Here is a 56,237-nt window from a genome sequence, read left to right on the forward strand (position 1 = left end):
CGGCGCGGAGTAGCCGCGTGGGCGGGAATGAGAGGGGAACACGGTGCGAATGATGCGGGATCAGGTGGTGCTCCGGCTGGGGGCCGTCAGCATGGAGCTGCGGGCTCGGGTGCTGCGGGTGTTGGTCGCGGACGACGGGATGAGTACGGCGGAGTATGCGATCGGGACTATTGCGGCTGCGGCGTTCGGGGCCGTTCTCTATGGGGTGGTGACCGGGGACAGCATTGTGAACGCGCTGACGAAGATCATCGACAAGGCACTGAATACCGCGGTCTAGCGCGGGGTAGTTGTCGATTAAACTACTGTGGTGCAACGCATCTCGGTGACGATCGGGGTGCGGTGACGGTTGAGGCGGCGATTGCACTCGCTGCCATCGTGTTTGCGGTGGTGCTGTGCGTCGGTGCCTTGCTCGCGGCGTCGACGCAGGTGCGCTGTGTCGACGCCGCTCGCGAAGCGGCCCGGCTGGCTGCCCGCGGTGATCAAGCGAATGCGGTGCCGGCGGCGCGGTGGGTAGCTCCGCCGACCGCCGACATCTCGCTGCGCAGTGAGGGCGACCGGGTAGTCGCGGCGGTCTCCGCCCGCGCTCCCCTGCTGCCCTTACTGGTCCTGCACGCCGAGGCCGTCGCCACCCGTGAGCCAGGAGCCGAGCCGTGACCAGCGACGGCCGACCAATGGACCGCGACGTGCCACCGGGCACCACACAGATGATGGACAGCGATGTGCCGCGCCACCGAACCGCGGCAGTAAGGATGCCCAGTGACCGAGCAGTAGAAGCAGCTCCGCCGAACAGCCCGCCCTACCGACCAGGCGACCACAATCACAGCGGCATCGTCGACCGGTGCACAGCACGTCGCTGCTGCGTCGCTGCTGCCCGCTGGCTCGAACGCCGGTCCAGGGCGCTTACATCAGACGACACGCAAGGGTTTTACATCGCAGTGCGGCAAGCCCGGGACATCCGAGCCGACTGCCGGTGCGGAGCGTTCCCGCCCGGAGGCGGCCGAGGTGCCAGTGCGCACAGTGACCTGATGCGGCGGGCCAGGCCTGGTGATCGGATCGACCGTCGCCGCAGCGGGTGTGTATTCGGCGGTATGAGGCAGCGTCGTCACTCGTGGGGAGTCTGGGCGGACAACCGAGCTGACCATGGGTGCGATGCGATTGCTTCCAGGAGTGAGGACGGCCTCGATGTGGGGCAGGTCCGCCAAGCGAATGCGATCGATGAGGTGCGCCGGGACGAGGGCGTTGCGACGGTGTTCGCCTGCTTGGCGCTGGCTGCGCTGATCGGCGCGACGCTATTGATCGCTCAGGTTGGCGCGGTCGTTGTGGCGCGACATCGGGCGCAGGCTGCGGCGGATTTGGCGGCATTGGCGGCGGCGGGGGAACTCGCGCGTGGGGCAGATGTCGGATGTGCGGAAGCCGGGGAGATTGCGCGACGGATGGAAGTGCGGATTCAGCACTGTGAAGTCGTGCAGTGGGATGCGACCGTCACTGTTGAAGGGAATGTACCAATGGGTCTGTTAGGAAAGCGGACTGTTCGCGCGGTTGCCCGTGCCGGACCTGTAGAAGTCGAAGCGTGACCGGTACGTACTTACACTCGCCAGTGGTACTTCACGATGCCGGAATTCGGTAATTGCGATGCTCGAATAAATACGCCATTGCCTCAATTTACTTGGTAACCGCAGAACGCAATCGAATGAATCCGCACGTCGGGTGGTAATGGCCGTGGCAATACCTCAGTTAACATGAATCTAATCCTCTTTATTCGGCGGTCCGACACGCCCGGCGCAGCACGGCGAGGCACGCCGACACGCGCCTATAACCCCTGGTGACCACCCGGAAACGTGGACAAGTGATCACGTTCGGGGGTCGGCGCTGTCACGAATCGAGCGCGGCGCCTTCGCCGTGCCGTTCAGTTGCCCGTATCGGCGGCCAATTCGCCCAGAACCGCGGTCAGCAGGCGGGCCGCACCGGCCTTGTCCAGTGGATGGTTGCCATTGCCGCACTTGGGCGACTGCACACAGGACGGGCACCCGACCGCGCAGGTGCACGTCTCGATCACCGCGAGCGTGGCCGACAACCAGTGCTGTAGCTGCGCGAACCCGCGTTCGGCGAAGCCCGCACCACCGGGCTGCCCGTCATAGACGAACACCGTCGGCAGTCCCGTATCCGGATGCTCGGCGGTCGAAACACCGCCGATATCCCACCGGTCACATGTCGCGACCAGCGGCAATAGGCCGATAGCCGCATGTTCTGCGGCGTGCAGCGCACCCGGTACCCGTGGCGTATCCAGGCCTGCGGCGGCCAGCAGCTCGGGTGTCACCGTGTACAGCACCGCGCGCGTCGGCAGCGTCTGCTCCGGCATATCCAGCTCGACCAGGTCCAATACCTCGCCGGTGCGCAGCGTGCGCAGATACCCGATCACCTGGCTGGTGACGCTGACCTGCGCCAATGCGGTCGTCACCCGGCCGTGGCGGCGCTGTTCGGTCACCGTGTCGACAGCGATGGAGGTGACCTGTCTGGCGCTGGTGGTCCAGCCGGGGTCGGTGCTGCGCACGAAGGCCACTCCGCCCTCGAGATCCAGCTCATCGACCAGGTAGGTATCGCCTTGATGCAGGTGAACGGCCCCCTCGTGCAGCGTCGCCCGCGCTCGCCCGGCATCGGCCGTGCCGAGCAATCTGCCGGTCTCGCCATCCACGATGGCAATGGGTGTGCCGATGCCACCGCGCACATCGACGGCATCGTGCGGCTGCGCCTCGGCTGTCGCGAACCAGCGCGCGCTACCGTCGCGCACCGCACCGTTCCGGCGTCGAATCAACCCCTGACGTGCGAGATCGGCGAGCACCCCACCCGCCCCGAGGTGGTCGACCTCAGCATCGGTGAGCGGGAGTTCCAGCGCGGCGCACAGCAATTGCGGACCCAGTACATAGGGGTTGTGTGGATCGGTGATGGTGGCCTCGATCGGTTTGTCCAGCAGCGACTCAGGGTGGTGGACCAGGAAGGTGTCCAGCGGATCGTCCCTGGCCACCAGCAGTACCAGCGATCCCTGCGTGCGCCGGCCCGCGCGCCCGGCCTGCTGCCAGAACGAGGCGACCGTGCCCGGAAAACCCGAGATCACGACCGCATCCAGCCCAGCTATGTCGACGCCGAGCTCCAGCGCATTCGTAGTGGCAGCCCCCAGCAGCGACCCATCCGACAGCGCGGCCTCCAGTTCGCGCCGATCCTCCGCGAGATAACCCGCCCGATAGGCGGCGACCCGTTTGCTGAGCTCGGGATCGGCGTCGGCGAGCAGCCTGCGGGCCTCGATCGCGGTCAGCTCGGCGGCCCGCCGCGACCGGACGAATGCGAGCGTGCGCGCGCCTTCCACCACCAGATCGGCCATGATCCTGGCCGTCTCCGACGTGGCGGATCGCCGAACCGGCGCACCGTTTTCACCGGTCAGGGTGGTCAACAGCGGCGGCTCCCACAGTGCGATGGTGCGCGAGCCCCGCGGCGATCCGTCCTCGGTGACCGCGACGCAGGGCGCGCCGATCAGCCGGGATGCCGCAGCCGCGGGCTCGGCCGTGGTGGCCGAGCACAGTATGAACACGGGATCCGCGCCGTAATGTGCCGCGATCCGCCGCAGCCTGCGCAGCACCAGCGCCACATGCGAGCCGAATACGCCCCGGTAGGCGTGGCATTCGTCGACCACCACATAGCGCAGCCTGCGCAACACCCTGGCCCAGCGCTGATGTGAGCGCAGCATGCCGACGTGCAGCATGTCCGGATTGGTGAGGATCAAGCGGGCATTCGCCCGCACCCATTGCCTGACCTCGGCCGGTGTGTCCCCGTCGTATGTGGCCGGATGGACATCTCGCAACGGCCCTTCATGCGTCAATTCCGCAATTGCCCGCAGCTGATCAGCACCCAATGCCTTGGTTGGCGCGAGATAAAGGGCAGTGGCGAGTGGATCCTCGCGCAATGCGGTGAGCACCGGTAGCTGGTAGCCGAGCGATTTCCCGGATGCTGTGCCGGTGCTGACGACAACGTGCAGGCCGCTCGCGGCTAGGTCGGCGGTTTCGGTCTGATGAGTCCACGGTGCCTCGACTCCGGTGGCTCGCAGCGCGGCGACGACGTCGGGCGCGGCCCAATCCGGCCAGGTAGTCGTGGCTGCGGGCCGTGCGGCGAGCTCGACGACATGGGTGAGACGTGGGTCGTCATCGGGCGCCCCGTCAAGGACACGATTCAGCAACGATGCCCCATAACTTCGGCCGTTGCTGGCGCGTGGCCGGGTCGCCGGTTCGGTCGGATTCACGACTCGGGCTCCGCGACACGCGCAGAAAGTGTGAAACGTGTGCGCTTAGGAAGCCCCACCTGCCATTTCGATACCAAATAGCGACCTGGGTCACAGGCTGTTTGCCAGACACTGGCTCGGTTATCCGTAAGCAAACGAACCACAAGTCTGGATTCCGGCATTGTGTCCCTCACCTGCGCATTCGCAAGATCAACTTTTTTGCAAATTGTCGGTAACTCGACTGTTGAATTGCTCGAAGACATGGTTCACTAGTTCCTGGTCGCAAGCTTCTGTGTTCGAGGGACGGATCCAAAGTCCAAACCGTCAGCAGGATCGATGTTGCGAACGGTGTGCTTGGTGCTTTCCTGCAGGGGGAACCAACAGTACAGCGGTCGGAACGGACCCGGTGGATGAACCTACTTGTCCGCCGTTCCGGTAAGAAAAGAGAAGGAACAGAATGGCACAGGGAACTGTGAAGTGGTTCAACGCGGAGAAGGGGTTCGGCTTCATCGCGCCGGAGGACGGCTCCGCTGACGTCTTCGTCCACTACTCCGAGATCCAAGGGTCGGGTTTCCGCACCCTCGAGGAGAACCAGAAGGTCGAGTTCGAGGTTGGCCAGGGCACCAAGGGCCCGCAGGCCACCGGAGTTCGCGCGCTCAGCTGAGCGTCGAAACAATCCGCCCGTCCCTCACCACCGGTAACGGAGGTGAGGGACGAGCTATATCTGGGGTAAGGCAAAAACCGACGCGTACCTGCGGTGCGGTCGTATCGCCATAGGCACTGCATACTGATCACCAGCGACGCAGGTACGCTCTGTGGTTCGAGTCGCAAGCGCTCGGCCACACGTCGCGTCAAGGTATAAACGTGTCTGGTGGCAACGTCCTCCCCGTCGCCGCCGCTTGCCCCAGCCGCGCACAGCGCGAAAAAGCGCCGCGCGGGTCGATAAGGAAAGGTGTATTCGCCGGTGGCAACACGAGACCGCGGTGCAGCCGACCAGGGCCGTCCCCTGCGTCGTCTCGTGATCGTCGAGTCCCCGACCAAGGCCCGCAAAATAGCGCCCTATCTGGGTCGCAATTACACGGTCGAGGCCTCGGTCGGTCATATCCGGGACCTGCCGCGCGGTGCGGCGGACGTGCCCGCCAAGTACAAGGGCCAGTCCTGGGCGCGCCTCGGCGTCGACGTCGACAATGACTTCGAACCCATCTATGTGGTGAGTCCGGATAAGAAGGCCAAGGTTTCCGAGCTCAAGAGTCTGCTGGCCGATGCCGACGAGCTCTACCTCGCCACCGACCCCGACCGTGAGGGCGAAGCGATCGCCTGGCACCTGTTGGAGACGTTGAAGCCCAAGGTGCCGGTGCGACGCATGGTGTTCCATGAGATCACCGAGCCCGCCATTCTGGCCGCCGCGGCCGATACCCGCGATCTGGACAACGATCTGGTCGATGCGCAGGAAACCCGGCGCATCCTGGACCGGTTGTACGGCTACGAGGTCAGTCCGGTGCTGTGGAAGAAGGTCATGCCGCGGCTGTCGGCGGGCCGGGTGCAGTCAGTCGCGACCAGGGTGATCGTGCAGCGCGAGCGCGAGCGGATGGCATTCCGCTCGGCCGAGTACTGGGATATCGCGGCGAAGCTGGATGCGGGCGGGGACAACGGCGACGCCACCAATCCGCGGACCTTCGGGGCGCGACTGGTCAGCGTCGACGGGACCAGGGTCGCCACCGGCCGGGACTTCGGACCGGACGGGCAGCTCAAGGGCAATGGCGTGGTCGTCCTCGACGAGCCGTATGCCCGCCGCCTCGCCGAGGCGCTCGAGGGCGCCGATCTGGTGGTCTCGTCAGCGGAGGCAAAGCCATATACGCGTAAGCCGTACGCGCCGTTCATGACCTCGACACTGCAGCAGGAGGCGGGCCGCAAGCTGCGGTTCAATGCGGAGCGGACCATGCGGGTCGCGCAGCGGCTGTACGAGAACGGCTACATCACTTACATGCGTACCGACTCGACCACGCTGTCGGAGTCGGCGATCGCCGCGGCCAGGTCGCAGGCGACCCAGCTGTACGGCGCCGAGTATGTGCACCCGACGCCGCGGCAGTACACCCGCAAGGTGAAGAACGCGCAGGAAGCGCACGAGGCGATCCGCCCGGCAGGCGATACCTTCGCGACCCCGGGCCAATTGCATGCGCGGTTGGACAATGACGAGTTCCGGCTCTACGAGCTGATCTGGCAGCGCACGGTCGCCTCACAGATGGCCGACGCCAGGGGCACCACGCTGACGCTGCGGATCACTGGTGTCGCGGGTACCGGCGAGGAATGCGTGTTCTCGGCCTCCGGTCGGACCATCACCTTCCCAGGCTTCCTCAAGGCCTACGTCGAGAGTGTCGACGAGGAGGCGGGCGGTCAGTCCGACGACGCCGAATCCCGGCTGCCCGCACTCGACGAGGGCGAGCGCGTCACGGCGGTGGAGCTGAATCCCGATGGGCACAGCACGAATCCGCCGGCGCGGTATACCGAGGCCTCGTTGATCAAGACGCTCGAAGAGCTCGGCATCGGTCGACCTTCGACGTATTCGTCGATCATCAAGACCATTCTCGACCGCGGATATGTGTACAAGCGCGGCAGTGCGCTGGTGCCGTCGTGGGTCGCCTTCGCGGTCGTCGGTTTGCTGGAGGCTTACTTCGGTCGGTTGGTCGACTTCGACTTCACCGCCGCGATGGAGGACGATCTCGACGCCATTGCCGGTGGGCGTGAGCAGCGCGGAAATTGGTTGTCCAGCTTCTATTTCGGCGGCGATCACGGTGTCGAGGGTTCGGTCGCACGCTCCGGTGGTCTGAAGCGGATGGTCGGTGAGCGGCTCGATGATATCGATGCCCGCGAGGTCAATTCGATCAAGCTGTTCGTCGACGGCGAGGGGCGCGACGTCGTCGTTCGGGTCGGTCGGTTCGGACCGTATCTGGAGCGGCTGGTCGCCAATCCCGATGACCCGGAAGGGGATTCGATTTCGCAGCGGGCGAATCTGCCCGATGATCTGCCGCCGGACGAGCTGACCCCCGAGGTCGCCGAGAAGCTTTTCTCGACACCGCAGGAGGGGCGTTCGCTGGGTACCGATCCGGCGACCGGGCACGAAATCGTCGCCAAGGAAGGACGTTTCGGCCCGTACGTCACCGAGATCCTGCCGGAGCCCGCGGCCGAGGACGGACCCGCACCCGCGAAGAAAACCGCGAAAAAGGCTGCGGCGCCTAAGCCGCGGACCGGATCGCTGTTCAAAGATATGGATCTGGCGACGATTACGCTCGACGATGCGCTGAAGTTGTTGTCGCTGCCGCGCGTTGTCGGTGCGGACCCGGCTTCCGGTGAGGAGATCACCGCGCAGAACGGGCGTTACGGCCCATATCTGAAGAAGGGCACCGATTCTCGTTCGCTGCTCAACGAAGACCAGATCTTCACCGTGACGCTGGACGAGGCGCTCAAGATCTACGCCGAACCCAAGCGGCGCGGACGCCAGGCCGCCAGTGCTGCGGCGCTGCGCGAGCTCGGGAACGATTCGGCCACCGGTAAGCCGATGGTGATCAAGGACGGGCGCTTCGGTCCGTACGTCACCGACGGTGAGACCAATGCCAGCCTGCGCAAGGGCGACGAGGTCGATTCGATCACCGATGAACGGGCCTCGGAATTGCTCGCCGATCGGCGAGCGCGTGGTCCGGTGAAGAAGACGGCCAAGAAGGCGGCGGCGAAGAAGACTCCGGCCAAGAAGGCGACGGCGGCGAAGAAGACCGCCGCCAAGAAAACGACCGCCAAGAAGACGGCCGCGAAGAAGTCCTGACGGTTTTCGTCGGTGCCCTGCCGTAGCCTCGCCCCGGTATCGAAGCTCGATCGGGAAGGGGACCGCCATGGCCATCGATCAGGAACGCGAAGATCTCATCCTCGCACTCGACAGTCAGCGCGAGGTGTTTCGAATCACCCTGCGTGGTCTAGACGAGCAGCAGGCACGGCAGCGCACCACCGTCAGCGAGCTGACTCTCGGTGGACTGCTGCACCATGTCGTGAACTGCGAGCGGCACTGGACAAAGGTCATCGTCGAGCGCGATGAGACGGCGAAGCAGGAACTGGCCGAATTCGAGGGCGAGTATTTGATGGCGCCCGACGATACGGTTGCGGGACTGCTGGCCACTTGGGACGAGGTGGCGGAGGCGACCGCGAAGCTGATTCGCACCGAGCCGGATCTGAGCACGTCCATCCCGACCCCGACGACACCGTGGACGCCCGACCGCGTGTGGTGGACCGTGCGGTTCACGCTGCTGCACGTGTTGCGCGAGATCACCCACCACAGTGGGCACGCCGACATCATTCGGGAGGCGCTCGACGGTGCCAATACCACCTACCAGCGAGCTTGATGCGGATCCGTTCAGCCGTCCGCCCGGGGCTGTCGGACGGGGCGGCTAGGGTGTAGCGCGTGGCGGGTGTCTTCGATCGGCTGGTTGGGCAGGATGCGGTCGAGTCCGAATTGCGGGCGGCCGCGGTCGCCGCGCGCGGAGGGACCGGCAATGGCGCGATGACGCATTCGTGGCTGTTCACCGGACCGCCGGGATCGGGGAGATCCGTTGCGGCGCTGTGCTTTGCGGCTTCGCTGCAGTGCACGGACGAAGGGGAGCCCGGATGTGGTCGGTGCCATGCATGCACGACCACTATGGCCGGAACGCACGGTGATGTGCGGCGGGTGATTCCGGAAGGGCTGAGCATCAGCACCAAGGAGATGCGCGAGATCGTGCAGATCGCCTCACGGCGGCCGAGTACCGGTCGATGGCAGGTGGTGCTGATCGAGGACGCCGACCGGTTGACCGAGGCGGCGGGCAATGTGCTGTTGAAGGTGGTCGAGGAGCCGCCGGATCGAACGGTATTCCTGCTGTGCGCGCCGTCGGTGGATCCGGAGGACATCTCCGTGACGCTGCGGTCGCGCTGTCGGCATGTACATCTGGTGACGCCCTCGGTGCCCGCGATCGCGCTTGTGCTGCGCGAGCGCGACAAACTCGATGAGAAGACCGCCACCTGGGCGGCATCGGTGAGCGGCGGTCATGTCGGGCGGGCTCGGCGGTTGGCCACCGACGAGGAAGCGCGTGCTCGTCGGCAGCGAGCGCTGGCGTTGGTGGGTGCTGTTTCGCGGCCGGGTGCCGCCTACGCGGCCGCGGATGAATTGGTGAAATCCGCCGACGACGAGGCCAAGCAGATGAGTGCGGCCCGCGACGAACGTGAGCGCGAAGAATTGGCGACCGCACTCGGTGCGGGCGGCACCGGCAAAGGCGCCGCGGGTGCGACCCGAGGTTCGGCCGGTGTCCTCAAGGACCTGGAGCGCAGGCAGAAATCCCGCGCCACCCGCACCGGCCGCGATGCCCTGGACCGCGCGCTGATCGACGTCGCGGGCGTCTACCGTGACGCTCTGGCTGTCCGCTTCGGCGCCGCCCGCAACGGTTCCGGTGTCACCCTCACCCACCCCGATATGTCCGACCAGATCCACGATCTCGCCGACCGCGTCCGCCCCGAGGGCCTGCTCCGTTCCATCGAAGCCGTCCTCGCCTGCCGCGAGGCCCTCGACCTCAACGTCAAACCCCGCTTCGCCCTCGCCGCCATGGTCGCTACCCTCATCTCTGCCCAATCCGCGTGACCGCTACCACCCGTTTTCGCGATCCGACCGCCGAGGAGTTGTGGGCGTTGGGATTTGCCGTGTGGCGAAACGGTGAGCCCGATCGCGCCGAACACCTTTTGCGGGAGAGTATTCGAGCGGGCCGACTGGTGTCCGATCCGCTCGTTGTGACGGCCTGTTTGGAGACACTGGCCTGGATCGCGACCGAGCAGCACCATGCCCGGCGCGCCGCTGTACTGCTGGGCGCCGCCGATACGCTGAGCCGCATCATCGGCAGTGTCACCTTCATGTTTCCCAGTTCGCGTGTACCAAGAGGAATACACGCGCCACAGTCGCGAGATGCTCGGCGCGCGAGCATTCGAGGCGGCCCGTCAGGAAGGCGCCGCGATGAGTTTCGCTGCCGCGGTGGGCTTCGCGCTCGGCGGGCGTGCCGAAGCGACCGCGCGGTCCTCTCGTTCGGGAGGAAACCTGACCAAGCGTGAGCGCCAGGTCGCCGATCTCGTTGCGCGCGGTCTGACCAACAAGGCGATCGCCGCCCGGCTGGTGATTTCACAGCGCACCGCCGATGGACATGTGGAACGTATCCTGACCAAGCTGGGCTTCACCTCGCGCGCACAGATTGCGGCCTGGGCCGCAGAACAGCCCGAATTCGGACGCCCGCGGCCCGCGCGACACTGGACTTCCTGCTAGACAATGCCTGCCACCATCTGCGGATCATCATCACGAAACACCGCCGGACTCCCCGTCGGTCGCATGCGCCTGCGCGACGAATTGGTCGAAATCGATTCCGAAGACCTGCGATTCGACGAATCGGAGACCAATTCCTTCTTGGTCGAGGTCAATGGACTGCGGGATGTTGCCCGGAGTTCCGAGGGGCGGTCACTTCGCCGGAGATCGGAGCTCGAGCGCCAACTCGACTGCGCGCGAACCGGCGCGGCATGCGCGGTCGAGGTCGGCATCACCTGCGGTGACACGTCTTGTGCCAGTGGTACCACGCGGTCCGGCTCCACCTGCACGCACCGATAGCCCACACCGAGACCATCATGGCCGATCTCTTCCGCGTCCATCGCCGGCGATTGCGGTTTCGCAGACGGTCCGCGGAGATTCCTAGAGAGCGAGCCCAACGGCTTCGAGGACGTGAGGCCGACCTGGTCGGCCAGCACCCCAACGGACGCGACGGCCTCTTCGGTGCAACATCGCCGCCGCGGCGATATTGCAATAGTGAATCGTGATGAAAAGGTCGGGGTTCGACCTGCCCCAATGCTCGACCGGCGGGTGGGCATCCGACCGAGAACTGGCCGGACGCCGTGGTCGGGTCTGCCGTTCGCGCTGCGATGACCACCCGTTTTCGCGATCCGACCGCCGAGACGATAGACTCGCGTGGCCGAAAGGCACGCCGCCTTAGCTCAGTCGGTAGAGCGCTTCACTCGTAATGAAAAGGTCGGGGGTTCGATTCCCCCAGGCGGCTCCATTTTCCCAGTTCAGAGGCTACTTCTTGCCCAACCGATAGACGGTGTGTCCGTGCGAGGTCGTAGCCGATCTCGGCCCGGCGGTGGAAGCGGTGCCAGGAGTTGATGCCGAACAGACCGATGGGTCGGTCATCGCGCCCGGTCAGGGCCCAGTGGATTTGTTCCTCGGCGGCGTAGGCGGTGCGCAGCGCGGCGATCATGGCCTCGGCGTCGGGATACGTCGCGATGGGCCCCGGAGTTGTAGCGCTGCGCGATTGGATCGCTCCGGAAGGCGAACATGTCGCTCGCGTCGACGGGGTGCCATTCATGCAGTACCAGTCGCTCGGTCTCGAGGATCGGGAAGGCTGAGAAGTCGAAGACCACGCACCGAGAATGCACCGGCAGCGGCCCGCATCGACAGAATCGCTGATTTTGGGGATCGACCCTTCCGGACGATCCCCAAGGAGCGGCTCGCCGCCAGATTGTGCGAGAAGGACAGGAGGGCGGGCCCGACCCGGAACGTGATCACGCCGTCCTTGTTGGTCCGAACTGGAATGCTCGGAAGGCCGACCCCCGGATCCCTTCTTAGCGGTGGCTACGTCCGAGAGGCGGGGTCGGCGTTTGCGGCGGCAGTGTCCCTAGAACGTGAATTGTGTTCCGTAGCCGGTTGTCTGGGCGGTTCCGTTGATACCGTCGACGCGCGCGGTGACGAACGGCATCGCTGATGCGGGCGACAGGCATCCGTTGACGTTCAGTGGCGTGTTGGTGTGACTGAATGTGTAGGGGTACGTTGCGTCCTGATCCAGGCTGGCCGTACCGATAACCGCCGCCGTGACCTTCCCTGGTACGAGGGTTACCGAGATCGCTCCGGCGAGACCGGCATTGACGCCGAAACTCGGTGAAACTGCGACGGTGACGCTGGTCGAGTCGCCGAAGGTCAACGCGAGCGAGGGTGCGATACCCGCGCTGACGCCGACGCTCGGCGCAATCCCGATGGTGACGCCTTCGGAGATATCCACGGCGCAACCGATCAAGTATCCGATCGCAATTTCCCCGTCGCGGACTGAACCGCCGCTGACAGACACCGAATAATCTCCGGACACTTTGGCTGCGTGCACGAACGGGATTCCTTGTGTTACTTCGTCTCCGGCCGGGACGAGATTGCCCACGTCCACCGCCGCGACGAGGTGCATGCCACCGGCACCGGCTTCGCCAGGTGCCGCATCGGCGGGTGTGTTCGCAATGTAAGTCGCCGCACCGACCATCGCCGTGAGCGATGCAATAATCCTGAGATATTTCCTGGTCATACCACTCCAGTCGAATAATTACCGACACAGACTGTTCCGTAGAAATAGATCGCTCGCGACACCGGGACTCGAAGTGTCTAGCCGCGCAGGAGGTTCGATGCGGGACCAGCACTCGAACCTTCCGGCAGACCCTACCGCATCTACGGGACAACTGATCTCATGCGCCCTGTTACTCATCCGGCCTGTCGACTAGCCGGACATCGGCAGGGCGCGACTCGAGAATCTCGGGGACTGACGGGATCGTCACGGCACTAGCTAGTTGTGCTGGGCCCCAAGGGGTTTCGATTAACCCGGGCGGCTCCACGCAACGGTCAAGAACTCTCGTGCTTGGCCTCGTCCGCGATCCAGGCGGCGATCTGGGTGCGTGAGGTGAATCCGAGTTTGGTCAGGATGTGTTCGACGTGGTGCTGTACGGTGCGTTGGGAGAGCACCAGTTTTGCGGCGATCTGTTTGTTGGTGAGTCCTTGGGCGACAAGGTGTGCGACCTCGAGTTCACGTCTGGTCAATGTCGTCGCGGAATCGTGTGCTGTGTTGGTCGGCGGTTCCCCCAGGGCGTAGGACACCGCGGCGTTCAACCCCATGGCCTGGCCGCGCCGGAAGGCGGCATCGAATGCCCGGTCACCGAGTGCGCCGCGCACCCGGCGCTCGCATTCGTCGTGAAATTGGGACAACTCGTTGGAAAAATTGTGACACCTGAGGCGGAGCGCAACAGGTATTCGGCGGCTCCCATCAGAATGGCAGCGCGTTCACCATTCTCGGCGGTCCAGGCCAGTGCCTCGATGCCGGGGGCCGCGACGATAGGGCTGGGTATGTGTCGGCTGACTCGCAGCGATTCCAGCAGCACTTCTTCTGCGTGCGAACGCTCGCTCTGCTGCCATGCGGCAATTCCGATCCCCCACAACGTGCTCGACCGAAACAGCGATTCGCCGCAGGCTTCGGTGATGGAAAGTATCTGCTCGCGATATTCGATCGATCGCTTTATATCACCTTGGAGTGCGCGTGCCCAACCGAGCATGGTCAACACGGAGATATACAGATGTCCTCGCGTATTCGATTCGAATACCGCGAGGGCGGGCTCGAGCACGGATATCGCCCGATCGTGTTCACGCCGATACAGTGCCACGGCTCCCCTGGCGGACGCGGCCAGCGCCTTGGTAGTGGGAGCGGGGTCCTGTTCGGCAAGCGTGCATGCCTGCTCCACGAGGGCGGCCGCGCGCTCCAGGTTCCCCTGTACCGCCGTCATGATCGCGCTCGTATGCAGCGCTTTGACGCGGTCGGGTATCGAGTGCGCGGCAGGGTGGGGCAGGACGCGGTCGAGCCAGCGTCGGCCTTCGCCGTACTGGCCCCGAAAGCTCCAGAACAGGTATAGGGCGGTGGCGGTGGGCAGCCCGGCTTCGGCGGCCTCCGCGCTGTCTTCGGCAAGGCAGAACTCGAGCATGTCCCGGAAATTCGGTTGTTCACGGTCGAGCCGTGCCAGCCAGCCGAGCTGCCGGTCGCTGATCCACCCTGCCTCCGAAGCCAGGGCCAATCGCTCGTACCAGTCACGGTGGCGCCGACGCAGGTCCCGGAATTCGCCGCTCTCCTGCAACTTCTCGCGACCGTAATCACGCATGGTCTCCAGCATTCGGAAGCGCACGACGCCTTCGGGTTCCTCCCGGATCACGATGGACTTGTCCACCAGGGAGGACAATGCGTCCAGCAGAATCTCCGGCGCAAGGTCGGCGCCGCACACCTGCTCGACGGCATCGAGTTCGAAGCCGCCGGCGAATACCGATAACCGGGCCCATATCCGCTGCTCGACCGGCGTGCACAGCTGGTAGCTCCAGTCGATGCACCACCGCAGCGTCTGCTGTCGCGTCGGCGCGGTGCGGCTACCGCGGGTGAGCAGCGCGTACCGGTCGGTGAGCCGCTGCAGGATCTGCTCGGGAGACATGGCGCGCATCCGAGCCGCCGCGAGTTCGATCGCCAGCGGCAATCCGTCTCCAGTTCCTCAGCTCGCGGGAAATGCTGCTGGTTCTCGACAACTGCGAGCAAGTGGTGGCGGCCTCGGCAAATCTGGTCGAGACGCTGTTGCTGGCCTGGTATCGCCAACGAAGGTGAACGGATCGCGAGTTCGTAGCTACATCAGGCGGTGGGGAGCGCGGTGGGACTCATCTGCCAGGCCTGTGCCAGGGCTTCCCGCAAATGGCGCTTCAACCCGCGCACTTTGACGCTGTCGGTGTGTCGTGGGTCCAGTGCCTCCTCCACCATGTGCAGGAACCGCCGACGGGTCACGCCGAAGGTCACAAGCAGTTCGCCTGCCGTGGCGCCGCCGAACGGCGCCCAGCGGATCGCAAAGCTGATCAGGGCTTTCGCCGCCGCGTCGAGGGCCTTCGCGCTCTCCATGAGCTCACACTCGCGCAGCGAGGTCCGCACCCACCACGCGTCGTAGCGATGTTCGACAGGGGGGCGATGCGTCGGGCGCATATCGTTCGCAGCACACGAACGCTGTGCCGCGGGACGAACGCTGTCATCCGGATCGGGCGTTGCTCGGCAGACGGTGAACACCGGGAATCGATCGATCCGAGGACGCGGCTCGAATCGCACCCGGACCGGCAGTTCCGCAGACGGTGCGACGTCACCCTCGATTGTCGCGTACACCCACGGCCCCTCGTCGAGTTCCACAATGGCTATGGTCAACGGCACCACCTGGGCGTGCGGACGGCTCACACTCCGGTGTACGAGCCGCCACGACACGATCGAACCGAGACCCGACGACGGCGACCATTCGAGATCCCAGGACCGGCACGACGAACATTCGGCGGTCAGCGGCGCGAACAATTTGTCACAGCGTCCACAGCGCCGGATCATCATTGCGGTATCGGTCCCGGTGGGTCTGCCACCGTACTCGTATGTTTGCTCGGACATGGGAAACCTCGGTGTGGTGATAGCCATGGATGCTGTCCCCACCAAGCGTTGCTTTCTCAGCGCCCGAACACGACGGTAGAACTACCGGGGGTATACCCATTTCTGCGGACCGGTCCGTATCGCGACCCGGTCGAGGGGCTAGTGCAGGCGATGCGTACGCGCGGTCCAGGCGGCTATTTGTGCCCGAGACGAGTAGCCGAGTTTGCACAGGATGTTTTCCAGGTGCCGGTCGACGGTGCGCGTCGACAGCACGAGCCGTTCCGCGATCTGCCGGTTGCTGAGGCCCTGCGTGACGAGTTCGGCCACCTGCCGCTCGCGGGCCGTGAGCATGGTGTCTTCGTGCTCGTTCGGCTCCTGGGCGGTCTGGCTGGGGTCGAGTGCGTATTGGATCGCGTGAGCGTGATCCAGTGCCGCACCGTGCCCTCTTTCCGTGTCCTGCTCCGCCCGCCGCAGTGACTTGGTGAGGGTGTGCTCGCAGGCTGAGTGCTGTGCGCCGAGATGTGGTCCGAACGCTGCGATCGAGGTGCCGATGCGTCGCCATACCGATCCGACCGCGCCCATCAGTCGCGCCGCGTGCCGGTATTCGCCGCGGGCGGCGGCGATCCAGGCCAGCAATTCCATCATCAGCGCCGCGCCGACATGGTCGTTGAATTCGCGCTGGATCTCCAGGGCGGCACGCGTCGACTCGACCGCACTGTCGTATTCGCCGCTGACGTACTGGTAGTAGCCGAGCGCCCAGAGTGAATAGGATTTGGTCAACCGTTCGCCCTGCTGGTCGGCCAGTTCGATGCCGCGGCGGGCCGTCGCGCCCGCACTGTGGTCACCGGTGTGTGCCATGGTCAGGGAGAGTTGGAACAGGGTCATGCGGACCACCTCGTCGTCGTCCGCGTAATCCTCGGCGGCCTGCTCGAATGCTGCGATGGCCGGTGCGAGATGTCCGGGTAACAACTGGGCTGTGCCGCGCAGACAGGTCACCCAGCCCAGCGCGTGGCGATCGCCCACCGCCGCCGCGCGCTCAGCGCATTCGTCGAGCGACACAGTGGCCGCATCGATGTCGCCCAGCAGCAACCGCGCCCAGCCGGCCACCCACAGGGCAGAGATTCGCTCCGGGCCGGAGTAGTCGGCAGTGTGCAATGCCTTATCGATCCATCGCCGTCCTTCACCGAGGAACCCGTCGGTGCACCAGTGATAGCGCAGGGCGGTGACCAGCGCCAGCGCTTCGCGGACGGCGGCCGGTGTGCTCGTCGCCCAGTCCAGCGCGGCTTGCAGATTGTCCCGTTCGGCGCGCAACTCGGCCAGACCGGCCGCTTGGCCGGGGCCGTTCCAGGCTGCGGCGATCTGCTCGGCGAGTGCAAGGTAGTGGTCGCAATGCCGCTTGCGCATGGCGCTCGTCTCGTCCCGCTCGGTCAGCCGATGCGAGCCGTATTCGCGGATCGTTTCCAGCATCCGATACCGCGGTGGGCCGACGGTTGGTTCGGGCGCCAGGATCGACTGCGCGACCAGATGGTCGATCAGGTCCAGAATTCGTGCACGCGGCAGGTCGGGACCAGCGCAGACGCCCTCCGCCGCGGCGAGGGTGAATCCACCGGCGAACACCGACAGCCGCGCCCACAGCAGCTGTTCGGTCGGCAGGCACAGCTCATAGCTCCAGTCGATCAGGGCACGCAGCGTCCGCTGCCGTGGCACAGTGGCCCGGACCGAACCGGCCAACAGCAAGAATCGATCCTCGAGCCGGTCCAGGACGGCGGGCAGCGATAGCGACCGCAACCGGGACGCGGCGAGCTCGATGGCGAGTGGAATCCCGTCCAGACGCTCGCAGACCCGCACCACCACATCCGCATCACGTTCGGTCAGGGTCAGGTCCGGGCGCACCGCCCGCGCCCGCTCCACCAGCATCGTAGGCGCATCGTAGGCAGTCAGCCCCCTGAGCGTCACCGGATCGTAAGGGGTTGGCATCGACAGCGTCGGAACCGTGTATACGTGCTCGCCGGCGACGTCGAGCAACTCGCGACTGGTGGTCAGGATCCGCAGCCCGGCACAGGATCGCAGCAGCACGTTGCAGAGCGCGCTGCACGCATCCACCAGGTGTTCGCAGTTGTCCAGCACGATCAACGCGTGTAGATCCGCCAGGTAGTCGACGAGCTGCTGCTCGATGGTCTGGTTCGACACGTCCACCATTGCGAGGCTGGTCAGCACCGTCTGTGCCACCAGCTCGGTATCGGCGACGGCGGACAGGTCGACCAGCCACACCCCGTCCGGGAACGACCGGCCGGAAACGGCCGCTACCTCGCTGGCGAGCCGAGTCTTTCCGACACCGCCCACACCGGTGAGCGTGACCAACCGAGCCGTCGCGAGCAGCTCGCGGACCTCGCGGATCTCCCGTTGCCGTCCGACGAAACTTGTCACCGCGAATGGCAGGTTACCGACCACGCGAGTGGGCTTACTTCGCCCCATGAGACCTAATCTAACCGTGCCGGGGGCCCTGTGAGGGCCTGGTTTGCGAAGGTCGTTCCCGAAGCGGTTGGTGCCCGAGTGCTACCCCATCTGTGCGTCCGAATGCGGTCTCAACATGCGCGAACTGCGGATTTGGGTGGTGAAGTGGGTGTTTCTACCCATGTCTGTGCGTGACGGATCTGTGAGGCTCGGTCAATCAGTTGTGAGCAGGAGGTCGACCTTGACATCTCACCGAGCGTGCCCGATCGATGGGGGTAGCCAAAGGCACCAGCTACATCCGCGACAACCGGGGGTGGCGATGGATGACGTATGTCGCACCGAATTCGACGGACTGCGCGTGACGTGGCGTTTGATCCAGAATCGGCTGATCTCGATCGTCGCCGTGCACGACACATCCGATGCTTCGCCGGTGCTCTCGTTCGGCCCGGCCGCTTATCCGGATCTCGTGCAAGCACGAGAACTCCATCCGGGTCTGACGAAGCTGTGGGACGCGGTGCGCCGCGACTTCTGGACCACCCTTATTCCGCCATGCCCGAATAAGGGCAGACAATGGCAATGGTCGTGACCACGGCAGTTGCGCGGCCCGAAGCATCCTTACCGACTGTCGAACCAGCCAACCAGGCAAGTATCGGAACTCGAATCGCCCATCCGCTGCTGCGTGGCACAGTCGGGTTGGGGTTGGCAACCCTGGCGCTGATAGGTGGCCACGGCCGGCTCGGGCACGCGCTCTGGCTCAGCCGACTCATCGATCTACCGGCTGCCGCACTCGTGCCTCCGAAGGGCACCAAACGCTGGACCGTTCAGTTGGGTAACTTCCGTGCCGAATGGTTGTGGAACGACGATCTGCCCGCCCCGTGGCAGCGACAAGACTCGGCGCTGCTGTACTTCCACGGCGGTGGGTTTATCAGCGGCGGTTTGAATACCCATCGGCGCCTCGTCGCCAAAATCGGACGCGCGAGCCGGATGCCGGTATTCAATGTCGACTACCGGCATTTACCCGGTGCGCATTTCACCGAGACTCTCGACGACGCCGTCGAGTCCTATGTCTACCTCCTCGAGCACGGCTTCCAACCCGAGCGCATCATTGTCTCCGGCGACTCGGCAGGCGGCGGGCTGGCCTTCCGGCTGGTGCTGGCAATCCGGGAACGCGGCTTGCCGATGCCCGGCGGCATCTCCGCGATCGCACCGTGGGCCGACTTCGATTCGACGACCCGAAACGCCCACCCCAACCGGCACCTCGATTCCTATATCCCCACTCGGATCCTGGAAACAATCGTGCGGCGCGGCGTCGCCCTCGACGGCGAACTCGATCCGACATGGTCGCCGGTCAACCACGACTTCACCGGTCTACCTCCGGTCTTGATCCAGGTCGGCTCCACCGAATGCCTGCTGCCCGACGCGGAAATGCTGGTCCGCCGCTGCGTCGAAGCGGACGGCCCGGTACAGCTGCAGGTCTGGGACCGCGCGCCGCACGTCCACCACGTCGCCTCGGATTTCCTTTCCGACGCCCGAGCCGCGATCGACGACCTGGGTCTGTTCCACCGCCAGATTGTGGCTTGATCCGCCCGCTGAGACACAGTTCGGCAATCACCCCATTCGTCTCGATCCAGCAATTACGGTGCTGGCATGACGAACCCGGAAGGCGTCGAGCAGACGAGTCCTCGTCGATCGCGCGTACGCGTGTGGCTCGCACCGGCGGTTGTGGTGTCGCTGCTCATGGCCCTGCTGGCCACGATGTATCTCGCGTATGTGGTCGATCCGTCGAAGCATCTGCACGGCTTTCCGATCGCGCTGGTCGATCAGGACAGCGGGGATCTGATCGGCGGGAAGCCGACCAATGTGGGCAAGCAGATCAGTGATGCGCTGGTGCAGCAGATGCCGAGCGACAAAATCGATCTGCGGGTGCTCGGCATCAACGAGGCGCAGCAAGAGTTGAACTCGGGCAATGTGTACGGGGCGATCGTCATTCCGAGCGACTTCACCAAGCGGCTCGGAATTTTCGCCACCGCCAGCGTGGTGCCCGGCGATGTCAGCCGGCCGATCATCACGGTGTACACCAATCCGCGATCCGGTGCGTTCTCATCGCAGGTCGTGCAGACGGTGGCTGGAAGCGCACTCGCGCAAGCGAATCAGACGGTTGGCAAACAGCTCACCGAGACCGTGCAGACCCAGCTGCAATCGTCCGGGTCGGCGCCGGAACTGGCCGGCCTGAGTCGGCTGATGCTGGCCCAGCCGATCGATGTGGTCGTCACCCCGTTCCATCCCCTGCCGTCGGGAACGGGCGGCGGTCTGACGGCCTTCTTCTACACGATGATGGTGCTGCTGGCCGGATTCACCGGCGCCATGGTGATCAACGGGATGGTCGATTCGTCGCTCGGTTTCGCACCGACCGAATTCGGTCCCTGGTATGTGCACTATCCGACGACGCCGATTTCCCGGCTGCGGACGCTGCTGCTGAAGTGGGGCGTGATCACCGGTACCGCGCCGGTTGTGGCCGGGATATTCATGGCGGTCGGGCATTGGCTCGGCATGCCCATCGAGCGGCCGTTGCTGCTGTTCCTCTACAGCATGTTCGCGATCATCGCGGTCGGCGTCACCGCGCTGTCGATCGTGTCGGCGCTCGGTACCGCCGGTCTGCTGGTCAACCTCATCCTGTTCATCGTGCTCGGGCTGCCGTCCTCCGGTGGCACCATCCCGATCGAGGCAATCCCGAAATCCGTTGCCTGGCTCGCCGATTTCGAACCGATGCACCAGGTGTACCTCGGCATCAGGGCCATCCTGTATTTCAACGCCGACGGCTCCGCCGGTCTGAGCCGCGCGATCTGGATGACGCTGCTGGGCCTGGTCATCGGACTCGTCGTCGGCGGGGTCGTCACTCGCTACTACGACCGGAAAGAACTGCACCGCGCACCGGCAAAGAGCTGATGCTGGTCAGTACCAGTGGTGTGCCTGCCAGAATGCCCAGGCGCCGTCGGGGCTGCCGTAGCGCTCGTTCATATAGTCGTAGGTCCAGCGGATTTGGGTCAGCGGGTTGAATCGCCAATCGGCGCCGTGGGTTTGCATCTTTTCGGCGGGCAGTGCTTGGCCGAGGCCGTAGGCGCCGCTTTTCGGGTTGATGGCGAAGACGTCCCAACCGCTTTCGTGGGTGATGACGGCGTCGAAGGCTGGGAACTGGTGCAGTGGTACCACTGTCAGGGCGAGGGCTCTGGTGCCCAAGCGGACCAGTGAGAACGCGAGTCCGGCAGTGGTTGTTCCACTGTCGGGCGGGCTGGCGGCGGGCTTGACGGCGCCTGTGTCGTCGCTCTCGTCGCCGGGTGCAATATTGTCGCTCTCCTCGGCGGAGAGGGCGAGGCTGTCGCCCAGGCCGTTGGTGGATGGGGTAACGCTGTCGGCGGATGTGCTGTCGCTGTCGCCGAGACTGTCTGCGGGCGTGGCGTCGCTGCTGTCGGGGGCGTTGGCGGGCGTGGTTGTGCTGCCGTTCGGCCTGTCGGTGGGCGTGCTGTCGCTCCCGCTCGGCCCATCTGTAGGTGTGGCAAGACTGTCATCCGGGCCGTTGGCGGATGGTGTGACGCCGTCGTTCCGCCTGTCGGCGGAAGTGTTGACGCCTTCGCCCGGACTGTCTGCAGACGTGGCGGCACTGCTGTCGGGGAAATCGGCGGACGTGGCGCTGTCATTCAGTCCGTCGGTAGATGTAGGGCCACTATCGGCCAGACTGTCAGCGGAGGTCGCGTCGTCGTCGTTCGGGGCATTGGCGAACGTGACGACGCTGTCGCCCAACCCCTCGGCAACGGCTGGACCGGCACAAACCATGAGTGCTCCGACCGCAATGGCGGCCACGACAACGCGCAGCATCGATTCGCTCCTTAGATGTATTTGCCTTCCATATCGATGGGTGTCATGAGCTCGCGTGCATCAGTTCGTCCGAATGGTCAAACCCGGATTGTCTTGCAGCACACTGCTGATCGGCTGGCCGAGCAGCAGTGGGACGTGGCCGCAGCCGAGATCGAAGGAGGAGCTCACCGTGACGATGGCGCTGCTGAGGCCGAGTGCCTTGGTGCCCGCGAAGATCGGTCCACCGCTGTCGCCGCGCTGGCCGCAGAGGGCGGCATAGAACATATTCTCGATCTTGACCGGTTGGTCGCCGTGGCCGCGTAACAGGCCCTTTTGCCCGGCCGCCAGCACCGTCCCGCACGAATATCCGGATGTGAAGCCGGTTTTGCAGACCGCCGCTCCGACAACCGGGTCGGTGATTCCGTCGATGCGCAGGACATCCGAACCGGCAGCTCGCGACTGTCCTGCATTACTGCCGTTCACATTCACGTTGGGCGCCTGCGCCGGTGAATCCATTTTCTGGGTGGACACCAGGTTGTTCCGGAAGCGCGGCGCGAATGTCTCGTTGATCCGCACGATCGCGTAGTCCTTGGGGGCGAACTGGGAGACCGTGAAGTTACCGATCTCCTTGCCGAGCTGCCCATCTTTGAATTCGTAGACACGTTGGGGCTCGGTGGTTTTCGCGGATGGTTCGACAACATTGTTCGGGTCGCAGTGCCCGGCGGTGATATTCACGGCACTACCGCCGGCATCGCTGGCATTGAAGCCGAACGAGCACCTGTGCGCATTTCCGTCGATCTTGATGCCGAACGGCTGGCCACCGATGATGTCGCCTTCGGCTTCGATTCCGGCGATGGTCTGGATGCCAACGGAGGTGTCGTCGGGTCGGGCTTCCGGCAGCACGGCCGTCACCGACTGGATCGGCCCGATATCGGTCGGCAACTGCACGTCATCGGCCAGCCGGACGGCGAAACTGTTGGTCACCACGTCGATGCCGTAGGCGACAATCGAGTCGACGACGGTGCTCGGCTGACCGGATAGCCAACGTTCGAAGGCGATGCGGCGGGCATCGAGAGTGCGCTCACTGTCGGCAACGGTTTCCACGCTGAATCCGGCCTTTTCGGCGATGGTTTTGGCGTCCGCCGCGCGCTCACCTTCGGCGAGGGAGACGATCGGACGGTCGTCACTCATCCGGATCCCCGCGAATACGGCCGGGTATGCGGCGCGCGCCTGCTGTGCGAATTCGGCCAGCCGCCGGGCGGTTTCGGCGCGTACGAGATATTCGTGCGCATCCATTCCGAGGTCACTCGCGACGGCCGCGATCAGTCCGGGCGGCAGCGGGGCGGCATCGGGCTTTGGTGCGGCCGCTGCCGGATGCGCGATCGAACCTGCCATTGCCAATGCGGCACAGCAGCCGAGCGCTGCCCGCCGCGTACGAATACCCGACCTCATCGAGCCGCCTCCTGACCAAGCGCCGAAGTATTCGATGACGCTATGTCACATGCGTCACAAAACGGACTATTTGGTTCCATAGCGTGTCGGTGTCCGCGCCGGTCAACGCCCCTACGCCGGACAACTTGCCGACACGCCGAGACCGTTGAACTGTCGAATATCCACCGCTTGGGATGATCGCACCCGGTCCATCGCCACCCCGCCGAAATAGGAGGACACTCGTGCTGCTGCTGGGTCTCGGAAGCATTCTCGGACCGGCCATTGGCGCACTGCTCGGAATAATTTTCTCCATCCTCTAGGCCATTACATCCGAACGCGGGGCGGACGCCGAAAGGGTCCGCCCCGCGTTCGGTTTCAATGCACTATGTCAAGCCGAGTCCGTGCGCAAGGACCGGCCACGACCGCTTCAATTCGTCTTCCCAATAACCCCACGAGTGCGTGCCCTCGTCGAAGTTGTACGTTGCCGGAATGCCGAGCGCTATCAGCTTAGCCTGCAAATTCTTCATGCAGTAATTGGCCGCTGCTTCGATCGCGCCGCCGAGCAGAACCTGATTTGTCAATCCGTCGAGGCCGGGTTCGGCATGTGCCCCGTTCAGCGTGTCATATTTTCCGGGCAGGCCATTACCTGAAGAGAGATACAGATCGATGCCGCGCAATTTATCGGCGTGCAGGTACGGATCGTTTTCCGTCCATTCGGGCGAACCGACCGGACCCCACATGTTGTCGGCGTTTCCGCCACCCCAGGCGATCACGAGCTTAAGGAACCTGGAACCGATCGGATCGCTGGTCTGTGCGCAGCCACTATATGCGGCTGCAGCCCGGTAGAGGTCGGGTCGGGCAATTGGCAATGCCAATACCGTGGCGGTGGAAGCGGAAATTCCTGCGATCGCGTTGACTCCGTTGGTGCCGAGTGCGGAATTGATCAGCGGTGGCAATTCATCGGTCAGGTAGGTCTTCCATTTATTGCGACCCAGTACCGGATCGTCCTCGAGCCAGTCGGTGTAGTAACTGAACCTGCCGCCGATCGGCTGGACCAGGTTGACGTCTTTGTCCGACATGAACTGCCGCGCATCGCTTTGTGCCTGCCACGATGCGTCGTCCTCGCCGCCGCCCGCACCGTTCAACAGATATAGCGTCGGCCGGGGAACCGAGTCATCCGCGGCCCGCTGGATCTCCACCGGAAATTCAGCGCCCATCGCCGCGGAATAGACCTGAAGTCGGATATTGCGGTCGTCGATGTACTCGACGTCGGTTATGTACGAACCGTCGTCCGACGCCGTATCCGTAGAAATCTGCGCGGATGTGGTGACCTCGGCAAAGGCCGACGGCGCACCTAACGTCGTGCCGACGAGCATCCCCACCAACGCGATGCCGACTACCGATCTATGTATTCCTCCGATTACGCCCCTGTCCATACCCAAGCTTTTAGCACCAAGGTTCCGGCCGGTGCCGCACCGACACGTCGCCGGTAGGTCGGCACCGGACCGAAACCAGGTACGGCCGCCGTGCACCAGCGTTACTATGTCAAGCGCGCCACATCATCCGGATGGGCTGGTTGTGTGCGTGGCATTCGGATAGCACCACCTACGTGTCGGTGCCGCAGCAAGAGTCGGCGACGCGGACAGCGTGACCCGCTCTTCCACGAGTGGTCGGGGACCGGTGGCTGGAGAAATGCCATGACCCAAACAATGAGTTTCGACTTCAGAGCACTGAGATCCGCGATCGGCGGGCCGGTATTCGCTCCTGACGACGCGGGTTATGACCATGCCCGTGCCATCTGGAACGGGGCCATCGACCGGAGGCCCGCGGTGATCGCCCAGTGCCTTTCCACCGAGGACGTGGCCGCGGCCTTGGCTTTCGCGAGGGAAAACGACTTCGAGGTAGCGGTGCGCGGCGGTGCGCACGCCTACAGCGGCACGGCGGTCTGCGACGGCGGCCTGATGATCAATCTCGGGGTGATGAATCGCGTCGTGGTGGATCCGGTGGCCGGGAGAGCTTTGGTCGGCGGCGGCGCGACGATGGCGGATATGGATGCCGCGACCCAGGCGTACGCACTGGCCGTGCCCGGCGGCGTGATCAGCGATACCGGCGTGGGTGGCCTCACCCTGGGTGGTGGCATGGGTTGGCTGACCCGCGTAGCCGGACTGTCGATCGACAATCTCGTCTCGGCACAGGTCGTTCTTGCCGATAGCCGGATCGTGCGGGCGTCCGCCAGTGAGAATCCGGACCTGTTCTGGGCGTTGCGTGGTGGTGGCGGAAATTTCGGAATCGTCACCGAATTCGAATATCGCACGCATCGGATCGGGCCCGAAGTGCACGTCGGATTCTTCTTCTGGCCACTGACGGATGGGGATGCCGCGCTGCATATGATTCGTGCGTTCATACCGACGATGCCGCCCAGGTCGGGAGTGCTGGTCGCCGTCGCTTTATCCGCGCCGCCGGAGCCTTTCGTGCCGGAGCAGTACCACTTCGTACCGGGTCATGCGCTTATTGTCGCCGGTTACGGTACTGCCGAAGAACATGCCGAGATGGTTGCGCCGATCCGCAGTGCGCTCGCCCCGCTCTTCGAATTCATTGCCCCGATACCCTTTACCGGATTGCAGTCGATGCTCGATGTGGCGGCGCCGTGGGGCATCCACGGATATGAGAAGGCGCTCGATCTCGACGACTTCTCCGACGACGTGATCGCGATTCTGACCGAGCGGGCGGGGCAGAAGACATCGCCGCTGTCGTTCATGCCGATCTTCGTACTCGATGGCGCCTTCACTGCCGTCGGCGAGGACGACACCGCATTTGGCGGCGCGCGCTCGGCACACTACGTATGCAATATCGAAGCCGCCGCGCCTGATGCCGAGATATTGGCCGCCGACAGGGCGTGGGTGCGCTCCACCTGGGAAGCGCTGTGTCCCTTCGCCTCCAACCAGGGCGGGTATGTCAACTTCATGGCGGAGGCGGGCGAGGACCGGGTACGCGCATCCTATGGACCCGCCAAATACGCGAAGCTGGCCGATATCAAGACCGAGTACGACCCCGAGAATGTTTTCCACCGCAACGCCAATATCAAGCCGGGCTGATCGCGATGAGGGTTGCGGCCGATTCAGCTCGGATCGAGGTCGATGGGCGGTCGATCGCCTACCGGATGGTGGGTGCCGGTCCACCGCTGGTGTTGCTCCACGGCGGATGGGAGGACAGCCGATCGTGGCGGCTGCAGTTGGAGTCGCTCGCCGATGAGTACACGGTCATTGCCTGGGATGCACCTGGATGCGGCAGGTCCGACGATCCGCCCGAAGGTGTGCGTCTGGGCTACTACGCCGACACACTGGCGGGATTGATTCGAGAACTCGGGATCGAACATCCGCATGTGCTCGGGCTGTCGTTCGGTGGCGGCCTGGCCATCGAGCTGTATCACCGCCACCCTGATGTGCCGCGCTCGTTGATCCTCGTCGGCGCATACGCCGGATGGGCGGGATCGCTACCCGCGGATGTGGTGGACGAGCGGGTGCGGCGGATACGGGAGCAGACCCAGCGGCCACCGGCAGAATGGGCCGAGTCCTACCTTCCGACATTTTTCGCCACACCGATACCGCGGGAGTGGATCGACGAGATGCTGGCGATCATGTCCGATTCGCGACCGAGCGGCATGGTCGCGATACTTTCGGCATTCGCGGAGGCCGACCTGCGCGACGTGCTACCCACCATCGCCGTCCCAACGCTGATCCTCAACGGCGAGCTCGACGAGCGAGCGCCGCTGCGCATCGCCGAGGGATTGCACGCGAGTATCCCCGGCTCCCAGTTGGTCGTGATTCCCGGTGTCGGCCACTGCTGCAACCTCGAGGCGCCGAAGGCGTTCGACGCCGTCGTCCGCCATTTCCTGCGACAACATCCGATCAGTAAGTAGTTCCCATCGCGGCGCGCACCTCGTCGAGGGTTTGCTCGTCGATGCCGGTGCAGAGGGCGGCCGTGGTCAATAGCTGGGGCCGGGCGCCGTCGACCAGCCCCAGCAGGGCTCGGGTCAGCCCGCCGCGGCGCTGCGTGGGTTGGCGCGCTGGACCACGTCCGCGAGCAGGGTGTTGAAGCGGTCCGCGGCCTCGATATTGCCCAGGTGGCCGGTGGGCCAGACCTGGTAGTCGGCGAGGTGACCTGCCTTGGACAGGGCCTCGACGATTGGGCGGGACATGCGCTCGGGCAGCAGGTGGTCTTCGGCGCCCCCGATGACCGTGGTAGGCACCGTCAGGTGCTTCGCGGCATCACCCAGGTCCAGATCGGCGAGAGCGGCGGCGTGCAGGCCGCGGGTGAGCGGGCGACACGAGCGGACGATGCCGAGTGCGAAGTCCACCTCGTCACGGGTGGCGGGCTTGGACATGACGCGGGCCTTGAACACCGCGCTGACCGGCCACCCGCCCGGCAGCGGAATCGGCGCGGCGAGTGCGGTTTCCGCGATGACGAGCGGGACGCGGACGCTGGCGCCGAGTACGGTCAGCGGGCGCTTGGCCACCATGAGCGGCTTGTTGAACAGCGGCAGCAGGTCGGTTTCGTATCGGATGTCGCTGGCCGCGGTATTGGCCATGACGACCGCGGCGGCGCGGCGAGTGACCTGTTCCGGATAGCGAGATGCCCACGCCTGCAGGGTGATTCCACCCATGCTGTGGCCGACGAGGACGGCGCGCTTGCCTGGCGGGAGAGCGGCCTCGAGCACTGCTTCGAGGTCGTCGGCCAGTGTCTGCGCACCCGGGCCGATGCTCCCGAGGGTGCTCTCGCCGTGGCCACGCTGATCGTAGGCGAGCACCCGGTAGCGGTCGGCGAAGGCATTGATCTGCGGATTCCAGTACTCGATGCAGCAGCTCCAGCCGTGGATCAAGACGATGACATCGCCGTCGGCGGGGCCGTAGGCATGGGCCCTGAGCTTGGCTCCGTCCCCGGTGGTGACCGGGATGATCTCGGGTGTGGCGGCGGGCTTGTTGAGAGACGTGGTCCGGTATGTCCGCGACCGTAGGCCGGCACGGTAGGCGGCGGTCAACGGTTCGTCTCCGCGCACTTCCGCCAGCGTCCTCATCGACTTGACCAGCATTCGAGCACTCCTTTGTGTCTGCCGCCACAGTACAGTGCAAGCTGAGTGCTTGCTACTGCTAGCGCTCCAGTGGCGGAAATCCTGGTGCTATCGGATGGATACCCGAAATTAGGTCGGCCAATAGTCCGGCCGGAAGAAACATCGGGTACGAGCTCTTCTTCCTGGATATCGCCTGTGCCCGAGGCAGCCGTTACCCCCGCCGCCCACCCTGTCTTGCCCCCGATCCCCCTGTCTCACCCCACAATCGCGCACCCGTTCTCGGGATCGGCCCGGTTCTGCGGCGCGCATCCCCGACAAAGGGTGCGGTCGGCAGTCAGCTGGGGGTGAGGAAATCGACGATATCCTCGGGCATCACCAGGCAGACCTGGTCGTCCGGATGGAAATCACCGGGGATGTCGCGGCGGTTGGGGGCGCGCACGAAAACGACAACGGACGAACCGTCTCCGGGGTCTATTTCGACCGCGACCGAGCCGGAGAAATCGCTGTCCGTGGGTGCGTACCAGTGGCCCACATGCCCGAATTCGAGCCTGCGAGCCGCGCTGACCCCGAATCCGTCGAGCCGGGTAACACCAGCGGCCTCCACGTCGCGAAATTCTACTCTAGCTGCGGAAATGCCGGACCGAATTGATCATGTCGGTAGCTGCTGCGATGATTTCGCCCATGGCCTCCGATGCGGTCCGATTGGCGGCGCCGATTCCGGTGCTGCGCATATTCGATATTGCCAAGGCGTACGAGTTCTACCGCGACTATCTGGGATTCACTGTGGACTGGGAACACCGGTTCGGTGCGAACTTTCCGTTGTATGCGCAGGTGTCGCGGTCGTCGGCGAAGGTGCATTTGAGTGAGCATCACGGTGACGGCACTCCCGGATCGGTGGTGTGGATCGCGGTGGACGACATCAAGGCACTGCATGCCGAGTTGGCGGGCAAGGACTATCGGTATGCGAAGCCGGGGTGCCCGGAGGATGGGCCGGGCGGGCCGGGGTTCGAACTCGCCGATCCGTTCGGCAATACGTTGCGGTTCGCCCAACCCGAATAGCCGGCACGAGCTGTGGCGGGTGTGGGGCGGCCGCGGCTACCGTTGGTGCTTGTGGAGATGAGTCATGCGGTACCGGTCGCACACCAGGAAGCGGTGGCGGAACAACCGAGGCGCACCGGCCTGCGCGCCATGGGGTGGCCACTGGTGGCGGCGGGCGTCGGGGTCGGTGCCGCGGTCCTGCTGCATTTCCGGGATCCGCACGGCGAAGGCTCCTATGGAATCTGCCCGGTCTACGCACTGACAGGGTTGTATTGCCCAGGCTGCGGCGGCATGCGGGGTATGCACAATCTGACCGACGGCCGAATTCTCGATGCGGTACACAGCAATCTGCTCGTACTGCCGCTGGTGCTGGCCTTCGTGCTGTGGATCGGTGACTGGTCGATCCGTGCCTGGCGCGGTGAGCGGATGCGACTACCTCGGATCAGTCGAACCACGATGTGGGTGTTCTTCGCGCTGCTCATCGGCTATACGGTGTTGCGAAATACGCCGTGGGGGACCTGGCTCACGCCGGTCTAGCGGTTTTCAGGCAGGCTTCGTATATGAGTGATTCGCTGAAAGAACGCGTGCGGGCGAAACTATTGCGCCAGCTCGCCGAGGACGGCACGCCCGACTCGGAACAGGATGATCCGCGCCTGATCTCGGTCGAGTCCGATCTCGATGCGCTGAACAGTGTCGCCGATGACGATCCGTTGGTCGAAGAATTGGCCGCGCGCTACTTGGTCTTCTGACGGCGCCTCAGCGCGATGTCGTATCGACCTGCCCGCCGGAGGGCGGCAGTTGCGGCAGCGGCTCACCGAGCAGCCACGCATCCCAGAGCGGCCGCAGCGGCACCAGGGTGTAGTGGCCCGCCAGATCGGTGAATTCCTCCGTGGTGACCGAGCCGTGCCGGTACCGGATCGTCCACTCGCGCAGCAGATCCCAGAAGGCGAGCTCGCCGAGTTCCAGGCGCAGCGTATGCAGGGTGAGTGCGCCCCGTTTGTACACGCGGTCGTCGAACATACGTCGTGGGCCGGGGTCGCCGATGATGATGTCCTGCGGTTCACGGGACAGGTTGTGCCGGGCGGCGCGGGCCAATTGGTCCGCGGTGGGCCCGCCCGCGGCTTCGGACCAGATCCATTCGGCGTAACAGGCGAAGCCTTCGTGTAGCCAGATGTCACGCCACTGCCAGATGGTGAGGCTGTTGCCGAACCACTGGTGCGCGAGTTCGTGTGCGACAAGGCGTTCCGCGCCGCGGCGGCCGTCGCAGTGGTTCGCGCCGAAGACGGAGATGCCTTGGGCCTCGATCGGGATCTCGAGGTCGTCATCGGTGATCACGACGGTGTACCCCTCGAACGGATACGGGCCGAACTTCTCGGTGAACAGCTCCATCATCTGCGGCTGGCGCTCGAAGTCGTGTTCGAAATTTGCGCGCAGTCGCGGTGGGATCACGGCCTGCATCGGCACCGAACCGCGCGGGCTGCCGATCCGGTGTTTCCGGTACTGCCCGATCTGGATGGTGGCCAGATAGGTCGACATCGGCTCGGACTGCTCGTAAACCCAGGTGGTCTGGCTGGCCTTGGTCTGCTTACGCATCAAGGTGCCGTTGGCGAGCGCGTAGTACGGGGTGTCGGTGGTGATCGAAATCCGGTAGCTGGCTTTGGAACTCGGGTGGTCGTCGCAGGGGAACCAGGACGCGGCGCCGTTGGGCTGGCTGGCCACCAGCGCGCCCTCGGTCAGTTCCTCCCAGCCCACCTCGCCCCACGGCCCGCGCACCGGCTTCGGCAGCCCGGCGTATTGGATGACCAGCTCGAGCAGCCCACCCGCGGGGATGCGGTGTTGCGGCGTGATGACGAGCTTGCCGCGCTGGTGGGAGTATTTCGCGGCCTTGGTGCCGTTGACGAGCACCTTGGATACGGTGAGCGACTGGGACAGGTCGAGCGCGAAACGGTCACGGACGGCGTCGGTCACCGCGATGATCCGAGCTCGGCCTGCCATGCGATTACTGGCGACCTTATAAGTGATCTCGAGTTCGTACCGCGATACCCGGTAGCCCCAATTTCCGTTCTGCGGTAGGTATTCGTCGACGGGCTCTTCGTAGTACTTGCCCGCCATCAGGAGGTCGCTCCCGCCTCGCTGAGGCTCGGCGCCGCACTCGACCACGGCGCGATCGGATTGCCCCACCAGCGGGTGGACGGCGGCACGGTGTCACCGCGCATGACCAGCGAGGCGGGGCCGACGGTCGCGCCCGCGCCGATGCCTGCGGCGGGCAGGGCGACGCAGTGCGGCCCGAGGGTGGCGCCCGCGTCGAGGGTAACGGTGTCCATGGCCATGATTCGATCGTGGAAAAGGTGAGTCTGCACCACACAGCCGCGTTCCACGGTCGCGCCGTCACCGAGTGTCACCAGGTCCGCCTCCGGTAGCCAATAGGACTCGCACCATACCCCGCGTCCGATCTTCGCGCCGAGTCCACGAAGCCACAGATTCAGTACGGGGGTACCGGTCGCGGCGCGCGCGAACCACGGCGCGGCGACGGTTTCGACGAAGGTGTCGGCAACCTCGTTGCGCCACACGAACGAACTCCACAGCGGATGCTCCTCGGCGCGAATTCGCCCGACCAGTAACCACTTCGCGGTGACCGCACTGGCCCCGGCGATGGCACCGGCGGCCATCAGGACAAAACCGCAGAGCAGTCCGGCGACCAGGTATCCGGCCGATTCCGCGATCCAGGCCAGCATGAACAGCACACCGAGGCCGATGGCGAAGCTCATGAGCACCGGGACGAGCCGGCAGGTCTCGACTATGCCGCGGAACACCTTCAGCCGCAGCGGCGGATCGAAGGTGCGTTCGGTATCGCCGCTTTCGGAGGCGCGTCGCAGACGCACCGGTGGGCTGCCGAGCCAGGACGAACCCGCCTTGGCCTTGGACGGTGCGGCCGAAAGGACGGCGACCAGCCCGTTTTTCGGCACCCGTCGACCGGGTGCGGTCATACCGGAATTGCCGAGGAAGGCGCGCTTGCCGACCTTCGCGTCGCCGATGTGCAGCCAGCCGCCGCCGAGTTCGTAGCTGGCGATCATGGTGTCGTCGGCGAGGAACGCGCCGTCGGCGACGGTGGTGAATTTCGGCAGCAGCAGCACCGTGGACGCCTCGACGCTCTTACCGATCTTCGCGCCGAGCAGGCGCAGCCACAGCGGGGTCAGCAAGCTTGCGTAGAGCGGGAACAGGAAGGTGCGCGCCGAATCCAGCAGCCGCTCGGTGGCCCAGGCCTGCCAGCCGACCCGGCTGCGCACGGGATGATGGCCCTCGGTGAGTCCGATGCTGAGCAGCCGGACCGCGATGACCGTGGCCACCGTGTACACGGCCAGGCTCAGCAGTGTTGCGACAGGCAGGATCGCGAAACCCTTGCCGAGCGCACCCGCGAGTGTGCGGGCATCGCGGATGAACCAGGCGATGAATGCGCCGCCCACCGCCAGACCGAGAATGGGCATGGCCGCCAATGCCATCGAGGTCACGCCGAAAATCGCGACCCAGTGCGCGGCCCGCGCCGGAGTATGCGACGGCCAACGATGCTGGGCCTTACCGACTTTCGTGGCGGGCGAGCCTGCCCACTCCTGTTCGGCCTTCACCCTGCCCGATACCGAAGATCCGGCCGCGATCTCGGCATTCTTACCGATTTTGCTGCCGGGCAACAGGATCGAGCGCGCGCCGATCACCGCGCCCGCACCGATGGTGATCGGTCCGATGTGCACCACATCGCCGTCGATCCAATAGCCGGACAGGTCGACCTCGGGCTCCACACTGCAGCCGTCGCCGAGTTCGAGCATGCCGGTGACCGGCGGCAGGGTGTGCAGATCGACGCCCGTACCGATCTTCGCGCCGAGCGACCGCGCGAACGGCACCATCCACGGTGCGCCGGACAGACTCTCGGCGCCGCTGGCCTCCGAGAGCCGCACCGCCGCCCACAGTCGCAGGTGCTCCGATCCGCCGCGCGCATAACTGCCGGGCCGCACCCCGCGCAGCAGAATCCGAGCGCCGGTCGCGCAGATCACCATGCGACCCGGCGGTGAGATGAACAGCAGGAACGCGGCCAGCGTCCACCACCAGGACAGATGCGGCAACCACGGCAGCGAGCCGGACCAGCCCGCGATATTGCCGACAATCGCCAACCAGGTGAGCCACTGCAGTCCGGTGAGGGTCGTCAGCGGGATGGTGGCCAGCACCTGGATCCACTGGGCGCGCAGCGGCGTCGGGCGCACGATGCGTTCCTCGACGGCGGCGCTCGGCGCGGTCTCGTCGAGCAGTTCGGCCAGTGCGCCGAGGCGAGGATGGTCGTAGAGATCGGCGACGGTGATCCGCGGATAACGTTCGCGCAGTGCGGTGACCAGTTGCGCCGCCGATAGCGAGCCACCACCGAGATCGAAGAAGTCGGTATCCGGACCGGTGACCTCGGCGCCGAGAATCGAATCCCACAGTCCGGCAATCCATTGCTCGGTTTCGGTGAGATCGACGGTCGCGGTTTCGGGTTCGGCGGTGTTCGGCAGCGGCCACGGCAGGGCGTCACGATCGACCTTGCCCGAGGTACGGGTGGGCAGGTCGGCAACGATGGCGAGCCGGGGGACCAGCGGGGCCGGAAGTTGTTCGGCGAGTTGGGCTCTGGCGGCCTTGAGGTCGTAATCGGGTCCGGTTCCGGTCAGGTAGCCGACCAGGATCTTATTGCCCGCCTTGCTGGTTCGGATCGCGGCCGCGGCACCGGTGACGCCGGGTAGGTGCTGCAGGGCGTTGTCGAGTTCGCCGAGTTCGATGCGGCGGCCGCCGAGTTTGATCTGATCGTCGGCACGGCCGAGGAAGACCAGACCCGCGCTGTCCTTGCGAACCAGGTCGCCGCTGCGGTAGGCGCGCTCCCAGCCGAGTGACGGTAGCGGAGCGTACTTTTCGGCGTCCTTGGCCGGATCGAGGTAGCGGGCCAGGCCGACGCCGCCGATCACGAGTTCACCGGATTCGCCCTCGTCCACCGGATTTCCGGCGGCATCGACGACGGCAAGATCCCAGCCGTCCAGCGGTAGTCCGATCCGGACCGGGAAGCCCCCGTCGAGCAACGCCGCACAGGCGACCACCGTTGCTTCGGTGGGGCCGTAAGTATTCCAGACTTCGCGTTCCGAATCCTCTTTGCCGGCAAGGCGTTCGGCAAGTTCGGGCGGCACCGCCTCGCCGCCGAAGATCAGCAGCCGGACCGGGTCGAGCGCCTCGGTGGGCCAGGTCGCGGCGAGTGTGGGAACCGTCGAGACGATGCTGATTTCGCGGCGCACCAGCCAGGGACCGAGATCCGCGCCGGTGCGGACCAGGGCGCGCGGCGCGGGCACAAGACACGCGCCGTTGCGCCAGGCCAGCCACATTTCCTCGCAGGAGGCGTCGAAGGCGACCGAGAGCCCGGCGAGAACCCGGTCGCCCGGACCGATCGGGGCATTCGGCAGGAACAGGCGCGCTTCCGCGTCGACGAAGGCGGCGGCGTTGCGGTGGGTGACCGCGACGCCCTTCGGGGTTCCGGTGGATCCGGAGGTGAAGATGATCCACGCGTCGTCGCCGGGGGTGGGGCGAACGGTCGAGGCATCAGCGGACTCTGGCCGTTCGACGGCTGTCGGCTCGATGCCTGCCGCGGTCACGATCGCGGTGACGCGGGCCTCACCGAAGACGAGCCGGGCGCGCTCGTCCGGATCGTCGGCGTCCACCGGGACGTAAGCCGCCCCGGCAAAAAGAATCGCCAGAATAGTGACGTAAAGCTCATGTGTGCCGGATGGCATCCGCACGCCGACGCGGTCGCCGGGACGCACACCCGCCGCGGTCAAGCGCATGACTCCGGCGTCGATTTCGGCCAGCAATTCGGTGTAGCTGAGCGCTACGCGACCGTCATCGATCGCGGGTGCCTCCGGATGGGCTTGCGCGGTGCTGTTGAGGATGTCGACAAGGGTCCTGGCCTGCGGCGCGAGTGCGGCGCGTAGCAAGGGTTCGGGGGTGCGGAGCCCGTCGGTCGGGTCTGTGCCCGCCGCGGTGTCGACCTGCGGCCGCAGCATCACGTCCTGCCCACCTCTCATAGACCTGCCTTGCGCTTCCTCGTTGTTGTTTCACAGCAGGGTTACCAGTGGGCAAACGCCATGGTGACCAACTGTCTACGGTACCTGCGGTATCGGTCAGAGTTCTTCGCCCAGTGCTTTCAGCGCAAGGCGGTGCAGGGTCTGCCGCTCGTCCTCGTCGAGGCGGTACAGCACCCGCTCGGCGGCCTCTTCGATGAGTTCGTCGGTCTTGCGGCGTTCGGCGCGTCCGGTCTGGGTGATGGACAGCCGGTATTTGCGCCGGTCCGTCGAATCGCGGGTGCGGATGACGAAACCGGACTCCTCCAAGCCGTCGATCAGCCGGACCACCTCGCTGCGGTCGATGCCGAGCGCGGTGGAGACCTGCTGCTGGGACAGGTCGTCGAATTCCTCCAGGCAGACCAGCACCCAGTGTTCACGCAATGACGTGCCCATCTCGGCGTGTACGGCCTTGTGCAGCTTGCCGAGCGCGTAGGTCGGGAAGCGGAGCAGGCCGCGGGGGTGAATGTGGTCAGCGGGCATTCGGTAATCATATCTATTGTTGATGAGCCAGATTGTTGATAACCTCCGCAATCTAGGTTGTCTACAAATAGCGGAGGATCCATGTCGGATACTCGAACGGCCGTCGCCGCCACCGCGCCCGCACTCGAAGCCATTCCCGCGCAGGTCTGGCGGGTGGCCGGTGTGGTGGTCTTCGGCGCCGTCATGAGCATGTTGGACACGTCGCTGGTGAATATCGGGCTGAACTCCATCGCGACGGATCTCGGTGCGGCACTGGACAGTGCCCAGTGGATCGCGAGCGGGTATCTGCTTGCGCTCGCCGTCACGCTGCCGCTGTGCGGTTGGCTCGGGCGGCAATTCGGAATGGACCGGGTCTGGTTGGCCGCGCTCGCCGGATTCACGGTGACCTCGGGACTGTGCGCGCTGGCTCCGAATATCGGCTGGCTCATCGGTTTTCGGATCGCGCAGGGTCTGGCCGCGGGGCTATTGGTGCCCGCCGGGCAGACGCTGCTCGGGCAGGTCGCGGGTCCGCATCGGTTGGGCCGGGTAATGAGTGTCGTCGGCATCGCGGTGGTCACCGCGCCCGCGATCGGACCGACCATCGGCGGCGTCATGCTGGCGAACCTGGATTGGGAGTGGTTGTTCCTGATCAATATCCCGTTCGGGCTGGTGGCGTTCGTCCTGGGGCGTCGGCTGTTACCGCGGGCGCAGGCGTCGGGCAACGGCGGTCGATTCGATGCCACCGGATTCGCATTGATCGCGGTCGGGCTGTCGGCGCTGGTCTATGGGCTGGGTGAATTCGGCAGTCGCGGTAGCGTTTCCGCGCCGACGGTCTGGGTGTCGGTAGTGGTCGGGGTGTTGGCGCTCGGCCTGTTCGTGGTGCGGTCGGTGCGCGGTGGCGGCGGAAGTCTGCTCGATGTCGGAATGTTCCGGCATCCGGTATTCGCGACGGCGAATGTGGCGAACTTCTTCGCCGGTGCGTCGCTGTTCGGGGCAATGCTGTTGCTGCCGTTGTACTTTCAAGTGCTGCATCGCGACGGTCTCATCGCGACGGGTTTGCTGCTCATGTCCTTCGGGATCGGTGGCATCATCGCGCTGCCCGTCGGCGGGCGCTTGACCGATCGGTACGGCGGGGGAGTGGTCGCGGTGGTCGGCAGTGCGGTGACGGCCGCAGTCACGGTGCCGTTCGCGTTCGGCGATGCGTCGATGAATCCCGTTGTCGTGCAGGTACTTCTGTTGATCCGCGGTGTGGCGACCGGATTGACCGGGGTGCCGATCATCGCTGCGGCCTACGCCGCGGCGCGGCCCGATCAGCTGCCGGATGCGGCATCGTTCGTGAATATTCTGCAGCGGGTCGGCGGGTCGATCGGAGCGGCACTGCTCGCGGTGGTGCTGTATCGCGCGGCCGCTGCGGGATTGTCGGTGGATGCCGGGTTCCGGCACGCGTTCTGGTGGCTCACGGCCGCGTCGGTCATCTCGTTGATCGCATCACTATTGCTGTGGCGCAAAGAGATTCAGCCGAATCCGTGACGCTGTGCGCCTGGTCGGTGGCGACCGGCCAGGCGCATGCCGGATTACGCGGCGGAAGCGGCCGTGCCGATGCCGAGCGCTGCGAGTATGGCCGCGCTGATCTGTTCGAGCCGATCGCGAACCTGTGGTCGGCGCAACATGGCAACCGCTCGTGACGCCAGCACGGCGAGCAGGATCATCTCGACGGCGGCAATGGAGCATTCGATGGCGCCAAGGGCGAGGGTGTTCAGAAATGTGACATCGGTGAGGAATTGCGGCAGTACCGCCAGGTAGAACAGCCCGACCTTCGGGTTGAACATGCACGACACCAGGCCTGCGGCGAATGCCGAGCGGATCGAGGCGGGGGCCTCCGCGGCCGACTGTCCGGACGCCGCGGCGGTGCCCGCCCTGCGCTGCTTGCGGTGATCGATCAGTGCGCGAATTCCCAAGTACACCAAGTAGATTCCGCCGATGACCTTGAGCGTTCGGTAGGCCGTCGCGGACTGTTCCAGCAGGGCGGCCACCCCTGCCGCGACCACCACCGCCCACACGATCCCGCCCAATGCCGAGCCGATCGCCGCGGCAATACCGGGTCGCGCGTCCACGATCGAGAAGCGCAGCACCAGGAACGAATCCGGGCCGGGCGTGATCGACAGCAGAATGCACAGGCCGATGAAGCTGAGCAGCAGGGAAAGCGTCACCTCTCGATCAGATCGCACATCACTCGGCATTGCAAGGTTATTTATTCGACTGCATGTGTATGCAGCAATGGACCGGTTGACAGGGCGGTGCGGTATCTGCCAATCTCGGTTCAGGTCATGAGTGCCAGCGTCAAGCCCCGGCTAGCTGGTCGGCAACCCTCCTCCGCGGTGGGGTGCTCCGGGTGACGACCGGGCCGCAGCCCGACCGGGTGCGGCAAGCGCGGACTCGGATGATCACCAGATTTCGGGTCCCATAGCCGATGGGATTTTGTGATGACCGCTGTAATCGATCAGAGCTGTGCCGCCCTCGCCCGGGTCTCCGGCGACGATCTCCGAGTGCCGCTGGTACAGGGCGGAACGACCACCTACGCGAACTTCGACTACGCCGCTAGCGCACCGGCATTGGCGCAGGTCACCGACCGCGTGCAGCAGCTGCTGCCGTTCTACGCGAGCGTGCACCGCGGCGCCGGTTACGCCTCGCGGATCTCCACCGAGTGCTACGAGGCCGCACGCGGTTCGGTCACCCGCTTCCTCGACGCCGCCGACGGCCAAGTCGTGGTGTTCACCCGCAACACCACCGATTCGCTGAATCTGCTCGCCGCCTGTGTGCCCGGCGACACCGTGGTGCTGGATATCGAACATCATGCGAACCTCCTGCCCTGGACCCGGCACGGTCGTCGCGTCGTCAAGGCCGCGGCGACCGTCGAGGAGACGATCCGCCAGCTGATCGCCGAATTGTGCAGTAAGCCGGCGGCATTGCTCGCGGTCACCGGCGCGTCCAATGTGACCGGTGAGGTGCTGCCGCTCGAGCGCCTGGCCACCATCGCGCACCAGTGCGGTGCGCGCATCCTGGTCGATGCCGCGCAGCTGGCACCGCATCGTCGAATCAGCCTGCGCGCCACCGGAATCGACTACCTCGCCTTTTCCGGTCACAAGCTCTACGCACCGTTCGGCGCGGGAGTGCTTGTCGGACGCCGGGATTGGCTCGATGCCGCCGAACCTTATCTGGCGGGCGGCGGGGCGGTCCGCGAGGTCACCACTACCAGCACGGAATGGGCATCGGCACCGCAGCGTCACGAGGCCGGTTCGCCGAATGTCCTGGGCGCGGCCGCGCTCGCCGCCGCATGTGATGCGCTGTGCGCGATCGATCCGAAAACCCTTGCCGCGCATGAGCGAAGGCTCGCCGATCGCCTGCGTGCCGGGCTGTCCGCGATTGCGGGGGTCAACCTGCTGCGCATCTGGGACGACAGCCCCGACACCGTCGGCATTGTCGCCTTCACCCTGGACGGATTCGTCCCCGGACACGTCGCGGCCTATCTCTCCGCCGAACACGGCATCGGCATACGCGACGGGCGCTTCTGCGCGCACCCGCTGCTCGAGCGTCTCGGCCTGGACGGTGCGCTGCGTGCCAGCATCGGCCTCGGCACCAGCTCCGCCGATGTGGATCGGCTGGTCGAGGCCATCGCTACTCTCGTCGACAAGGGTGCGTCGTGGAATTACGCCAGTACTGACGGACTTTGGAACCCGACACCGGAGACCCGCCCCTTCGCCCACCCCGAAACCAACGATGGCGCCGCGCCCTGCTCGATCGGCTGATCCGAGCCGTCGGCTCGGTCGTAGCTGCCGCCCGGCATTGGGCTGACGCGGTCCGAGGACCGGATGAACTTATGGCCAGCGGACGAACGTGCGCGGAGCCTGGGCGGCGGATTCGGCCAGGTCGGCATGATCCGCCGGCGTGCAGAATTCGCTCTGAAGAATTCACCAAACAATTTGCGGTACCGCGGAACCGCCGCTCCATCCCTTGCGTCTAGAAAAGTGATGGCACTCGTCCGGCCGGGGCGGGGGTACGGAAAGGCGGCTGAATGAATTCGGCAGAGCGGGACACGCTCCAGTCCTGGACGGACGGGATGCGCGGCCGAATCGACCAGATGACCGATGTCTACGAGCGGCAGCTAGAGCAGTTCGGCGCGGCGAAGACCGAGCTGGCCAACCTGACAGTGCAGGGCTGGTCCCAGGATCAGCTGGTTCGGGTGACGGCGAATTCGGCGGGCATTGCGCTGGATGTGTGGGTGGCGCCGGAGGCGTTCAAGCGCTCGAATCCGGAGCGGCTCGGTGCGGCGATGACCGAGGCGGCGCAGGCCGCGGCCCGGGCCGCCAAGGAGCAGCTCGACGCGCGCCTGGCGCCGGTGCTCGCGGCGGTGTCGGAGGTCGGGCTGCCCGAGGATCCGTTCGGCGAACTGCCGGCGATCGCCCGGCCCGACGGAAATATCCTGCCGCCGCCTCCGCCGGAGCCCGAACCGGAGCCGCAGATGGAGTTCCCTCGGCGGCTGGACGAGGATCCGGACGACGAGGGCCCGCATTGGAAGGGCTGGTAGGTCATGGGCAACAGCAACTTCCGGCTCGATCCGGCGCAGTTCCGTTCGATCGCGACCGAAATCGGTTCGCTGGGCACCGAATTCGCCACCGAGGTGGCGGAATTCACCAGCGCGCTGAGCGAGGACGGCGACGGCATCGGCGATGACGAATTCGGAAAGGCCTTCCTGCAGAACTTCCTGGGCCCTGTCGAGGATGCGACCGAGATGCTCGACGGTGTGATCAGCCTGCTCGGATCGGTCCAGAAGCGTTTCACCGCCGTCGCGGACGCCGTGACGACGACCGATGGGGACTTCGAGTCGGCCGTCGAGAAGATCACCGGCCTGCTCGACGAGAACGGCAAGGGGTAGCCGCATGGGATTGCAGATACCAGCGGCGCTGGAGCCGGTGGCGGCGGTCGTCGTCTATCGCTGGCCGAAGGCGGATGAGACCAAGCTGTTCAGTTTGGGCAACAAGGCCGAGGCGATGGCGAATACGCTGGAGAAGTACTCCGGCAAGATCGATACCAAATTCCAAGAGGCACTCGGCCATATCGAGGGCGAGACCCACGACGCGATCGAGCGCTATCGACAGAAGACGATGCAAGCGGTCGAGACGCTCACCGATCTGCTCCGCGATATCGCCCTGGCGCTGCGGATCTACGCATCGCTGATTCTGGCCATCAAGCTGTACATCATCTCGATGCTGATCTACACCGCCATTCAGTTGGCGGCGGCCGCCGCGGCAGCGGTGCCGACCCTCGGCGCGAGTACCGCCGAGGCGGCGGCAATGCAGGTCGCGATTCGCACCGCCATCACGCAGGCGCTGCGCAAGCTGGTCCAGCAGATCCTCACCCGGACCGTGATCAAGGCGGCCACCGGCGCATTGACAAGTACCGCAATGGAATTCCTGCGACAGACCATCGGGATCGAGATGGGTACGCGCGACGGTTACGACGTCGATCGGCTGGTCGAATCGGGTGAGCGTGGGGCACTGGATGGGGCGATCAAGGGTGCGCTGAACAAACTCGGGTTCAATTCCACCGATACGAAGAAGTTGGCGGAGCAGCTCACCACCACGGCGTTCGGACCGGCGCGCAATTACAAGGCGCTGCACGATGGTTCGCAACAGACCGACACGTCGGACACGACAACCCCGCAGCACGCGCCGTATGTGAATCCGTCGCCCGGGGGCACGACTTTCACCGCTGGTACATCGGGCGAGGATTCATCGACGCCGCAGCACGCGCCGTATGTGAGTCCGTCGCCCGGGGGCACGACCTTTACCGCCGGCACGTCGACCGATGATTCTTCGCCGCAGCACGCGCCGTATGTGGCACCGTCGACGACGCCGACGCCCACTTCGATCAACGACACAACCGTGCCGACGTCGACGCACGGTCCGTTTACCACGAGCACCTCGCCCGTGAGTCCACCCGAGCCGACCACTGATTCACCACCGAAGGAACCCAGCCAAGACGAGCTGACCCCGAATTCGACCACGCCCTCATCACTGGATATGGGTGCGGGTGACACCTTCCACATCGAGGTGCGCACCGGCTCATCGCTCGATCTATAGCGTTGCCGCGCAGGTGAATCCGCCCGGCCGCGTTCAGTCTTCGAGCGAGGTCGGGCGGTAGTAGCGGCCGCGGTAGTAGAGCAGGGGTGCGGCGCTCGGCTGCTCGTCGGTGTTGTCGTGGACCCGGGTGACCAGGCCGACGACGAGGGTGTGGTCGCCGATGGGGATCAACTGCTGGATGGTGGCGCGGATCCAGATGGGCGTGCCGTGCAGCACGGGCTCACCGGTGTCCAGGGTGGTCCACAGGGAGCGGTCGCTGAAGCGTTGATCGGCGGTGCGGGCGAAGCGCTTGGCCAGCTCGTGCTGGTGTTCGCCGAGGAAATGGACCACCACGGAGTCGGCCGCCTGCAATGCCGTCAGGCTAGACGAGGTGTGGGCGATATTGAACGAGACCAGCGGCGGCTCCAGGGACAGCGATGCGAAGGAGGTCGCGGTGAAGCCGACCGGGCCGTTCGCGGAGCCCAGGGTGACGACGGTGACGCCCGCCGGATAGTGCCGCATGGAGGCGCGGTACAGCTCGGCGGTGATACCACTCAGATCATCGGGAATCTGGATGTCCGTGGCGGGGGGTTGAGCTTCGGTCACAGCTGCGCCTCGCTAGCGCTCGGCTCCGCTGCGACCGTTGGTGCTGTGTTGATGGTTCGCGCGCTCACGTCTGCGCCTCGCTGGCGCTGGGCTCCGCTGCGACCGTTGGTGCTGTGTTGGTTCGCTCGCTCACATGACGAAACTACGCCGCGTACTTGTGTGGCGCTCAGTCCACGTCTATCGGGAGCCCGGCGGTGATGCGTACCAGTTCGCGAAACGAGGTGCGGAACACGGTATTCGGATGGCCGCCCGCGGCCCAGACCTCCCGATGCGTGGACAGCACGTTGTCCACCCAGGTCGGCAGGTTGGTGGGATGGCCGACCGGTGCGATGCCGCCGATGGGCTGACCGGTCACCTCCTGCACCATCGCGGCGGGGGCGCGGGTGAGCTTGCCTTCCAGCCGTTCACCGGTGCGCCCGAGATCGACCTGGTGTGCGCCGGAAACCAGGAGCAGCACCGGATCGTCATCCAGGAGGAACACCAGTGATTTCGTGATGGCGCCCACATCGACGCCGAGTGCCCGCGCGGCATCGGCAGCGGTGGGCGTGGGGGCGGGCTGAGTGACGATGACACCATGGTGGCCGCGCGCGATCAGGGTATCCGCGACCCGGCATGCGACTGGTGGAAGCGACCTGCGCATGGAACCCAGAGTAGAGCGATTGCGGGCAGTGTGCCGGTCGAGTTTTCGGTCAGTGGTCGAGATGTCCGATGGGAGAACCAGTGCGGCGCACCGACTTTGCACAGCATTTGCACGCGGAACGGACTGGTCGGCTGACTTGCTCGCACCTGCTTTACGCTGGACGAATGACTGATTGGCAGGCTTTCACCGTTGAAACCAAGGACCACATCGCGCAGGTCACGCTGACCGGCCCCGGCAAGGGCAATGCCATGGGTCCGGACTTCTGGCGGGAGCTGCCGGAGATTTTCCGCGGGCTGGACGCCGATCCCGAGGTTCGCGCCATTGTGCTCACCGGTTCCGGAAAACATTTCTCCTACGGACTCGACTTGCCCGCGATGGCCGGTACGTTCGGTCCGCTGATGGCGGATAGGGCGCTGGCCGCGCCGCGCACCGACTTCCTCTACGAGGTGCGCAATATGCAGGCCTCGGTGACCGCGGTGGCCGATTGCCGCAAGCCGGTCATCGCCGCGGTTTCCGGCTGGTGCATCGGCGGCGGGCTGGATCTGATCGCCGCCGCCGATATCCGCTACGCGAGCGCGGACGCGAAGTTCAGCCTGCGCGAGGCGAAGGTCGCGATCGTCGCCGATATCGGTTCGCTGCACCGGCTGCCCGGCATCATCGGTGAGGGCCATTTGCGCGAACTCGCCTACACCGGTAAGGACATCGACGCTGCGCGTGCCGAGAAGATCGGCCTGGTCAACGATGTATTCGCCGATCAGGAGGCGGTACTGGACGCGGCGCACGCCATCGCGCGCGAGATCGCCGCGAATCCGCCGCTGGTGGTGCAGGGTGCGAAGGATGTGCTCGAGCAGCGCACCAAGGATCAGGTGGCCGCCGGGTTGCGCTATGTCTCCGCGTGGAACTCCGCATTCCTGCCGTCCGAGGATCTGACCGAGGCCATCCAGTCGGTGTTCGAGAAGCGAGCTCCGGAGTTCAAGGGCCGGTAAAGGCCGCATATTCGCTTGCCCTAGCCGTTGGCTCGCACACATACTTGTATCACGCAACTAATTGATTGACGCAAGTAAAGGTGAGTCGAGTGGATGAGGACGGGCGGTCGGTCGAGGCGATCGCGATTCAGCTCACCCGGCTACAGCGAATGCGCGATCGGACCGCGGCGCAGCTGCGCAGCGGGGACGGCGTGGATCCCGCGGCCTTCGCGATTCTGTTCCGGCTGCTCTGTGACGGGCCGATGCGCTCGGGTGCACTCGCCGATGCGGTGCATTCGGATGCGTCGACGGTCAGTCGGCACATCGCCCATCTGGTCGAACGGAAGCTGGTCGAGCGGCAGGCCGATCGCAATGACGGCCGCGCCACCGTACTGGTCGTCACCGAGCATGGTCGGGAGGTCGCCGAGCGGATCCGCAGGCGTCGACACGAAAACCTGACCCGGGTGATGGCGGCTTGGACGCCGCAGGACCGGGCCACCTTCGCCGGGCTGCTGCGCAAGTTCGTCGACGACTACGAGCAGGCCAAGCCCGCCATGATCGCGGCCATGCGCCAAGACCACAACCTTTACGACCTTCGGATGGAGAACGATTCGTGACCGCACCGGCCACCGTGGCGGAGCCCACGGGTTTCACCCACAGACAGATCCTGACCATCATGAGCGGTCTGCTGCTCGGCATGCTGCTCGCGGCGCTGGACCAGACGATCGTCTCCACCGCGATCCGCACCATCGCCGACGATCTCGACGGCTATTCGATGCAGGCCTGGGCGACCACCGCCTACCTGATCACCGCGACGCTCGCAACGCCGCTGTACGGCAAGTTGTCCGATATGTTCGGCCGCAAGCCCTTCTTCATGGCGGCGATCTCGATCTTCGTGCTCGGTTCGCTGCTGTGCACGATGGCGCAGTCGATGTACGAGCTCGCGGCATTCCGCGCATTCCAGGGACTCGGTGCGGGCGGCCTGATGTCGCTGGCGCTGACCATCCTCGGCGATATCGTCAGCCCGCGTGAACGCGCCAAGTACCAGGGCTACTTCCTCGCGGTATTCGGCACCTCCAGCGTGATCGGCCCGGTGCTCGGCGGTGTGCTGGCCGGACAGGACAGCATCCTCGGGATCAGCGGCTGGCGCTGGGTCTTCCTCGTCAACGTGCCGATCGGCTTGGTCGCGCTCGGCGTCGTCTCCAGGGTGCTCAAGCTGCCGAAGCGGCCGCATTCCACCGACCGGGTCGACTGGTGGGGTGTGCTCGTGCTGGCGATCGGACTGGTGCCGCTGCTCATCGTTGCCGAGCAGGGGCGCGAATGGGGTTGGGGCAGTGGACGATCCATCCTCTGCTATGTGATCGGTGTGCTCGGTGTCATCGGGTTCGTGCTGGTCGAGAAGGCAATGAAGGATAAGGCGCTGATTCCGCTGCGGATGTTCGCCAATAAGACCTTCGCACTCGGCGTGGTGATCTCGGTCGTGGTCGGCTCGGCGATGTTCGGCGGTATTTCGCTGCTGCCGCAGTACCTGCAGGTGGTGCGCGGATCCAGTCCGACGCTGGCAGGTCTGCAGATGCTGCCGATGGTGCTCGGGATGATGACCGGCTCGGTCGTATCCGGCCAGCTGATCTCGCGTACCGGTCGTTACCGGATCTTCCCGCTCATCGGCGCGACCATGCTGACGCTGGGCCTGTTCCTACTGCACTTCGTGAATGCCGACAGTCCACTGTGGGTCGCGATGATCTTCATGGCCGCCACAGGCTTCGGACTCGGCAATCTCATGCAGCCGCTCACCATCGCGGTGCAGAATGCGTTGCCGCCCAAGGATATGGGCGTCTCCACCGCCGCGGCCACGTTCTTCCGGCAGATCGGCGGCACGATGGGTGTCGCGGTATTCCTTTCGATCCTCTTCGCGCAGTTGACGCCGAATATCTCCACCGAGATTAAGTCCGCGGCCGCCGATCCGGCATTCCAGCACGCGGTGGTCGAGGCAGCGCAGAGCAGCAATCCCGCCGATGCCGCACTCGCGAAAGGGCTACTCGCGCAAGATACTTCGGCTGCGGGTGGGGTGCTGAAGGACAGTTCGATCGTGCAGCAGCTCAGCCCGGAGCTGGCGCGGCCGTTCAAGGTCGGTTTCGCGGAATCGATGTCCACGGTGTTCCTTTCGGTGACCGGCATGGCACTGCTCGGGCTGATCCTGGTGCTGTTCTGGAAGGAAGTGCCGCTGCGTACGGTCGGCGGTATCGAGGCGGCCAAGGGTGATACCGCGGCCAACGGTGCCGGGCCGGATGTGCTCGAGCGCACCGGGTTGTTGACCGCCGGGGGCGAGGCAATCAGCCCACCCGAGGATGCGGTGAGTTCGACCAACGGTGCTGGACCGCGATCCGGCGGTGTCGGTTCCGCCTGAATCTGTCCAGTCGAAGCGCGCCCGGCCCGGCAGTCTCCTGGGCCGGGCGCGACCCGTTTCACGGTCCCGGGCAGCGGTGTTCGCCGGGCTCATCGAATCGAATTGTGGTTAGAGTCGAATTCGTGACCTCTCTCGACAAAACGGCTCTGCGCAAAGCATTCCTGGACGAGACCGATCTGCTCGCCGACCTGTACCGGTCCGCCGACCCCAAGACGCCGATACCGACCTGCCCAGATTGGACCCTGGCGAATCTGATCGCCCACGTCGGCGGTGGAAACCGTTGGGCCGCAGCGATGATTGCCGGCGGGGCTACCGAATTCCTGGAATTCCAGCAGGTTCCCGATGTCCGTCGGCCACGCGAGATGGATGAGGCCGACCGATGGCTGCGAGCCAGTGCCCGAGCGGTGATCGACAATATCGACACAGTGGGTTCCGATGTCCCGGTCTGGACGCCGTTCGGCTCCCCGCGTCCGGCCGAGTGGTGGGTGCGCCGACGCCTGCACGAGGCGACCGCGCACCGCGCCGACGCCCTGCTCGCGGTGGACCGAGACGTGAACATCGCCCCCGAACTCGGCGCTGATGGGCTGTCGGAGTTCCTCGAGATCGTTGAGAGCGGGCCGCGCTTTCAGACACCGCTGGAGGTAGGCACCAGTCTGTGCCTGCGCGCCATCGACACCGATGACAGCTGGACAATTGTCCGATCCGGCGACACGATCACCATCGGCGACAGCCCGGCACCGGCATTGCTGACGGTTCACGGTACGGCCGTGGATCTGTTCCTCCTGTTGCTGCGCCGGATCCCGCCCGACAGTCAACGGCTGGCGATCTCCGGGGATTTGTCGGTGCTCGCGACCTGGCTGGAGCGCGTCGAATTCTGAATCTTCGGCAGTGCCGGTTTCTGTTGGTACCTACTCCCGGACGGCCGAATATTACTGTGGCACTGGGCTTTTCCTTGAATGTGTGATTGACGGGAACCTGGTTCTCGCAGTGGTGTACCGAGACTCCTGCGGACGCAGGGTGGAGTAGGTGGAATTGCCCCATGGGGCGGTTGTCCGAGCCCTAGGGTTGGCCGTGCTGGACATTTGCTGTCCCCACCGTAAGTGAGGTAATCAATCAACCTCGCTTCAGGAGCAATGGAATGCGAATCAAGTCCATCATCGCGGCCGGTCTTCTCTCTGTCGCCGCCGTCGCCGGGGTGTCGACGGCCGCAACCGCGTCGGCGTCCACCGGCTACTACTACGGCACCTACACCACCTCCAAGGCATGTGCCGCGGACGGCGCTTCGCCCAGAACCGGCGGCAACTACTGGAAGTGCGTCCAAACCTACAACGGCTGGGAGCTCTACACCTACTACTGACTCGAATGACAGCGAGACGCGGGAAGTCCGACCGCACCGGACTTCCCGCTTTTGCCGTGAACCGCCTCGCCACACGGGTCGCCGCGCCACGCGGCACTTCAAGATCACCATGTACTGGTGGCCGCAAACGTTGAGAGCAGTCCGCCAGGAATACATTCTCGGCGACGCTTTGGGGTGTGGGGCGCCGAGAGTTCTTGGAGGCGTGGAGGAATGAGTGTGGGGTGGGGGAGGTGGTGTTGCCCAAGGGGGAGGTTGTTCGAGCCCTAGGGGTGGGTGTTCGGGGGGCGAATGGTCCTTAATGTAGGCGAGGTAATCAATCAACCTCGCTTTCAGGAGCAGTGAAATGCGAATCAAGTCCTTCATCGCGGCCGGTCTTCTCGCCATCGCCGCCGTCGCCGGGGTGTCGACGGCAGCAACCGCGTCCGCGGCCTCGGGCTACTACTACGGCACCTACGCCACCTCCGCGGCATGTGCCGCGGACGGCGCCTCGCCCACCACCGGCGGCTACTACTACGAGTGCGTCGAAACCTACAGCGGCTGGGATCTCTACATCTACTACTGAGCCGATCCGCCGATGATCGAAATCGGCGGCACCGCACCGCAATAGAAACGAAAGCGGGAAGTCCGAACGCCGGACTTCCCGCTTTTCGTTCGGGGCGAATCATCCACCGCCCCAAGAAAACTCAGTGGCCGCCGTTCTCCTGCAGCCGCTTGATCGAGGCCTCCACCTCGGCCTCGGCCTCGGCGCGACCGACCCACTCCGAGCCCTTGACGAACTTGCCCGGCTCCAGATCCTTGTAGCGCTCGAAGAAGTGCTTGATCGCGGCCAGTTCGAACTCAGGCACATCGGCCAGGTCCTGGATGTGATCCCAGCGCTTGTCGCCTGCGGGCACGCACAGGACCTTGTCGTCGCCGCCCTTCTCGTCGACCATCTTGTACATCGCGACCGGACGCACCTCGATCAGGCAGCCCGGAAACACCGGCTCCGGCAGCAGGACCAGCGCGTCCAGCGGGTCGCCGTCCTCGCCGAGGGTGTTCTCGATGTAGCCGTAGTCGGCCGGGTAGACCATGGACGTGTAGAGGAAGCGGTCGAGCCGGACCCGACCGGTCTCGTGATCGACCTCGTACTTGTTCCGAGAACCCTTGGGGATCTCGATGGTGACGTCGAACTCCACGCCATCTCCTTACTGATGCTTCTGGGTGACTGTCGTCGGAACGCCGACTCGACAGGTGTTCGGGGGGAACGGTGCCGGAACGAGGATAGTGTGGTCCGCGGGCACTTGGGTGCGGTAGGTGGGTGGACCCGGCGACGGTGCGACGGTCGGGCGATACGAGACGGAGAGACGGCGGGCACGTGGTGGGTGGCAGCAATAGGAATATCGGTGGCTTGGCCGCCAAGCGACGCCGCAATATCTGGATCGGCGTCGCGTTCACGCTGGCCTTGCTGCTCGGTGCCGGGGCGGGCGTGGTGATCGCGGTCAAGCCGTGGACCGAGGAATTCCGGCACGGCGGGCTCACCATTGCCGCGCCGCCCGAACCGGTCAAACCGCTTCCGCAGGTCGCGCCCGCGCCCTCGAATGCGCCCGCGCCGACTCCGTCCGGTGTCGCCGCCGCGCTCGCGCAGGCGGTCGCCAATCCCGACCTCGGTGCGTTCGCCGGTGAGGTCACCGATGCCGACTCCGCGACAGTGCTGTGGAGCGCCGAATCCGATAAACCGATGATTCCGTCGTCCACCGCCAAGGTCCTCACCACGGCGGCCGCCCTGCTCACCCTGCCCGCGGATCATCGGGTGACCACCCGTGTCGTCACCGGATCCGCGCCCAATGAACTTGTGCTCGTCGGTAGTGGCGATCCGACACTGACCGCGCAGCCCGACGGCAAAGGGTATTACCCGAACGGGCCGCGGCTGTCGGATCTGGTGTCGCAGATCAAAGATTCCGGCCATCCCGTCGACACCATCGTGGTCGACACCTCCGCATATTCCGGCCCACCCATGGCGCCCGGCTGGGATCCGGCCGATATCGGCGAGGGTTCGATCGCACCGATGGATCCGGTGATGCTCGACGGCGGCCGCCTCGACCCGCTGGTGGAGTATTCGCCGCGCACCCCGACTCCGGCCCTGGCCACCGGACAGCGTCTGGCCACCGAACTCGGACTCGATCCCGCCAAGGTGCGGATCGGCAACGCCGCCGCCGATGCGACCGAGGTGGCCGGCGTGCAATCCGCGCCGCTGCGGGACCGGCTGCGCGACACCATGGTCCATTCCGACAATGTGCTCGCCGAGGCCATCGGCCGCGAGATCGCGGTCGCGTCCGGTAACGAGGCATCGTTCAGCGGGGCTGTCGCCGCCCTCGAAACCGCGCTCGGCAAGGGCGGATTCGATCTCAACGGACTTTCGATGCGCGATAGCAGCGGCCTGTCGACCGAGGACCGGGTGCCTCCCCGGCTGCTCGACAAGATCATCTCGACCGCCGCGAAGCCGAGCGGGGCCAATGCCGTGCAACCGAGCAATACCAAGGCCAGGCCGGAGACCGACCGCATCGCGACCACCCTGGCGCCGCTGCTCGACGATCTGCCTATTGCAGGTGCGACGGGGTCGCTGAGCAGCCGTTATGTCACGCAGAACCGAGGCGGCGCGGGCTGGGTGCGGGCCAAGACCGGAACTCTCTCGGTGGCGAGCACGTTGGTCGGGTATGTGCTGGACAGCGATGGGCGAGTACTGACCTTCGCATTGATGTCGAACGATCGGCCACCGGAGCTGAGCCGGCCCGCGTTGGACGCCATCGCCGGCACGCTGCGTAACTGTGGATGCTCGTGACGGGTGGTTGACCATGTTCGAAGGCACTGAAAAATCGGGCGCCGCGCCCGCCGTGAATTCGGGTGCGGACGCTCCGGCCGAGCGCAGACGCTCCGGATTTTCCGGTGCCGTCGATTGGCGTCTTGCCGCGCGCACCGGCGCCGCGCTGGTGCCGTCAGGCCCGCGGACCTCGCGGTATTCGGCCGAGCAAGTAGTGAGCGAGCTGGCCGAGGCATCGGTGCGGGCGGAGGGGCCGGTTCGTGAGGTGAGCGGTCTGCTCGACGACCAGCCGGTGCCCTCGGCCCTGATCGTGGACCGACCCGGCTGGATCAATGCGGCCGCCGATTCGATGGCCCAGTTGACCGGCACCGGGCAGGCATCGGACAAGGGCCTGCTTGCAGGCAAACCCGCCGGTGTGCAGGCCGGCGCGATGCTGGCCTTCCTGTCCACCGCGATCCTCGGCCAGTACGACCCGTTCACCGGGCCCGATGGGACGCTGCTGCTCGTCGCGCCGAACATCATGGCCGTCGAGCGTGCACTCGGCGTCTCGCCGACCGACTTCCGCTTCTGGGTCTGCCTGCACGAGGTGACCCACCGGGTGCAGTTCTCCTCCGCGCCATGGCTGGCCGATTACATGCGCGCCAATGTCGACATCCTCGGCGAAGTCGGCGAGGAACCGCTCGCCGATATGCTCGGTCGCCTCGTCGAAGAGGTGCGCGAACGTCGCCGCGGCACCGGTTCCGAAGACCCGAATTCCCGCGGTGTCGTCGGCCTGCTCCGCGCGACCCAGGCCCCGCCGCAGCGCGAAGCCCTGGACCGCCTGCTGATGCTCGGCACCCTCCTGGAAGGCCACGCCGACCACGTCATGGATGCTGTCGGCCCCGCCGTCATTCCCACCGTCGAACAAATCCGCGCCGCCTTCGACAAGCGCCGCAAACGCCCGACCAACCCCCTCCAACGCCTCCTGCGCGCCCTGCTCGGCGTGGACGCCAAGGTCGCTCAATACGTCCGCGGTAAGAAATTCGTCGACGCGGTGGTGGCCCAAGTCGGCATGGCCCAGTTCAACACCGTCTGGACCAACCCCGAAACCCTTCCGCTCGCAACGGAAATCGAGGATCCGCAACGCTGGGTGGCGCGCGTCCTCGGGTAGTTCTCTATTGCTTTGTGCCCGAATGTGTTTCGGTTCGTGCCGACAGTCGACGATGCCTCAGCCGGGCATTCGCGATGAGTCCGATCGCGCAGAAAGCGACACCGATTCGCCCGCGTGCCCTCCCATCTCGGCGAGGACGCGGAGGGCGAGCGGGTGCATCACACGGCTGCGCCGGGGCCTGGCAGCGGGTCGATGTCGTTTGCGTGCATAGGCTCGCCGCAGTGGGCGCAGCGCAGGTCGACGCTGCTGATCTCACCGCATGCGTGGTGGCGGTAGAGCACCGGCGGACCGGCGTCGCCCGCGAGCCATTTGTCTCCCCAGCCGGTCATGACCATGAGCAGATCGACCAACTCGGTGCCCTTCTCGGTCAGGACGTACTCGTAGCGCGGTCGCTGGTCGTAGGGGCGGCGGTCGAGGACGCCCTGGTCGACGAGGTGGTTCAGCCGCTCGGTCAGGACCTTGCGTGAGATACCGAGGTCGGCCTGGAGCTGTTCGAAACGGCTGAGTCCGACCCATACGTCGCGCAGGATCAGCGGCGACCAGGGCTCCCCGATGACGTCGAGCGTGCGCGCGATCGAGCACGCCATTTTGCTGAAGTCCGTGCGCTGCATGAATCCAGTTTAGCAATCTGGGTTCCCTTAGGGAACTTTGACTGTTATGGTCATAGAGTCTCTTAAGGGAACTTAGAAAGGATTGCGGAGATGGGCAAGGTCTTCAGCGCTCACGCGGTATCGGTCGACGGTTACATCACCGGCCGCGATCCCGGCGCCGGGCGCGGCCTCGGCGACGCAACGATGCTCTTCGACTGGTATTTCAACGGCGACACACCGAGCCGGGTGTTCGACGGGTTCGGGCTGAGCGAGCCCAGCGCCCGGGTATTCGACGGACTCGCCGCACGTGCGGGCGCGGTCGTGGCCGGCCGCAACACCTACGAAGATTCCGACCATTTCGGCGGCGGCAGCCCCCACCCGAAGGCCCCACTGTTCGTCCTCAGCCATCGGACGGCACCGGAGCTGACCGACCGGCAAACCCTCGTCACCACCGGCATCGAGGACGCGATCGCGGCGGCCCGCGCGGCCGCCGGTGGCAATGATGTCGGCCTCATGGGCGGCGGCGTCCTCGCCGAGGCATTGCGGGCGGGACTCGTCGACGAGGTGATCCTGCACCAGGTGCCGATCCTGCTCGGTGGCGGACGACCCTTCTTCCAGTCGCTCCCCGAACACGTGCGCCTGCGCCTCGTCGAGGCCGTCCCGGCGCCCGGCGTCACCCACCTGCACTACGAGGTCGAGCGATGACCTCCGACAACCAGCCCATCCGGACCCCACACCAGGAGATGACCACGATGCTCGACCCCTACGTACGCCGCGTCCTCGACGGCACCTCGATCGCCCACGTCGCCACCGTCCTGCCGGACGGCGCCCCACACTCCATCCCGGTCTGGGTCGGCACGCACGGCGAGCACATCGTGTTCCTCACCGGCCCGGACAGCCGCAAGGCCCGCAATCTTCGCCGCGACCCGCGGGTCGCGCTGTCCCTGACCCCGGCCGACAACCCGTTCGAGCCGGTCATCCTGCGCGGCCGCGTCGTCGAGTGGCTCGAAGGCGACGCGGCCTGGACGATCATCGACCAGTTGGCCGAGAAATACATCGGTCAGCCGTATTCGCGAGACAAAGAGCGCGTCGTCGCAATCATCGAACCCGAGCGGCAGACGGTAGGCGTCTCATGATCGGCGAAGGCTGCATCGTTGAGCTTGCCGAGCGAATCGAGAGCACTGATCATCGGTAGTCTCCGGATATGAGCCGGACGGCGGGAGCGATGCCCGGGAATTCGCGGCGGCTGCCCGAGACCGAGGCGGTGCTCGAAGTGCGGCGGGCGGTGCGGGGGTGGCTGGCCGATTTTGCGACGGGTGATGTGGCGGTCGCGTTGTCCGGTGGTGCGGATTCGCTGGCGTTGACGGCGGCTGCGGTGGTGGAGGCAGCGCAGGTCGACGCGCTGGTTGTGGATCATCAGTTGCAGGCGGGATCGGACAGGGTGGCGGCTGAGGCGGCGGCCGCGGCGTTGGCGCTGGGGTGTCGGTCGGCACATGTGCTGACGGTCGAGGTCGGTGTGGACGGGGGATTGGAGGCGGCGGCGCGGGCGGCTCGGTATGCGGCGCTCGACGGGGCGCGGGGTGGGTTGCCGGTGCTGCTCGGGCACACGCTCGATGATCAGGCCGAGACCGTGCTGCTGGGGTTGGGACGGGGATCGGGTGGGCGGTCGATTCAGGGGATGGCGGCTTTCGTTGATCCGTGGGGGCGGCCGCTGTTGGGGGTCCGCCGGGCGGTGACCAGGCAGTTGTGTGTCGACATCGGACTGACGCCGTTCGAGGATCCGCACAATTCGGCGGCGGAGTTCACCAGGGTGCGGTTGCGGAATGAGGTTCTGCCGCTGCTGGAGGAGGTGCTCGGAGGCGGGGTCGCCGGGGCGTTGGCGCGGACGGCTGAGCAGTTGCGTGATGACGGTGCCGTATTGGATGCGCTGGCCGACGAGTTGTTGCGGGCCGCGAGTACCGGTCCGGCGAGTAATGGCCCAACCCTCTCGATCGAGACCCTCGCCACTGCCCCCGCGGCCTTGCGCCGGCGCGCAATCCGTGCCTGGTTGCTGGCCGGTGGCGCTAAAGCCCTGACCAACAAGCATTTACAGGCGGTTGACGAATTGATTACCGCATGGCGCGGGCAGGGCGGCGTCGCGGTGGGCGGCGGGCAGCCGGGACGCAGGTTGGTCGCGGCGCGCGAACATGGCAGGCTGACTTTGCGTCTGCAAGGAGCCGATGACACATAATGGATCGGGCGGGGAGACACCAGGGAAGGGAAACCAACTGACGTGTACGAGGGCGATATCGCGTCGGTGCTGATCACCGAGGAACAGATCGCGGCCAAGACCCAGGAGTTGGCCGAGCTGATTGCCAAGCGTTATCCGGCCGACGCCCCCGAGGGGGATCTGTTGCTGGTCGGCGTGCTCAAGGGCGCCATCTTCTTCATGACCGATCTCGCCAAGGCGCTGCCGATTCCCACCCAGATGGAATTCATGGCCGTCTCCTCCTATGGCTCGTCCACCTCGTCCTCCGGTGTCGTGCGCATCATGAAGGACCTGGACAAGGACATCGCGGGCCGCAATGTGCTGATCGTCGAGGACATCATCGACTCCGGTCTCACGCTGTCCTGGCTCAAGCGCAATCTGTCCACCCGCAATCCGGCCTCGCTCGAGGTCGTCACCCTGCTACGCAAGCCGGACGCGCTACGCACCCACGTGGAAGTCGCGCACGTCGGCTTCGATATTCCGAACGAATTCGTCGTCGGCTACGGCCTCGACTATGCCGAGCGCTACCGCGACCTGCCGTATATCGGCACCCTCGACCCGAAGGTCTACGGCGGCGCGTAATCAGGGCAGCATCGCGAATATCGTTGCGGGCGAACCGGACCCGCCGCCGTAGAGCGCACCGCCGACCAATACCCAGGCACCGGTGGCGGGTAGTTCGGCGAGATTCGCCAGACATTCCAAGCTGATCCGATGTTTGCGATACAGCAGCTTCGACACCTCATAGGTGTCGTCGGTCCCCAGATCGGGTCCGAACGTATCGATGCCGAGCGCGCCACGCCGCCCCAGCCGCCCGGTCCGCAATAGCCATTTGACCGTCTCGACCGCGAATCCCGGTTGGTGATCGGCACTTTCACCGGTTCCGATGAATTCCGGCGTCCCCCATTTCTCGTCCCACCCGGTCCAGGCCACCAACGCCGACCCGTCGGGTATCCGCCCGTGCCGGCCCTCCCATTCCCGCAGATCAGCGGTGTCGATCGCGTAATCCCGATCGTTCGCACATTGGTCCCGCACATCGATTTTCACCGCGGGCAACAAGAGATCGTCGAGATCCAATTCGTCGGCGGCCAGGCCGTCGGCATGGAAGTGGATCGGTGCGCCCCAATGGGTTCCGGTGTGCTCGCCCTGCTGGATATAGCGCAGGTAATAACCGTCGTTCGCGACCGTCGCGACAATATCGGTCCGGAATTCGGGATCACCGGGAAACAGCGGCGCCGTCGCCGGATCGTGGACATGGGAAAGGCTGACCAGCCGTCCGAACGGCCGCGGGCCGGTCATCGCTTCCGCTGCGGAATCGCACGTGCCAAGGCCAGCAGATCGGCCTCGAGCATTCGGAACAACCGATAGGTGAGCACGAATGCCAGGATGCCACC

General features: G+C 65.5%; 56 protein-coding genes, 1 tRNA gene and 1 riboswitch (1 of these 58 only partly in view). Of the genes, 35 read left to right on the plus strand and 22 right to left on the minus strand.

The window, feature by feature from the left end; genetic code table 11:
- Positions 1–91 precede the first annotated feature (91 nt).
- Positions 92–277: a DUF4244 domain-containing protein gene (locus ACFYOW_RS34125; protein WP_387294274.1), complete on the plus strand. Its 186-nt coding sequence runs from the start codon at positions 92–94 to the stop codon at positions 275–277.
- A gap of 62 nt (positions 278–339) precedes the next feature.
- Entirely contained in the window at positions 340–654 is a 315-nt protein-coding gene (locus tag ACFYOW_RS34130) for a TadE family type IV pilus minor pilin (RefSeq protein ID WP_387294184.1), read from the plus strand.
- A gap of 251 nt (positions 655–905) precedes the next feature.
- Here the strand turns inward: ACFYOW_RS34130 and ACFYOW_RS34135 are convergent, their stop codons facing one another.
- Positions 906–1,106: a hypothetical protein gene (locus ACFYOW_RS34135; protein WP_387294185.1), complete on the minus strand. Its 201-nt coding sequence runs from the start codon at positions 1,104–1,106 to the stop codon at positions 906–908.
- A gap of 78 nt (positions 1,107–1,184) precedes the next feature.
- On the opposite strand from ACFYOW_RS34135, the gene ACFYOW_RS34140 reads away from it, so the two are divergent.
- Positions 1,185–1,574, plus strand: a complete 390-nt coding sequence (locus ACFYOW_RS34140; RefSeq protein ID WP_387294186.1) for an Rv3654c family TadE-like protein — start codon at positions 1,185–1,187, stop codon at positions 1,572–1,574.
- Positions 1,575–1,906: 332 nt separating this feature from the next.
- On the opposite strand, the gene ACFYOW_RS34145 is transcribed toward ACFYOW_RS34140, so the two are convergent.
- A complete protein-coding gene (locus tag ACFYOW_RS34145) occupies positions 1,907–4,288 on the minus strand; it encodes a DEAD/DEAH box helicase (RefSeq protein ID WP_387294187.1) in 2,382 nt (793 codons plus the stop codon).
- A 436-nt stretch (positions 4,289–4,724) separates the two neighbouring features.
- On the opposite strand from ACFYOW_RS34145, the gene ACFYOW_RS34150 reads away from it, so the two are divergent.
- The 7 genes from ACFYOW_RS34150 to ACFYOW_RS34180 all read left to right on the plus strand — a co-directional run bounded on the left by ACFYOW_RS34150 (position 4,725) and on the right by ACFYOW_RS34180 (position 11,716).
- Positions 4,725–4,931 (plus strand): cold-shock protein, encoded by a 207-nt coding sequence (locus ACFYOW_RS34150; protein ID WP_011206895.1) that lies wholly within the window; start codon positions 4,725–4,727, stop codon positions 4,929–4,931.
- 354 nt (positions 4,932–5,285) lie between these two features.
- Complete coding sequence (topA, locus tag ACFYOW_RS34155) at positions 5,286–8,084, plus strand: type I DNA topoisomerase (protein WP_387294275.1); 2,799 nt, start codon at positions 5,286–5,288, stop codon at positions 8,082–8,084.
- Positions 8,085–8,151: 67 nt separating this feature from the next.
- Positions 8,152–8,655 (plus strand): DinB family protein, encoded by a 504-nt coding sequence (locus ACFYOW_RS34160; RefSeq protein ID WP_387294188.1) that lies wholly within the window; start codon positions 8,152–8,154, stop codon positions 8,653–8,655.
- A 59-nt stretch (positions 8,656–8,714) separates the two neighbouring features.
- Positions 8,715–9,920 (plus strand): DNA polymerase III subunit delta', encoded by a 1,206-nt coding sequence (locus ACFYOW_RS34165; RefSeq protein ID WP_387294189.1) that lies wholly within the window; start codon positions 8,715–8,717, stop codon positions 9,918–9,920.
- 318 nt (positions 9,921–10,238) lie between these two features.
- Positions 10,239–10,589: a response regulator transcription factor gene (locus ACFYOW_RS34170; RefSeq protein ID WP_387294190.1), complete on the plus strand. Its 351-nt coding sequence runs from the start codon at positions 10,239–10,241 to the stop codon at positions 10,587–10,589.
- 705 nt (positions 10,590–11,294) lie between these two features.
- Positions 11,295–11,370, plus strand: a tRNA-Thr gene (locus ACFYOW_RS34175).
- Positions 11,371–11,566: 196 nt separating this feature from the next.
- Positions 11,567–11,716, plus strand: a complete 150-nt coding sequence (locus ACFYOW_RS34180; protein WP_387294191.1) for a hypothetical protein — start codon at positions 11,567–11,569, stop codon at positions 11,714–11,716.
- Between the two features lie 269 nt (positions 11,717–11,985).
- On the opposite strand, the gene ACFYOW_RS34185 is transcribed toward ACFYOW_RS34180, so the two are convergent.
- From ACFYOW_RS34185 to ACFYOW_RS34205, 5 genes are all read right to left on the minus strand, one after another.
- Positions 11,986–12,612, minus strand: coding sequence for an MspA family porin (locus ACFYOW_RS34185; protein ID WP_387294192.1), 627 nt, complete (start codon positions 12,610–12,612; stop codon positions 11,986–11,988).
- A gap of 353 nt (positions 12,613–12,965) precedes the next feature.
- Positions 12,966–13,235, minus strand: a complete 270-nt coding sequence (locus tag ACFYOW_RS34190; protein WP_387294193.1) for a response regulator transcription factor — start codon at positions 13,233–13,235, stop codon at positions 12,966–12,968.
- The gene (locus ACFYOW_RS34195) at positions 13,226–14,629 is read right to left on the minus strand and encodes an ATP-binding protein (protein WP_387294194.1); all 1,404 of its coding nucleotides are present in this window, start codon (positions 14,627–14,629) and stop codon (positions 13,226–13,228) included. The genes ACFYOW_RS34190 and ACFYOW_RS34195 overlap by 10 nt, the downstream gene beginning before the upstream one ends.
- 149 nt (positions 14,630–14,778) lie before the next feature.
- Positions 14,779–15,561 carry a Zn-ribbon domain-containing OB-fold protein gene (locus ACFYOW_RS34200; protein WP_387294195.1) on the minus strand — a complete coding sequence of 261 codons (783 nt, stop codon included), beginning with the start codon at positions 15,559–15,561 and terminating at the stop codon, positions 14,779–14,781.
- A 138-nt stretch (positions 15,562–15,699) separates the two neighbouring features.
- Positions 15,700–18,015 (minus strand): ATP-binding protein, encoded by a 2,316-nt coding sequence (locus ACFYOW_RS34205; protein WP_387294196.1) that lies wholly within the window; start codon positions 18,013–18,015, stop codon positions 15,700–15,702.
- A gap of 298 nt (positions 18,016–18,313) precedes the next feature.
- Here ACFYOW_RS34205 and ACFYOW_RS34210 point away from each other — a divergent pair, with 298 nt between their 5' ends.
- The 3 genes from ACFYOW_RS34210 (at position 18,314) to ACFYOW_RS34220 (ending at position 20,940) form a co-directional block, all read left to right on the plus strand.
- Complete coding sequence (locus ACFYOW_RS34210) at positions 18,314–18,580, plus strand: hypothetical protein (RefSeq protein ID WP_387294197.1); 267 nt, start codon at positions 18,314–18,316, stop codon at positions 18,578–18,580.
- Positions 18,577–19,575, plus strand: a complete 999-nt coding sequence (locus ACFYOW_RS34215; RefSeq protein WP_387294198.1) for an alpha/beta hydrolase — start codon at positions 18,577–18,579, stop codon at positions 19,573–19,575. The genes ACFYOW_RS34210 and ACFYOW_RS34215 overlap by 4 nt, the downstream gene beginning before the upstream one ends.
- A gap of 66 nt (positions 19,576–19,641) precedes the next feature.
- Positions 19,642–20,940, plus strand: coding sequence for a YhgE/Pip domain-containing protein (locus ACFYOW_RS34220; RefSeq protein WP_387294199.1), 1,299 nt, complete (start codon positions 19,642–19,644; stop codon positions 20,938–20,940).
- A gap of 6 nt (positions 20,941–20,946) precedes the next feature.
- Here ACFYOW_RS34220 and ACFYOW_RS34225 read toward each other — a convergent pair whose 3' ends face one another.
- From ACFYOW_RS34225 to ACFYOW_RS34235, 3 genes are all read right to left on the minus strand, one after another.
- Positions 20,947–21,867, minus strand: coding sequence for a transglycosylase SLT domain-containing protein (locus tag ACFYOW_RS34225; RefSeq protein ID WP_387294200.1), 921 nt, complete (start codon positions 21,865–21,867; stop codon positions 20,947–20,949).
- 60 nt (positions 21,868–21,927) lie between these two features.
- Complete coding sequence (locus ACFYOW_RS34230; protein ID WP_387294201.1) at positions 21,928–23,298, minus strand: S1 family peptidase; 1,371 nt, start codon at positions 23,296–23,298, stop codon at positions 21,928–21,930.
- 362 nt (positions 23,299–23,660) lie between these two features.
- Positions 23,661–24,653 (minus strand): alpha/beta hydrolase, encoded by a 993-nt coding sequence (locus ACFYOW_RS34235; protein ID WP_387294276.1) that lies wholly within the window; start codon positions 24,651–24,653, stop codon positions 23,661–23,663.
- 321 nt (positions 24,654–24,974) lie between these two features.
- On the opposite strand from ACFYOW_RS34235, the gene ACFYOW_RS34240 reads away from it, so the two are divergent.
- Together ACFYOW_RS34240 and ACFYOW_RS34245 are read left to right on the plus strand one after the other, a co-directional pair.
- The gene (locus ACFYOW_RS34240; protein WP_387294202.1) at positions 24,975–26,372 is read left to right on the plus strand and encodes an FAD-binding oxidoreductase; all 1,398 of its coding nucleotides are present in this window, start codon (positions 24,975–24,977) and stop codon (positions 26,370–26,372) included.
- Positions 26,373–26,377: 5 nt separating this feature from the next.
- Positions 26,378–27,196, plus strand: a complete 819-nt coding sequence (locus tag ACFYOW_RS34245; RefSeq protein ID WP_387294203.1) for an alpha/beta fold hydrolase — start codon at positions 26,378–26,380, stop codon at positions 27,194–27,196.
- Between the two features lie 114 nt (positions 27,197–27,310).
- On the opposite strand, the gene ACFYOW_RS34250 is transcribed toward ACFYOW_RS34245, so the two are convergent.
- Positions 27,311–28,366, minus strand: a complete 1,056-nt coding sequence (locus ACFYOW_RS34250; protein WP_387294204.1) for an alpha/beta fold hydrolase — start codon at positions 28,364–28,366, stop codon at positions 27,311–27,313.
- 313 nt (positions 28,367–28,679) lie between these two features.
- Complete coding sequence (locus ACFYOW_RS34255; protein WP_387294205.1) at positions 28,680–28,949, minus strand: hypothetical protein; 270 nt, start codon at positions 28,947–28,949, stop codon at positions 28,680–28,682.
- A gap of 77 nt (positions 28,950–29,026) precedes the next feature.
- Here ACFYOW_RS34255 and ACFYOW_RS34260 point away from each other — a divergent pair, with 77 nt between their 5' ends.
- Genes ACFYOW_RS34260 through ACFYOW_RS34270 form a run of 3 tightly spaced genes read left to right on the plus strand, consistent with a single transcriptional unit; the run spans position 29,027 to position 30,132 of the window.
- Positions 29,027–29,404: a glyoxalase superfamily protein gene (locus ACFYOW_RS34260; protein WP_387294206.1), complete on the plus strand. Its 378-nt coding sequence runs from the start codon at positions 29,027–29,029 to the stop codon at positions 29,402–29,404.
- 57 nt (positions 29,405–29,461) lie between these two features.
- Positions 29,462–29,920, plus strand: coding sequence for a DUF2752 domain-containing protein (locus tag ACFYOW_RS34265; protein WP_387294207.1), 459 nt, complete (start codon positions 29,462–29,464; stop codon positions 29,918–29,920).
- A gap of 23 nt (positions 29,921–29,943) precedes the next feature.
- Entirely contained in the window at positions 29,944–30,132 is a 189-nt protein-coding gene (locus ACFYOW_RS34270) for a hypothetical protein (RefSeq protein WP_364479570.1), read from the plus strand.
- Positions 30,133–30,139: 7 nt separating this feature from the next.
- Here ACFYOW_RS34270 and ACFYOW_RS34275 read toward each other — a convergent pair whose 3' ends face one another.
- From ACFYOW_RS34275 to ACFYOW_RS34285, 3 genes are all read right to left on the minus strand, one after another.
- Positions 30,140–31,495 carry a M1 family metallopeptidase gene (locus tag ACFYOW_RS34275; protein WP_387294208.1) on the minus strand — a complete coding sequence of 452 codons (1,356 nt, stop codon included), beginning with the start codon at positions 31,493–31,495 and terminating at the stop codon, positions 30,140–30,142.
- The gene (locus ACFYOW_RS34280; RefSeq protein ID WP_387294277.1) at positions 31,495–35,448 is read right to left on the minus strand and encodes a Pls/PosA family non-ribosomal peptide synthetase; all 3,954 of its coding nucleotides are present in this window, start codon (positions 35,446–35,448) and stop codon (positions 31,495–31,497) included. Before ACFYOW_RS34280 ends, ACFYOW_RS34275 begins: the two co-directional genes overlap by 1 nt.
- 117 nt (positions 35,449–35,565) lie before the next feature.
- A complete protein-coding gene (locus ACFYOW_RS34285; RefSeq protein WP_387294209.1) occupies positions 35,566–35,988 on the minus strand; it encodes a MarR family winged helix-turn-helix transcriptional regulator in 423 nt (140 codons plus the stop codon).
- 81 nt (positions 35,989–36,069) lie between these two features.
- Here ACFYOW_RS34285 and ACFYOW_RS34290 point away from each other — a divergent pair, with 81 nt between their 5' ends.
- Positions 36,070–37,497, plus strand: coding sequence for a DHA2 family efflux MFS transporter permease subunit (locus ACFYOW_RS34290; RefSeq protein WP_387294210.1), 1,428 nt, complete (start codon positions 36,070–36,072; stop codon positions 37,495–37,497).
- 44 nt (positions 37,498–37,541) lie between these two features.
- Here the strand turns inward: ACFYOW_RS34290 and ACFYOW_RS34295 are convergent, their stop codons facing one another.
- Positions 37,542–38,177 (minus strand): LysE family translocator, encoded by a 636-nt coding sequence (locus ACFYOW_RS34295; RefSeq protein ID WP_387294211.1) that lies wholly within the window; start codon positions 38,175–38,177, stop codon positions 37,542–37,544.
- 113 nt (positions 38,178–38,290) lie between these two features.
- A riboswitch (SAM riboswitch) is annotated at positions 38,291–38,404 on the plus strand.
- 46 nt (positions 38,405–38,450) lie between these two features.
- Between ACFYOW_RS34295 and ACFYOW_RS34300 the strand changes: the two genes are divergently transcribed.
- The 4 genes from ACFYOW_RS34300 to ACFYOW_RS34315 all read left to right on the plus strand — a co-directional run bounded on the left by ACFYOW_RS34300 (position 38,451) and on the right by ACFYOW_RS34315 (position 42,107).
- Positions 38,451–39,773: an aminotransferase class V-fold PLP-dependent enzyme gene (locus ACFYOW_RS34300; RefSeq protein WP_387294212.1), complete on the plus strand. Its 1,323-nt coding sequence runs from the start codon at positions 38,451–38,453 to the stop codon at positions 39,771–39,773.
- Positions 39,774–40,039: 266 nt separating this feature from the next.
- Positions 40,040–40,552, plus strand: a complete 513-nt coding sequence (locus ACFYOW_RS34305) for a YbaB/EbfC family nucleoid-associated protein (protein ID WP_387294213.1) — start codon at positions 40,040–40,042, stop codon at positions 40,550–40,552.
- A 3-nt stretch (positions 40,553–40,555) separates the two neighbouring features.
- Complete coding sequence (locus tag ACFYOW_RS34310) at positions 40,556–40,900, plus strand: hypothetical protein (protein WP_387294214.1); 345 nt, start codon at positions 40,556–40,558, stop codon at positions 40,898–40,900.
- A 4-nt stretch (positions 40,901–40,904) separates the two neighbouring features.
- Positions 40,905–42,107, plus strand: coding sequence for a hypothetical protein (locus tag ACFYOW_RS34315; protein ID WP_387294215.1), 1,203 nt, complete (start codon positions 40,905–40,907; stop codon positions 42,105–42,107).
- Positions 42,108–42,140: 33 nt separating this feature from the next.
- On the opposite strand, the gene ACFYOW_RS34320 is transcribed toward ACFYOW_RS34315, so the two are convergent.
- Together ACFYOW_RS34320 and ACFYOW_RS34325 are read right to left on the minus strand one after the other, a co-directional pair.
- Complete coding sequence (locus ACFYOW_RS34320; RefSeq protein WP_387294216.1) at positions 42,141–42,692, minus strand: flavin reductase family protein; 552 nt, start codon at positions 42,690–42,692, stop codon at positions 42,141–42,143.
- A 166-nt stretch (positions 42,693–42,858) separates the two neighbouring features.
- Complete coding sequence (locus tag ACFYOW_RS34325) at positions 42,859–43,332, minus strand: YbaK/EbsC family protein (RefSeq protein WP_040686103.1); 474 nt, start codon at positions 43,330–43,332, stop codon at positions 42,859–42,861.
- 164 nt (positions 43,333–43,496) lie between these two features.
- Between ACFYOW_RS34325 and ACFYOW_RS34330 the strand changes: the two genes are divergently transcribed.
- From ACFYOW_RS34330 to ACFYOW_RS34355, 6 genes are all read left to right on the plus strand, one after another.
- Positions 43,497–44,318 carry a crotonase/enoyl-CoA hydratase family protein gene (locus ACFYOW_RS34330; RefSeq protein WP_387294217.1) on the plus strand — a complete coding sequence of 274 codons (822 nt, stop codon included), beginning with the start codon at positions 43,497–43,499 and terminating at the stop codon, positions 44,316–44,318.
- A gap of 89 nt (positions 44,319–44,407) precedes the next feature.
- Complete coding sequence (locus ACFYOW_RS34335; protein ID WP_387294218.1) at positions 44,408–44,914, plus strand: MarR family winged helix-turn-helix transcriptional regulator; 507 nt, start codon at positions 44,408–44,410, stop codon at positions 44,912–44,914.
- Complete coding sequence (locus tag ACFYOW_RS34340; RefSeq protein ID WP_387294219.1) at positions 44,911–46,704, plus strand: MDR family MFS transporter; 1,794 nt, start codon at positions 44,911–44,913, stop codon at positions 46,702–46,704. The genes ACFYOW_RS34335 and ACFYOW_RS34340 overlap by 4 nt, the downstream gene beginning before the upstream one ends.
- Before the next feature lie 122 nt (positions 46,705–46,826).
- Positions 46,827–47,582, plus strand: a complete 756-nt coding sequence (locus tag ACFYOW_RS34345; protein WP_387294220.1) for a maleylpyruvate isomerase family mycothiol-dependent enzyme — start codon at positions 46,827–46,829, stop codon at positions 47,580–47,582.
- 260 nt (positions 47,583–47,842) lie between these two features.
- Positions 47,843–48,061, plus strand: coding sequence for a hypothetical protein (locus ACFYOW_RS34350; protein ID WP_387294221.1), 219 nt, complete (start codon positions 47,843–47,845; stop codon positions 48,059–48,061).
- Positions 48,062–48,404: 343 nt separating this feature from the next.
- Positions 48,405–48,623 carry a hypothetical protein gene (locus tag ACFYOW_RS34355; RefSeq protein ID WP_387294222.1) on the plus strand — a complete coding sequence of 73 codons (219 nt, stop codon included), beginning with the start codon at positions 48,405–48,407 and terminating at the stop codon, positions 48,621–48,623.
- Between the two features lie 121 nt (positions 48,624–48,744).
- On the opposite strand, the gene ACFYOW_RS34360 is transcribed toward ACFYOW_RS34355, so the two are convergent.
- Positions 48,745–49,236, minus strand: a complete 492-nt coding sequence (locus tag ACFYOW_RS34360; protein WP_387294223.1) for an inorganic diphosphatase — start codon at positions 49,234–49,236, stop codon at positions 48,745–48,747.
- Between the two features lie 203 nt (positions 49,237–49,439).
- On the opposite strand from ACFYOW_RS34360, the gene dacB reads away from it, so the two are divergent.
- Both dacB and ACFYOW_RS34370 read left to right on the plus strand, forming a co-directional pair.
- Positions 49,440–50,879 carry a D-alanyl-D-alanine carboxypeptidase/D-alanyl-D-alanine-endopeptidase gene (dacB, locus tag ACFYOW_RS34365; protein ID WP_387294278.1) on the plus strand — a complete coding sequence of 480 codons (1,440 nt, stop codon included), beginning with the start codon at positions 49,440–49,442 and terminating at the stop codon, positions 50,877–50,879.
- Between the two features lie 13 nt (positions 50,880–50,892).
- The gene (locus ACFYOW_RS34370; RefSeq protein ID WP_387294224.1) at positions 50,893–52,008 is read left to right on the plus strand and encodes a zinc-dependent metalloprotease; all 1,116 of its coding nucleotides are present in this window, start codon (positions 50,893–50,895) and stop codon (positions 52,006–52,008) included.
- A 158-nt stretch (positions 52,009–52,166) separates the two neighbouring features.
- On the opposite strand, the gene ACFYOW_RS34375 is transcribed toward ACFYOW_RS34370, so the two are convergent.
- The gene (locus ACFYOW_RS34375) at positions 52,167–52,619 is read right to left on the minus strand and encodes a winged helix-turn-helix transcriptional regulator (protein ID WP_387294225.1); all 453 of its coding nucleotides are present in this window, start codon (positions 52,617–52,619) and stop codon (positions 52,167–52,169) included.
- A gap of 90 nt (positions 52,620–52,709) precedes the next feature.
- Between ACFYOW_RS34375 and ACFYOW_RS34380 the strand changes: the two genes are divergently transcribed.
- The 4 genes from ACFYOW_RS34380 (at position 52,710) to hpt (ending at position 55,428) form a co-directional block, all read left to right on the plus strand.
- Complete coding sequence (locus ACFYOW_RS34380; RefSeq protein WP_387294226.1) at positions 52,710–53,303, plus strand: dihydrofolate reductase family protein; 594 nt, start codon at positions 52,710–52,712, stop codon at positions 53,301–53,303.
- A 47-nt stretch (positions 53,304–53,350) separates the two neighbouring features.
- Positions 53,351–53,734 carry a PPOX class F420-dependent oxidoreductase gene (locus ACFYOW_RS34385; RefSeq protein WP_387294279.1) on the plus strand — a complete coding sequence of 128 codons (384 nt, stop codon included), beginning with the start codon at positions 53,351–53,353 and terminating at the stop codon, positions 53,732–53,734.
- 68 nt (positions 53,735–53,802) lie between these two features.
- Positions 53,803–54,828 carry a tRNA lysidine(34) synthetase TilS gene (tilS, locus tag ACFYOW_RS34390; protein ID WP_387294227.1) on the plus strand — a complete coding sequence of 342 codons (1,026 nt, stop codon included), beginning with the start codon at positions 53,803–53,805 and terminating at the stop codon, positions 54,826–54,828.
- Between the two features lie 42 nt (positions 54,829–54,870).
- A complete protein-coding gene (hpt, locus tag ACFYOW_RS34395; protein WP_063042806.1) occupies positions 54,871–55,428 on the plus strand; it encodes a hypoxanthine phosphoribosyltransferase in 558 nt (185 codons plus the stop codon).
- Here hpt and ACFYOW_RS34400 read toward each other — a convergent pair whose 3' ends face one another.
- Complete coding sequence (locus ACFYOW_RS34400) at positions 55,429–56,142, minus strand: cyclase family protein (protein ID WP_387294228.1); 714 nt, start codon at positions 56,140–56,142, stop codon at positions 55,429–55,431.
- Positions 56,139–56,237 carry the end of a serine/threonine-protein kinase gene (locus ACFYOW_RS34405; RefSeq protein ID WP_387294229.1) on the minus strand. The gene runs 2,139 nt beyond the window's last position, so 99 of the gene's 2,238 nt are visible here — the last part of the coding sequence; its start codon lies beyond the right edge, outside the window — the gene reads right to left on this strand; the stop codon is at positions 56,139–56,141. The genes ACFYOW_RS34400 and ACFYOW_RS34405 overlap by 4 nt, the downstream gene beginning before the upstream one ends.

Origin of the sequence: Nocardia sp. NPDC006982 (assembly GCF_042869435.1) — a bacterium.
Classification (GTDB): Bacteria; Actinomycetota; Actinomycetes; order Mycobacteriales; family Mycobacteriaceae; genus Nocardia.

Bases quoted from the DNA above. Each gene is read 5' to 3' on its own strand.
- ACFYOW_RS34275 (WP_387294208.1), bottom strand. From the start codon at position 31,495: ATGGCGGGCAAGTACTACGAAGAGCCCGTCGACGAATACCTACCGCAG.
- ACFYOW_RS34160 (WP_387294188.1), top strand. From the start codon at position 8,152: ATGGCCATCGATCAGGAACGCGAAGATCTCATCCTCGCACTCGACAGT.
- ACFYOW_RS34330 (WP_387294217.1), top strand. From the start codon at position 43,497: ATGACTGATTGGCAGGCTTTCACCGTTGAAACCAAGGACCACATCGCG.
- ACFYOW_RS34315 (WP_387294215.1), top strand. From the start codon at position 40,905: ATGGGATTGCAGATACCAGCGGCGCTGGAGCCGGTGGCGGCGGTCGTC.
- ACFYOW_RS34260 (WP_387294206.1), top strand. From the start codon at position 29,027: ATGGCCTCCGATGCGGTCCGATTGGCGGCGCCGATTCCGGTGCTGCGC.
- ACFYOW_RS34285 (WP_387294209.1), bottom strand. From the start codon at position 35,988: ATGCCCGCTGACCACATTCACCCCCGCGGCCTGCTCCGCTTCCCGACC.
- ACFYOW_RS34290 (WP_387294210.1), top strand. From the start codon at position 36,070: ATGTCGGATACTCGAACGGCCGTCGCCGCCACCGCGCCCGCACTCGAA.
- ACFYOW_RS34400 (WP_387294228.1), bottom strand. From the start codon at position 56,142: ATGACCGGCCCGCGGCCGTTCGGACGGCTGGTCAGCCTTTCCCATGTC.
- ACFYOW_RS34310 (WP_387294214.1), top strand. From the start codon at position 40,556: ATGGGCAACAGCAACTTCCGGCTCGATCCGGCGCAGTTCCGTTCGATC.
- ACFYOW_RS34325 (WP_040686103.1), bottom strand. From the start codon at position 43,332: ATGCGCAGGTCGCTTCCACCAGTCGCATGCCGGGTCGCGGATACCCTG.
- ACFYOW_RS34250 (WP_387294204.1), bottom strand. From the start codon at position 28,366: ATGCTGGTCAAGTCGATGAGGACGCTGGCGGAAGTGCGCGGAGACGAA.
- ACFYOW_RS34230 (WP_387294201.1), bottom strand. From the start codon at position 23,298: ATGAGGTCGGGTATTCGTACGCGGCGGGCAGCGCTCGGCTGCTGTGCC.
- ACFYOW_RS34205 (WP_387294196.1), bottom strand. From the start codon at position 18,015: ATGGGGCGAAGTAAGCCCACTCGCGTGGTCGGTAACCTGCCATTCGCG.
- ACFYOW_RS34210 (WP_387294197.1), top strand. From the start codon at position 18,314: ATGGATGACGTATGTCGCACCGAATTCGACGGACTGCGCGTGACGTGG.
- ACFYOW_RS34170 (WP_387294190.1), top strand. From the start codon at position 10,239: ATGCTCGGCGCGCGAGCATTCGAGGCGGCCCGTCAGGAAGGCGCCGCG.
- ACFYOW_RS34240 (WP_387294202.1), top strand. From the start codon at position 24,975: ATGACCCAAACAATGAGTTTCGACTTCAGAGCACTGAGATCCGCGATC.
- ACFYOW_RS34245 (WP_387294203.1), top strand. From the start codon at position 26,378: ATGAGGGTTGCGGCCGATTCAGCTCGGATCGAGGTCGATGGGCGGTCG.
- ACFYOW_RS34265 (WP_387294207.1), top strand. From the start codon at position 29,462: ATGAGTCATGCGGTACCGGTCGCACACCAGGAAGCGGTGGCGGAACAA.
- ACFYOW_RS34270 (WP_364479570.1), top strand. From the start codon at position 29,944: ATGAGTGATTCGCTGAAAGAACGCGTGCGGGCGAAACTATTGCGCCAG.
- ACFYOW_RS34150 (WP_011206895.1), top strand. From the start codon at position 4,725: ATGGCACAGGGAACTGTGAAGTGGTTCAACGCGGAGAAGGGGTTCGGC.
- ACFYOW_RS34375 (WP_387294225.1), bottom strand. From the start codon at position 52,619: ATGCAGCGCACGGACTTCAGCAAAATGGCGTGCTCGATCGCGCGCACG.
- ACFYOW_RS34280 (WP_387294277.1), bottom strand. From the start codon at position 35,448: ATGCTGCGGCCGCAGGTCGACACCGCGGCGGGCACAGACCCGACCGAC.
- ACFYOW_RS34200 (WP_387294195.1), bottom strand. From the start codon at position 15,561: ATGTCCGAGCAAACATACGAGTACGGTGGCAGACCCACCGGGACCGAT.
- ACFYOW_RS34350 (WP_387294221.1), top strand. From the start codon at position 47,843: ATGCGAATCAAGTCCATCATCGCGGCCGGTCTTCTCTCTGTCGCCGCC.
- tilS (WP_387294227.1), top strand. From the start codon at position 53,803: ATGAGCCGGACGGCGGGAGCGATGCCCGGGAATTCGCGGCGGCTGCCC.
- ACFYOW_RS34125 (WP_387294274.1), top strand. From the start codon at position 92: ATGGAGCTGCGGGCTCGGGTGCTGCGGGTGTTGGTCGCGGACGACGGG.
- ACFYOW_RS34385 (WP_387294279.1), top strand. From the start codon at position 53,351: ATGCTCGACCCCTACGTACGCCGCGTCCTCGACGGCACCTCGATCGCC.
- ACFYOW_RS34190 (WP_387294193.1), bottom strand. From the start codon at position 13,235: ATGGGGTTGAACGCCGCGGTGTCCTACGCCCTGGGGGAACCGCCGACC.
- ACFYOW_RS34220 (WP_387294199.1), top strand. From the start codon at position 19,642: ATGACGAACCCGGAAGGCGTCGAGCAGACGAGTCCTCGTCGATCGCGC.
- ACFYOW_RS34300 (WP_387294212.1), top strand. From the start codon at position 38,451: ATGACCGCTGTAATCGATCAGAGCTGTGCCGCCCTCGCCCGGGTCTCC.
- ACFYOW_RS34305 (WP_387294213.1), top strand. From the start codon at position 40,040: ATGAATTCGGCAGAGCGGGACACGCTCCAGTCCTGGACGGACGGGATG.
- ACFYOW_RS34355 (WP_387294222.1), top strand. From the start codon at position 48,405: ATGCGAATCAAGTCCTTCATCGCGGCCGGTCTTCTCGCCATCGCCGCC.
- ACFYOW_RS34380 (WP_387294226.1), top strand. From the start codon at position 52,710: ATGGGCAAGGTCTTCAGCGCTCACGCGGTATCGGTCGACGGTTACATC.
- ACFYOW_RS34225 (WP_387294200.1), bottom strand. From the start codon at position 21,867: ATGCTGCGCGTTGTCGTGGCCGCCATTGCGGTCGGAGCACTCATGGTT.
- ACFYOW_RS34370 (WP_387294224.1), top strand. From the start codon at position 50,893: ATGTTCGAAGGCACTGAAAAATCGGGCGCCGCGCCCGCCGTGAATTCG.
- ACFYOW_RS34180 (WP_387294191.1), top strand. From the start codon at position 11,567: ATGGCCTCGGCGTCGGGATACGTCGCGATGGGCCCCGGAGTTGTAGCG.
- ACFYOW_RS34185 (WP_387294192.1), bottom strand. From the start codon at position 12,612: ATGGTCGGTGCGGCGACTTACATTGCGAACACACCCGCCGATGCGGCA.
- ACFYOW_RS34235 (WP_387294276.1), bottom strand. From the start codon at position 24,653: ATGCTCGTCGGCACGACGTTAGGTGCGCCGTCGGCCTTTGCCGAGGTC.